Source organism: Bradyrhizobium sp. DOA9, from assembly GCF_000617845.2.
GTDB lineage: Bacteria > Pseudomonadota > Alphaproteobacteria > Rhizobiales > Xanthobacteraceae > Bradyrhizobium.
This window is the reverse complement of sequence record NZ_DF820425.1, coordinates 1,412,524-1,468,843: the sequence shown is the minus strand read 5'-3', so window position 1 is coordinate 1,468,843 and position 56,320 is coordinate 1,412,524. Positions and strand designations below refer to the sequence as shown.

The following is a 56,320-nucleotide window of genomic DNA, read 5'->3' as shown; positions in this document are numbered from 1 at the left end:
ATCCCGTCACGGCGCTGCCGCGTTTCGCCAATGTCACCACATTGCTGGAGCTCGGTGCCGCCTGCGTCATGGCGCTGGTGCTGTATCTGACCTGGCATCGCTCGCGCAGCCCGTTCGGACTGCCGATCATCCTGGTCGGCGGCGTGATCACGGCGCATCTGGCATTCTGGATCACCGGCATCTCGCTCGGCGAGGCCCACGCTCTGGGCTGGACGTTCGAGCAGCCGCCGAAGGCGGCCTTCATGATGCCCTGGCACGCCGAGGCCCTCATTCACTATCCCTGGTTCGCCGTGCCCGACCTGCTCGCCAATTTCGTCGCTGTCATCTTCGTCACCGCCTCGAGCACGCTGTTCAACACCACCGGCATCGAAGTCGCCGTGCATCGCGAAGCCAATCTGGAACGCGAGCTGAACGTCACCGGCGCCGCGAACATGCTGACAGGCGCGCTCGGCGGCTATGCCGGCTGCATCTCGATCAGCCGCTCCGTCCTCAATTTCAGCACCGGCGGCCGCGGCCGCCTGTCCGGCCTCACCGTCGCGGCGATGTCGTTGCTGATGCTCGCGATCGCGCCACAGCTGCTCGGCTTCATCCCGAAATTCGTGCTGGGCGGCCTGCTGCTCTATCTCGGCGCCGACCAGCTGCACAAATGGATCATCGAATCGCGCAAGCGGCTTTCGAAGCTCGAATATCTCTCGCTGGTCGCCATCATCGCGATCATCGTAGCCTGGGGTTTCGTGCCGGGCATCCTGATCGGCGTGATCATCGGCTGCACCACGTTTGCGTTCAGCGCCGCAAGGGTGGAGTCGATCAAATACAGCTTCGACGGCTCGGAATACCGTTCCTCGCTCGACCGCTCGCGCGACGACCAGGATGTGCTGCTGGCCCATGGCGGCAAGATCCAGGGCCTGAACCTGCAGAGCTATCTGTTCTTCGGCTCCGCCAACCGGCTCTACCAGCACGTCAAGCAGCTGCTGCAGGAGCGCCCCGAATGCCGCTATCTGCTGTTCGACTTCAAGCTCGTCACCGGCGTGGATTCCTCGGCCGCCTACAGCTTTGCCCAGATCAAGCGCAGCGCGGCCGATCTCGGCGTCGAGCTGATCCTGGTGCATCTGTCGGCCTCGGCCGAAAAGGTGCTGCGCGCCAGCGACTTCATCGGCGAGGGCGTCACTCTCATCAGCGAACTCGATCGCGCGCTGGAATGGTGCGAGAACGAGATCATCTCGCAGCATCAGGATCTGGCGCGGGAAGAAGCGTCCTTACGCGACTGGTTCACGCGCATCCTCGGCAGCGAGGAGGATGCGGACGAACTGATCCGCCGCTGCCAGCGCATCGAGGTCGGAGCCGGCGAGGTCATCGTGAAGGCGGGCGATCCGGCCGATTCCATGCATTTCATTCTCGACGGCCGCGTCGGCATCATGATCCCCGCCGACGACGGCCGCACCACGCGCGTGCGCAGCCTCGGCCGCTACACCACGATCGGCGAGATGGGCCTGGTGTCACGCACGCCGCGGAGCGCGACGATCCAGGCCGAGGTCGATAGCGTGCTCTACGTGCTCAACATCCACCAGTTCGACGCGATCAAGTCCGAAGCCCCCCAGCTCAGCAATGAGCTGCTGACCTATTTCGTGTCGGTCATGGCCGAGCGGCTGACCTTTGCGAACCGGATGATTGCGGTGTTGAGAAGATAGGCCTCGTTAGCAAGCCGCGAACTCCGGCGTCGTCCCGGGGAAAAAGGAAGACCCCGGATGCACTGGTGCGACGAAGCAATCCAGACTGTCTCAATGGAAAGATACTGGATTGCTTCGCTTCGCTCGCAATGACGTGGGAGGACGATGCCGCTCACACCCCCGCCATCATCACGTATTTGATCTCGACATATTCTTCCATGCCGTGACGCGAGCCTTCGCGTCCGAGGCCGCTTTCCTTGACGCCGCCGAAGGGCGCGACTTCGGTGGTGATCAGGCCGGTATTGACGCCGACCATGCCCGACTCCAGCGCTTCGGCGACGCGCCAGACGCGGCCGAGATCGCGGGAATAGAAGTAGGAGGCGAGGCCAAACGGCGAGGCGTTGCACATCGCGACGACGTCGGCCTCGTCCTTGAAGCGGATCACCGGCGCGAGCGGGCCGAAGGTCTCCTCCTGCGACACCAGCGAGTCCGGCTTGACGTCCGCCAGCACCGTCGGCTCGAAGAAGGAGCGTCCGAGCTCGCTGCGCTTGCCGCCGGTCACCACCCTGGCGCCGCGCTTGACGGCATCGGCGATGTGGCGTTCGACCTTGTCGACCGCCTTCATGTTGATCAGCGGGCCCTGCGTCACGCCGCTCTCGGTGCCGTCGCCGATCTTCATCGCCGCGACCTTCTTCGACAGCTTCTGCACGAACTCGTCGTAGATCTTGTCCTGCGCATAGATGCGGTTGGCGCAGACGCAGGTCTGGCCCATGTTGCGGTACTTCGAGACCATCGCGCCTTCGACCGCCGCATCGATGTCGGCGTCGTCGAACACGATGAAGGGCGCGTTGCCGCCGAGCTCGAGGCCGAGCCGCTTCACGCCGACGGAGGCCTGCTGATAGAGGATCTTGCCGACCGCGGTCGAGCCGGTGAAGCCGACGAAGCGCACCGCCGGATGCTGGCACAGCACCTTGCCGATCGGCGGCGCGTCACCCGTGATGATGTTGAGCACGCCCTTGGGGATGCCGGCCCTCTCGGCGAGCACGGCGAGCGCCAGCGCCGACAGCGGCGTCTCGTTGGCGGGCTTGAGCACCACGGTGCAGCCGGCGGCCAGCGCCGGCGAAACCTTTCGCGTGATCATCGAGTTCGGGAAATTCCACGGCGTGATCGCGCCGCAAACGCCGATCGGCTGCTTTATCGCGAGCAGGCGCGCATCGGGCCGCTGGCTCGGGATGGTCTCGCCATAGACGCGGCGGGCTTCCTCCGCAAAGAACTCGATATAGGCGGCGCCGATATCGACCTCGCCGAGCGCCTCGGTGAGCGGCTTGCCCTGCTCGGAGGTGAGGATCAGCGCGAGATCCTCGCGATTGGCGGTGATCAGCTCGAACCATTTGCGCAGGATGTTGGAGCGCTGTTTTGCGGTGTGCTTGGCCCAGCCCGGGAACGCACGCTCGGCGGCCTCGACCGCTTTGGTCGTATCGTCGGCCCCAAGCTGCGGCACTTTTGCCAGCTCGACACCCGTCGCGGGATTGTTGACGGCGAAGACCGCCGTGCCGACCCAGGCGCCGTCGATGTAGCAGGCCTCCTTCAGCAGCGAGGGGTCCTTCAACCGGTCGCGCAGGGTGGCGGTGGCTTGCGGGGCGCGTGCGGCGGCGGTCTGGGTCATTGGCGTTTCTCCCTGGGCGAACGGATCGGCCCGGAATATAGGAGCAGGCGATGCGCAATGCACCGCCCCGCAACGCACATCTGCTGGGAGTTAAGCTGAGGGCCGCGGGTTCTTCACCTCTCCCCGACGGGAGAGGTGTGGCACCGCTGCTGCGGAGAGGGATCAGGCCGCACCGCTCATATAGGTCTCGCGGCGGCCGATCATACGCTCGGCAGCAGCCTTGGCGTCCGCCTTCGTGGAGGTCGCGCAGGTCCGGTATTCGAGATCGGGGACGTGGGAGGTGTCGCGACGGCCGAACCACGACTTCGAGCCGACCGGCAGCAGCGCCAGCGCCTGCGCCAGATTATCGACCGCGCCGAAGGAATACAGCGCCCCGGTACCGGCGATGCGCACCTCGTAAATCCCGGGGGAAATCGGCGCCTCCAGGTTCTCGCCCCGTCCGGGACGGGGATAGCGCTTCCATTCGCTCCAGGTCGAAATCATCTGAGGACCCCCTCGCCGCCCATCCACGGCCGGCAACATTTGCATCAAGTCTCGATCGGTCCATGAACCGGACCGGGTGCTGAACGCGGCAGCTCACGAAATGTTTCAAGCGTCCGAAACTCGCGAACCATATCGCTTCGAGCCCGTCCGAGGTGAGACGACGCCCGGCAATCCACCGCAGATTGTGAGGGTGTCCCCGTTCAGTTCCGTTGTCGTCGTGCCTGGGACCGAGGCCGTCAAGTCACGACATCGCGACTGGCGCAGGTGCACGGATGCGCTTGCCGCGCCCTAAATGCGGGAGGACAATCGATCACTTCCAACAATAATCAAACCCGAGGAAACGCCATGCAAAGCAAAGCTGAGATCGACGAGATTCTGCGTCAGAAGAGCGAGACCAGGGAGATCCCGGGCGTCGTCGCCATCGCGGCCAGCGGTCACGACGTGCTGTATCAGGGCGCGTTCGGCAAGCGCGACCTGTCCAAGCCCGATCCGATGACCGCCGACAGCGTGTTCTGGATCGCGTCGATGACGAAGGCGGTGACGACGGCGGGCGCGATGCAGCTGGTCGAGCAGGGCAAGCTGTCGCTGGACGCGCCGATCGGCGAGGTGCTGCCCGAGCTCGCCAAGCCGCAGGTGCTCGAAGGCTTTGATGCCAAGGGCGAGGCCAAGCTGCGGCCGGCCAAGGGGCCGATCACGCTGCGCCAGCTCATGACCCACACTGCGGGCTTCTGCTACAACATGTGGAACGGCGATCTCGCGGTCTATCTGGACAAGAACGGCATTCCCGCCATCACCACCTGCCAGAATGCCGCGCTGAAGACCCCGATCATGTCCGACCCAGGCACGCGCTGGGAATACGGCACCAACATCGATTTCGTCGGCAAGGTTGTGGAGGCCGCCAGCGGCAAGCGGCTCGACGCATATCTGCGCGACAATCTGTTCGCGCCGCTCGGCATGCGGGACACCGCCTTCAAGATCACCGACGACATGCGCAAGCGCCTGGTCGGCATGCATGCGCGCGGCGAGGACGGCCAGCTCGCATCGATCCCGTTCGAGCTGGAGCAGGAGCCGGAATTCCACATGGGCGGCGGCGGCCTCTATTCGACGGCGGGCGACTACATCAAGTTCACCCAGATGATCCTCAACAAGGGTCGCGGCAACGGCAACCAGGTGCTGAAAGCCGAGACCGTCGCGACGATGGGGCAGAACCACATCGGCGATCTCGCCATGGGCAAGATGACCACGGCCGCGCCGATGTACACCAACGACGTCGATCTCTATCCGGAGCAGGTGAAGAAGTGGGGCCTCAGCTTCATGATCAACACCGCCAAGACCGCGGAAGGCCGCAGCGCCGGCAGCCTCGCCTGGGCCGGCCTTGCCAACACCTATTACTGGATTGATCCTGCGCGCGACGTCACCGGCGTCATCCTGATGCAGCTGCTGCCGTTCGCGGATGCGAAATGCCTCGAGGCGTTCGCGGGATTCGAGCGCGGGGTTTATGCCGGGCTCGATGCTGCCGGCAGCGGGCAGAAGGCGGCGTGAGGGTCTGAGTGCTCGCGCCACGCGGCATGGCCGGGCCCGTCCCGGCCATGCTTCCGAAGAGGATCAAGCCGCTCATTCCATGACGAAAGGATTTTGACGTGTCAGATAAAGCGGACAGCTACGTTTGCGGCATCTCGGACGCGCCGCTGCTCGGCGACACGATCGGCCGGAGTCTTGACCAAGCCGCGCGGCGCTGGGGCAATCGCGAAGCGCTGGTCTCGCCCAGCCACGGCGTGCGATGGACCTGGTCGGAATTGGCCGAGCGGGTCGATGCGCTCGCCGCCGGCTTTCTGGCGCTCGGGCTCGAGCGCGGCCAGCGGATCGGCATCTGGTCGCTGAACCGGCCGGAATGGACGCTGACCCAGTTCGCCGCCGCCAAGGCCGGCCTGATCCTGGTGACGATCAATCCGGCCTATCGCCTGAGCGAGCTGGAATTTGCCCTCCGCAAGGTCGGCTGCGCGGCGATCGTCACCGCGACGGCGTTCAAGACCAGCAACTACATGGAGATGCTCAACACGCTGTTGCCGGAGCTGTCAGCCGCCAGGCCCGGACAGCTGCATGCGGCACGGCTGCCCGCCCTGCGCAACGTCATTCAGATCGGCGGCCCGGCCGCACCGGGCACGATTGCCTTCGGCGAGGTCGCGCGCATGGGCGGCGACCGGCACCGTCAGCAATTGGCCGCGCTCGGCCGGGAGCTGCAGTTCGACGATGCCGTTAACATCCAGTTCACCAGCGGCACGACCGGATCACCCAAGGGCGTGACGCTGACCCACCACAACATCCTCAACAACGGCTATTTCGTCGGCCGCGCGATGCGCCTCAGCGAGAAGGACCGCATCTGCATTCCGGTGCCGCTCTATCATTGCTTCGGCATGGTGATGGGCAACCTTGCCTCCGTGACGATCGGCGCCGCAATGGTCTATCCCGGCGAAGGTTTTGACCCGCTCGCGACGCTGCGCACGATCGAGCAGGAGAAATGCACGGCGCTCTACGGCGTGCCGACGATGTTCATCGCCGAACTCGACCACCCCGAATTCGCCAGCTTCGACCTGACGTCGCTGCGGACCGGCATCATGGCCGGCGCGCCCTGCCCGATCGAGGTGATGAAGCGCGTCAACACCGAGATGAACATGCGTGAGGTCACGATCGCCTACGGCATGACCGAGACCAGCCCCGTCAGCTTCCAGAGCGCGGTGGACGATCCGCTGGATCGCCGCGTCTCCACGGTCGGGCGAATCCATCCGCATGTCGAGGTCAAGATCGTCGATCTCGAGGGCAGGGTCGTCAAGCGCGGCGAACGCGGCGAGCTGTGCACCCGCGGCTACAGCATCATGCTGGGCTATTGGGACGAGAAGGAGAAGACCGCCGACGTGCTCGACGCCAACGGCTGGATGCACACCGGCGATCTCGCCACCATCGACGACGAGGGCTATTGCAACATCGTCGGCCGGATCAAGGACATGGTGATCCGCGGCGGCGAAAACCTCTATCCGCGCGAGATCGAGGAATTCCTGTATCGTCACCCCAAGATCCAGGACGTGCAGATCTTTGGCGTCGCCGACACCCGCTATGGCGAGGAGCTCTGCGCCTGGATTCGCGTCAGAGCGGGCGAGGAACTGACCGCTGAGGAAGTACGCGCCTTCTGTGAAGGCCAGATCGCCCACAACAAGATCCCGCGCTACGTCGAGTTCGTCGACGAATTTCCGATGACCGTGACCGGAAAGATCCAGAAATTCCTGATGCGCGATGCGGTGGAGCAGCGGCTGGGATTGAAGGCGGCGAAGACGGCGTGAGGTTCACCGTCATGCGAGGAGCTCTTGCGACGAAGCAATCCAGAATCTGCCGCTGAGACAGACTGGATTGCTTCGCTGCGCTCGCAATGACGCAGAGAGAGCGGGGCCCTACCCCGTCAGCCCGCGCTGCTCCGCCAGCTCCTTCAGCGACACCTGGGGCCGCGCGCCAATGTGCTGGATCACTTCGGCGGCCGCGAGCGCGCCGAGCTCGCCGCACTGCTTGTAGCCGAAATTGCGCGCGAGGCCGTAGAGGAAGCCGGCGGCGAACAGGTCGCCGGCGCCGGTGGTGTCGACCACCTTCTCGACCGGGAAGGCCGGCGCTGCGACGGCGTCTTCCACGGACACCACCATGCAGCCCTTCTCGCTGCGGGTGACCACACCGAGATTGACGTCGTTGCGCAGCTGCTTCAGCGCGGTGTCGAAGTCCGAGGTCATGTAGAGCGAGTGCAGCTCGGATTCGTTGGCGAACACGATGTCGACGGTGCCGCCCCGCATCAGGGACAGGAACTCGTCGCGATAGCGGTCGACGCAGAAGGAATCCGACAGCGTCAGCGCCACCTTGCGCTTGGCGTCATGGGCGATCTTGGCCGCCTTGACGAAGGCCTCCTTGGCGTTCTTGGGATCCCAGAGATAGCCTTCGAGATAGACGATGCCGGCACCAGCAATCTCGGCCGGATCGATGTCGGCGGGCGACAGGTCCTGCGCCGCGCCGAGATAGGTGTTCATGGTGCGCTCGCCGTCGCCGGTGACCAGGATGTAGGAGCAGCCGGTGGCGGGGCCATCCTTGGCGGCGGGCGTGTTGAAGGCGACGCCGGCGGCGCGGATGTCGTGAACGTAGAGCTTGCCGATCTGGTCGTCCTTGACCTTGCCGACATAGGCCGCGCGCGCCCCCAGGCTGCCGATGCCGACGATGGTGTTGGCGGCAGATCCCCCCGAGACCTCGGTCGCCGGACCCATGTCCTTGTAGATGGCGGCCGCGCGTGCCTCGTCGATCAGCGACATGCTGCCCTTGGCCATGCCATGCTTGGCCAGAAAGGCCTCGTCGGTCCGAACCAGCACGTCGAACAGCGCGTTGCCGATGCCGAGAACGTCATATTTCACGTCAGCCATTCACCTTGATCCTGTTTGCCGGATTGCGATCTCCGCGGAAATCCGCTTCCTGTCGGCCTGAAATCCAAGCTCGCGGCCTATCACGACCGGGCCTTGGCGGGCAAGCAACGGTATTCTCGAGGGCATGATCCGCTCCTTCCTGACCGTCTCGACGGGAACGCTGGCCTCGCGCCTGCTGGGTTTTGCCCGCGATTCCCTGATTGCGGCGCTGCTCGGCACCGGCGCGGTGGCGGACGCGTTCCTGGCGGCGTTCCAGCTCGTCAACGTGGTGCGGCGGCTGCTCAGCGAGGGCGCGCTGAATGCGGCGCTGATCCCGGCCTGGCTGCGGGTGCGGGACCGCGACGGCGTGGCGGAAGCCGCGGCGTTCGCCGGGCGCGTGCTCGGCACGGTCAGCGCGGCGCTGATCGCGATCTCGCTCCTGATCGCATTGTCGATGCCGCTGATCATGACAATCATCGCGCCGGGATTCCTCGGCAGCGGCACGCTCGATTTTGCGGTTCAGAATGCGCGGCTGATGCTGCCTTACCTCGCCTTCGCCGGTCCCGTCACCGTGCTGATGGGACTGCTCAACGCGCAGGGACGCTTTGCGCTGACGGCATTCTCGCCGCTGCTGTTCAACATCGCGCTGATCGCCGCGATCGCGATGCTGCTCCTCTGGCGCGCAGATGCCGGCTTCGCCGCGTGGACCCTGGCGGCAACCGTCGGCATCGCCGGCCTGCTGCAGCTCGTGATGCTGCTGTCGCAGCAGAGCGCGCGTCTTGCGACGCCGCTGCGCGTCAGTTTCGACGAGGAGATGCGCGGCTTCTTCGCCAAGGCGATCCCCGGCATGATCGCAAGCTCGGGGCCGCAATGGCTGATGGTGGCCGGCGCGATCATCGCTTCGGCCACGCCCTCCGCGGTGTCCTGGCTCTATTTCGCCAACCGCTTGATCGAGCTGCCGCTCGGCATCGTCGGCGTCGCCATGGGCACCGTGCTGGTGCCGGAGCTGACGCGCGCGGTCGCCAGCTCCGATCGCGACGCGGTGGCGCATGCCGAATCCCGTGCGCTGGAGCTTGCAACCGGGCTGGCGCTGCCGGCGACGCTCGGCCTGATCGTGCTCGCCGAGCCGATCGTACGGCTGTTGTTCGAGCATGGCGCGTTCGGCGCGGAGGACAGCGCGGCCACCGCGCGCGCGCTGATGTGGCTGGCGCTCGGCCTGCCGGCGCATGTGCTGATCAAGGCGCTGTCGCCGGCGTTCTATGCCCGCAGCGACACGATGACGCCACTCGAGGCCACAGCGATAGGTTTCGTGGTCGCTGTCGTGCTGGCCGTCCTGCTCGGCCATTTTTTCGGGGCGAGCGGCATCGCGGCAAGCATCGCGGCGGGCGCCTGGAGCAGCGCGCTCTCACTGCTCCGAAAGGGCACGCGCGAGTTCGGCTTCTCGATCGACGCCGGCGCCCGCACGCGATTGCCGCGGATCGTGCTGGCCGCGATCGCCATGGGCGCCCTGCTCTGGCTGACCGCAGGGCTGGTGCCGGCCGGCCCCCATGGTTTCATCCACTTCATTGCGCTGGGTGTGCAGATCGCGGCCGGGGCCGCCGTCTACGGCCTTCTGCTGCAGATCCTCGGCGCCGCCTCCTGGCGCGAGGCGGTTAACGCGCTGAAACGACCCGGCTGAACCACGGCCCCGCGAAAGACCCTTGACGGGGCAGCGCCGCTGTTGGAAACGACGGCCGAATACCTATGGCAAATACCTCTATGGAAGGCTGACCATGCCATTCGTTGAACGGGTCTTTTCGGGCGTCCAGCCGACGGGCAATTTGCACCTCGGCAATTACCTCGGCGCCATCGTCAACTTCGTGAAGATGCAGGAAACCCACAATTGCATCTATTGCGTCGTCGATATGCACGCGATCACGCAAGGGGTGGACGTCTGGGGCGGGCCGGTCGAACTCGCGCGCAACACCCGCGAGGTGACCGCGGCGTTCATCGCGGCCGGCATCGATCCGAAGAAGCACATCGTGTTCAACCAGAGCCAGGTCTCGGGACATGCCGAGCTCGCCTGGATCTTCAACTGCGTCGCGCGCATGGGCTGGCTCGGCCGCATGACCCAGTTCAAGGAGAAGGCCGGCAAGGACCGCGAGAACGCCTCCGTGGGCCTGTTCGACTATCCGGTGCTGATGGCCGCCGACATCCTGCTCTATCGCGCCACCCACGTTCCCGTGGGCGAGGACCAGAAGCAGCATCTCGAGCTTTCGCGCGACATCGCGCAGAAGTTCAACAACGATTTCGGCGACTCGATCCGCGCGCAGGGCACCAATGACGGGCTGTTCTTCCCGCTGCCGGAACCCCTGATCACGGGTCCGGCGACGCGGGTGATGAGCTTGCGCGACGGCACCAAGAAGATGTCGAAGTCGGATGCGTCGGACAATTCGCGCATCAATCTCACCGACGATGCCGACACCATCGCGCAGAAGATCCGCAAGGCGAAGACGGATCCGGAGCCGCTGCCGACGGAAGAGAAGGGCCTGGAAGCACGGCCCGAGGCCGACAATCTCGTCGGCATCTTCGCCGCGCTGTCCGGCCGCTCCAAGGCCGACGTGCTCCGTGAATTCGGCGGCGGCCAGTTCTCCAGCTTCAAGAACGCGCTGGCGGAGCTGTGCGTCACGAAACTCGCGCCGATCGCCGGCGAGATGAAGCGGCTCGTCGCCGACCCCGGCCATATCGACGCGATCCTCAACGAGGGATCCGACCGGGCGCGCGCGATCGCCGACGAGACCATGAAGCTCTCCAAGGACATCGTCGGCTTCATCCGCCGGCGCTAAGGCAACACGTCAATGAGAGCGCCGGACCTTCATCAAGACGGCTGGCGCCTCGACGACGGCGAGCAGCGTCATCGCGAAGCTCCCGCGACCTTCCACATTCCGGACCTTGCCCTCCGCAAGATGCTCCGGGTGGGCGACTACGCCAAGCTGATCTTCGAGATCACCGTTGAAGGCGACGAGTATCCGGCTGTCGAACGGATGTGGGTCATCATCCGGGAGCGCACGCCGGATGGCTATGTCGGCATGTTGGACAATGAACCGAATTCCATTGCCGAAAACGATCAGTTTTGGCTCGGAACCGAGCTGCCATTCGAGTATCGCCACATCATTTCGGTCAGGCCCGGCAGCGCAGAAAGTGTTGCTGCTGCGAAGGCGCCGGTGCCGATTCCCTGGGATCGTTCGACCTAGGCGACGCGGCTTGTCGAAAGCGGCTTCCGCGTGGCAGCATGCTCCCCGTGCACAATCCGGGACATGCATGACCAGCAAGCGACTTTGCTACGAGCCGGGTCACAAGCCCAAATGCCTCGTCATCGTCGACGACAGCGCCGAATGGGATCGCGCCGTCTATTACGCCAGCCGCTGGGCGATCCGCGCCGGCGGCGGCGTGGTGATGCTGCGCATCATCGAGCCCGAGGAGCAGCCGCAGGAATGGCTGGGAGTCGCCGACATCATGCGTGCCGAGGCGCAGGAAGCCGCCGAAGCCGCGCTCGACCGCGCGGCTGGGCGCGCCAACGGCATTGCCGCCATCACGCCGGAGCGGGTCATCCGCGAAGGCGATGCGCTGGAGCAGCTGCTGGCCGTGATCGACGAGGACCCTGAAATCGCCATGCTGGTGCTCGCCGCCAATCCCGGCGCGGAAGGGCCCGGGCCCTTGGTTTCGCTGCTCGCGCATGCGCTCGGCACGTTCCCGGTGCCGGTGACGGTCATCTCGGGCGCCCTGAGCGACGAAAGCGTGGATTCGCTGTCCTAGCGTCGGAACTCTTACCCTCCTCTGGAGGGGGAGGGTCGGCTCATGCCGAGCGAAGCGAGGCATGAGACGGGGTGGGGTGACGGTCTTTCCACATCCGACACTGCCCGAGTGGAGAGATCACCCCACCCCGCTCGCGCTGCGCGCGATCGACCCTCCCCCTCCAGGGGAGGGTTAGGCCAACCCACTGATATTTAATAGCTAATATCCCGCCTCCCCTTGACCGTGCGTTCGTCGTCGCCATCTGCTAGGGGATAGAGCACGCGCCGGCCTTGAACCGGCGACGTCTGGAGAAAGCCATGTTCATTCAAACCGAAGCCACCCCCAATCCCGCCACGCTGAAGTTCATTCCCGGTCGCGTCGTGGTCGACGGCAGCCCGATGGAGTTTTCGAGCCGCGAATCGGCGGCGCGTTCGCCGCTCGCCGAAAAGCTGTTCGACGTGCCCGGCGTCACCGGCGTGTTCTATGGATCGGACTTCATCACCGTGACCAAGGCGAGCGGCGAATGGCAGCAGCTCAAGCCGGCGATCCTCGGCGCGATCATGGAGCACTACATGTCCGGCGCGCCGCTGCTCGCCGGCGGCGAAGCGCACAGCGATGCCGATCTCGACGACGAGGACGAGTTCTTCGACGAGGCCGATGCCGAGACCGTCGACATGATCAAGGATCTGATCGAGACCCGCGTGCGGCCCGCCGTCGCCAATGACGGCGGCGACATCACCTTCCGCGGCTTCAAGGATGGCATCGTCTATCTCAACATGAAGGGCGCCTGCTCGGGCTGCCCGTCATCGACGGCGACGCTGCAGCACGGCATCCAGAACCTGCTCAAGCACTTCGTGCCTGACGTGGTCGAAGTCCGGCCGATGTAAGCGCCTTACGCCGCCTTCTTCTTGGCGCTGATCAGCTTGCGGTTGATCAAGACTTCGGCGATCTGGATCGCGTTGAGGGCGGCGCCCTTGCGTAGATTGTCGGACACGCACCAGAGCACGAGGCCGTTCTCCACCGTCGCGTCCTCGCGGATGCGGCTGATGTAAGTGGCGTCCTCGCCGGCCGCTTCATACGGCGTGGCGTAGCCGCCGGGCTCCTGCTTGTCGATGACGAGACAGCCGGGCGCCACGCGCAGGATGTTGCGCGCTTCATCGGCGGTGATCGGATTCTCGAACTCGATGTTGACGGCTTCGGAATGGCCGACGAACACGGGCACGCGCACGCAGGTGGCGGAGAGCTTGATCTTGGGATCCAGGATCTTCTTGGTCTCCGCCATCATCTTCCACTCTTCCTTGGTGTAGCCGTCTTCCATGAAGACGTCGATGTGGGGGATGACGTTGAAGGCGATGCGCTTGGGGAATTTCTTCGCGACCAGCTCGTCATTGGTGTAGACGGCCTTGGTCTGCGAGAACAATTCGTCCATCGCGTCCTTGCCGGCGCCCGAGACCGATTGATAGGTCGAAACCACGACGCGCTTGATCGTCGCCTTGTCGTGCAGCGGCTTGAGCGCGACCACGAGCTGCGCGGTCGAGCAGTTCGGGTTGGCGATGATGTTCTTCCTCTTGAAGCCTTCGGTCGCGGCCGCATTCACCTCGGGCACGATCAGCGGCACGTCCGGATCCATGCGCCAGGCCGAGGAATTGTCGATCACGACCGCGCCGGCGGCGCCGATCTTCGGCGACCATTCCTTCGACACTGACCCGCCCGCCGACATCAGGCAGATGTCGACGTCGGAGAAGTCGTAATGCTCGAGCGCTTTGACCTTCAGGGTGCGGTCGCCATAGGACACCTCGACGCCGACGCTGCGGCGCGACGCCAGGGCCACGACCTCGTCCGCGGGGAATTTGCGCTCATCGAGGATGTTGAGCATTTCCCGACCGACATTGCCGGTCGCGCCGACGACTGCGACTTTGTAACCCATCGTTCACTCTCCGATGAAAAAGCCCGTTCCCGAAGCTGACGCTTAAACAGGAAGAGCAGCGCTTCTATGCGAGAACGGGCCTCAAGACAACGTTAAGACCATGCCTGAAGGCTGTGGATGCAGTCGCCTGAGGCCAGCACGGCCGTTAGCCCTACCCAGATCCAGCTGACGCTCCTGGCCGTCGCCGACGAGATCGTCGGCACGCTCGCGCATCTGGTCGCCTATGTGGGGGCGCTCGCCCTGTTTGCCATCCTCGCCCTCGCAGGCCTGGGACAGCTGCCCGACCTGCGCGGAGATCGTCCTGCGGACCGGCCGAGCTGGAGCACGGCCGACCGCTCGCACCCTGCGTTCGCCGTCAGCCGGAACGATTCATCCGATAAAACAGCCTCTTACACCATATTCCGGCACGCCGAAGGCGGTCGCAGGGACGTGCTGCGCTGGACCGACACGGCGGACAAGCCGGTGGCCGAGCTCGAAATCTACCGCCAAGGCGCCGAATTCGACGTGACACGGCCGGCAGCCGCGGGCTTGGCCGCTCAGATGGGTTTGGGTGCGGCCACCCCGCTCGAGCAGGCCGGCCTGATCGACACCAAATTCGGCCCCGTGGCCCTGTTCCGGCCGGTCGGCGCAGAGGCGACGCGGGCCTGCCTCGGCTATCTGAAGCGCTATGAGGAGCCCGCCTTGCAGATCTCCGGCTTCTCCTGCCAGGGCGACACCCTGCCCGCCCGCCGCACGGCGATCGCCTGCACGCTGAACCGGCTGACGCTGCTGGCCTCGGGCAACGAGCCGAGGCTCGCGGAATTGTTCGCCCGTGCCGAGCTCAGGCGCCGTGGCTGTGGCCTTGAGGGCTCGCCGGACTGGCTGCTCGGCGCCGCGAACGCGCAATTGCGCGGAGCGCTTTGATCGGCATCAAGCTCAAGTGGCTGGTTTGCATGCAACTTTTGCCGGCGCGCACGATTATTCCGAGCTGGTGTGACCCAATTGACCTAGTTGCGTCCGCCCCGGCCGGGCTAGTATGGGATGAAATCGACTGGCGGCCTGCCGCCGAAGGGGACGTGATGAGCTTGAAATTTTCTGCCGCGAACAAATTGGCGACGCTGCTTGCGGCGGGCGCCGTGGTTGCCATCGCGTTCGCCGCGCCGGCTGCGGCCGATACCAAGACCAAGCGCTATGACGATCGCGGCCGGCCCTATTACGGCCCGAGCGGCCCTAACGCGGTCTACCAGCAGGGCCGCACCCGCCTCTATGTGAGCAAGCGCTCCTGGCTCGACGGCGGCACCGAGGTCAATCCAGGCGACCGCAAGTTCTCCGACTACGCCTTCCCGCCGGCCGTGGGCTATCCGTCCTTCGCCCGCGAGAATCTCAATCGCCCGATCGATCGCCAGCCGCTCTCCCCGCCGCAGGATGTCGGCGGCTATCCGCAGAACTTCCCGCTGTACTGAAGCGGGCGTATCTCAGAAATCAAATGGCCGGGCTCACGCCCGGCCATTTTTGTGTTCGCGAGATGCCGTAGTGGCACACCTGCCCTCTCCATCGTCATTGCGAGCGCAGCGAAGCAATCCGGAATCTCTCTGCGGAACGATTCTGGATTGCTTCGTCGCTTCGCTCCTCGCAATGACGGCTGAGGCTAAGTGTTCGCCGCCGGGTCATAGCGTCGGCAAAACTCCTCGATCGCCTCGGAGCGGAAATCACCGATGCGCTCGAAGATCAGCTCGTCCGGCCAGTCCCACCAGGCAATGCGGCGCAGGCTTGCCGCGACAGAATCATCGAAGCGTTTGCGGATCGGACGGGCCGGAACGCCACCGACGATGGTATAGGGCGCAACATCGCGGCTGACGACTGCGCCTGCGGCGATCACCGCGCCGTCGCCGACGCTCACGCCGGGCAGCAGGATGGCGGCGTGGCCGATCCAGACATCGTTGCCGACGATCACGCGGTCGCCGCGCCTGCCTGCGAAGAAGTCGCGGTCGCGCGTCGCGCCCGCCTCGTAATATTCGGGGACATAGGTGAAACGGTGCTGGGACGGACGGCCCATCGGATGGTTCGGCGCGCCGATCCGCACCGAATTGGCGATCGCCGTGAACTTGCCGATCGCGGCGTCGGCAACGTCGCAATTCTCGCCGAGATAGGAGTAGTCGCCGAGCGAGGCATATTCGATGCGCGTGCCCGCGAGCACCTCGCAACGTCGCCCGATCTGCGCCTCGCGCAGGCGCACGGTTTCATGGATGATGGTTTCCGCGATCTTGGGGCGGGGTGAGGCATCCATGAGGTGGCTCCGACAACAGGTGTGTAGGGTGGGCAAAGGCGCGAAGCGCCGTGCCCACCCTCTCTCTCGATCGCAAAAGACGCGTGGGCACGCTTCGCTTTGCCCACCCTACGAGAGCTGCGCCCGCCTTACGCGTGCAGCTTCTGCAATTCCTTCAGGATCGCTTCGCCCATCTGCGTAGTCGAGGCCGACGTGGTGCCTTCCGACTTGATGTCGGCGGTGCGCAGGCCGCTGGCGAGCACGGCGGCGATGGCCTGGTCGACCTTGTCGGCGAGATCGCCCATGTCGAAGGAATAGCGCAGCGCCATGCCGAAGGACGAGATCATCGCAATGGGATTGGCGAGGCCCTTGCCGGCGATGTCAGGGGCCGAGCCGTGCACCGGCTCGTACAGCGCCTTGCGCTTCTTGGTCTTGACGTCGACCTCGCCGAGCGAGGCCGAGGGCAGCATGCCGAGCGAGCCGGTGAGCATCGCCGCGATGTCGGAGAGCATGTCGCCGAACAAATTGTCGGTCACGATGACGTCGAACTGCTTCGGCCACTTCACCAGCATCATGCCGCCGGAATCGGCGAGCTGATGCTCGAGCGTGACATCCGGATATTCGCGCTTGTGGACGGCCGTCATGACCTCGTTCCAGAGCACGCCGGACTTCATGACGTTGCGCTTCTCCATCGAGGTCACCTTGTTCTTGCGCTTCCGGGCAAGCTCGAAGGCGACGCGGCCGATGCGCTCGATCTCATAGGTGTCGTAAACCTGGGTATCGATGGCGCGCTTCTGGCCGTTGCCGAGATCGGTGATGGTCTTGGGCTCGCCGAAATAGACGCCGCCGGTGAGCTCGCGCACGATGACGATGTCGAGGCCCTCGACCGCCTCGCGCTTCAGGCTCGAAGCATCCGCCAGCGCCGGATAGCACACGGCGGGACGCAAATTGGCGAACAGCGCGAGATCCTTGCGCAGGCGCAGCAGGCCGGCTTCGGGGCGCACCTCGTAAGGCACGGCATCCCATTTCGGACCGCCGACCGCGCCGAAGATCACGGCGTCGGCGTCCTTGGCCTTGGCCATGTCGCCCTCGGAGATCGACACCTTGTGGGCGTCGTAGGCGGAGCCGCCGACGAGGCCGGTGTCGATCTCGAACTTGGCGATCCCGGCCGCATTGAGCCAGTCGATCAGCCGCTTCACCTCGCCCATCACCTCGGGGCCGATACCGTCGCCGGGGAGCAGCAGCAATTTGTGGGTCGCCATGGTCGTGTCCTCAGTTTTATCTCGTCATTGCCGGGCTTGCCCTGGCAATCCAGCTTTGTTGAAAGGATGGATGCCCGGGTCAAGCCAAGTGGGTCCCTCGGCATGACGAGCGGGAAGAATTTCGGCCGGAGTGCTAGAGCGGCGTTGCGCGCTTGGCAAGACACCATTGCCGGGGTGCGGCTGTGCAAGGCGGGCGGGGCCTGCCACACTGGGAGGGCCGGAGTATCCCCTTGCACGCCCCTGATCGCCCCCTGCCCGACGCACATCCCGCGCGGCTGATCCTGACCCTGTCGCTGGCAGCGACGGTCGGGCTCGGCATCGGCCGCTTTGCCTATGCGCTGGTGCTGCCGGACATGCGGGAGGACCTCGGCTGGTCCTACTCGGCAGCCGGTTTCATGAACACGATCAACGCCGTCGGCTATCTCGTGGGCGCATTGGTGGCGTCCCGCCTGATCCGGCGCGTCGGCTGGGCGGCCGCAATCCGCGGCGGAACAATTGCCTGCGTCGTCGCGCTCGCCACCTGCGCGCTGACCGGCAATTTCGTCGCACTGAGCCTGGCGCGCCTGGTGCTGGGCCTGGGCGCGGCGGCCGGCTTCGTCGCCGGCGGCGCGCTCGCCGCCACCATCGCCCAGTCGCGGCCCGAACGGGCCAATTTCCTGCTGAGCCTGTTCTATGCCGGGCCCGGCATCGGCATTCTGTCCTCCGGGCTGATCGCTCCGTTCACGCTGCAATATTTCGGCTCCGGCTCGTGGTGGATCGTGTGGTGGGCGCTGACGCTGCTGTCGATCGCGATGACGATCCCGCTGTTCCTGATCCGCATCGAGAGCGGCGCGCGCTTCTCGGAAGGCAGTCACACCTCGTTCGCGATCCTGCCGGTGCTGATCTATCTCGCCGGCTATTTCCTGTTCGGCGCCGGCTACATCGCCTACATGACCTTCATGATCGCCTATGTGCGCGACGGCGGCGGCGGGGCCGCGGCGCAGGCGGCGTTCTGGGGCCTGATTGGCCTGTCCGCGTTCGTGACGCCCTGGGCCTGGCGCGGCGTGCTGGCGCTCGATCGCGGCGGACTTGCCACCGCCATCATCCTCGGCACCAACGCAGCTGGCGCAGCCCTGCCGATGCTCGGGCATTCGCCGGCCTGGCTCGCAGTCTCGGCGATCGTGTTCGGCGTCGCGTTTTTCGCCGTGGTCGGCTCCACCACCGCCTTCGTCCGCTTCAACTATCCGCCAGAGGTGTGGCCGACCGCGATCGCGGCGATGACGATCTCGTTCGGCATCGGGCAAACGCTCGGGCCGATCGCGGTCGGCGCGATCACGGACGCGCTGGGGAGCTTGAGCTACGCGCTGAATGTGTCGGCGGCGCTGCTGGCGCTGGGGGCGGTGGCGGCGCTGTGCCAGAGGAAGGTGGGGCCAGAAAGGCGAATGGTGAATAGCGAATAGCGAATGGAGACCGGACAGGCTTCATTGCTTCCTACTTGCTACTCCCCATTCGCTATTCGCCCTCTCAGCTCCCGCTGAACGAATTATACCCCTGGTCTTCCCAATAGCCGCCCTTGTAGTCGTTGGTGACTTCCATCGAGACCACGTATTTCGGATTCTTGAAGCCGAGCTTGGTCGGCACGCGGATCTTCATCGGGAAGCCGTAGGCGCGCGGCAGGATCTCGCCAGCGTATTTGAACGTCATCTGCGTCTGCGGGTGCAGTGCGCTGCGCATGTCCAGCGGCGAGTTGTAGCCGTCCTTGTCGGCGCACTGGAACCAGACATATTTCGCGCGAGTGTCGGCGCCGATCAGCTTCAGGAAATCGCGCAAGGGCGTGCCGGTCCAGCTGCCGATCGCGCTCCAGCCCTCGACGCAGATGTGGCGCGTCACTTGCGTCACCTGCGGCAGCTTGTGGAGCTCCTCCAGCGTCCAGGACTTCTTGTTGTCGACGAGGCCGCGTACCTCGAGCTTCCAGTCCGCGGCCGAGATGTCGGGCGCGTCGTCGAGATCGTAATAGGCGTTGAACGGGAACGGCTTGGTGATCGCGCTTTCGGGGAAGGTCGCCGCCAGCGCGTCGGGATTGAAGATGAAGGCCTGCACCGCGTCGTTGAATTTCGAGACCTTCGCCAGCATGGTCTCGGCCGAAGACGAATCGATCACGTCGCAACCCGTGAGCAGCGTCAGCGCCCCCAGGCTGGCGCCGCCCGCGATGAAGCGGCGGCGGGTGACGTCGGGCATGGTCTTGATGGAGTCCTTGATCAGGAGCCGCTTGTCGACGCCGGGGATCAGGAAAGGACGCTTGGCCATGATAATTCTCCCAATCAGCGGCCGATGATCATCGCGCGCAGGCTCTTTGGCACCAGCAGCGCAAGCAGGACGTGAACGACCAGAAACGCGCAGATCGCGGCCATGCAGAAGAAGTGGACATAGCGCGCGGCCGGATAATCGCCGAACAGCATCACGAGATAATAGAGCTGCACGGGCTTCCACATCGCAAGGCCCGACAGCACGATCAGCACGCCGACCACGATGATGCCGGCATAGAGCAGCCGCTGCACGTAATTGTAGACGGTGAGATCGTCATGGCCGAGCTTGAAGGTCAGCGCAGCCCTGACGTCATGGAGCACGCCGGATGCCGTGATCGGCAGCAGCTTCTTGCGGAAGCGGCCGGTGGCGATGCCGGTGACGAGATAAGCGAGGCCGTTGATCATCAAGAGCCACATCGCCGCAAAATGCCAGAGCAGGCCGCCGCCCAGCCAGCCGCCCAGCGTGTATTCGCGCGGAAAGCGGAAGTCGAACAGCGGCGAGGCGTTGTAGATCTGCCAGCCCGAGAGGATCATCAGGATCATGGCCAGGGCGTTGATCCAATGCATGACCCGCACCCAGGCCGGCTGGATCACTTTGGACTTGGTAGCCGTGACCTGCTCGTCGGTGACAGTGAGGCTCGCCATGGCGGGTTCCATTCTGAGGTCGTGTGACAGCAATTATACGCCGGTGTTTCGGCTTTCGTTACATGCCGTCCGCCATCGAATCGATGTCGTGAGGCTATTGTGGTCACAAAAAAGCGAGCCGGGTATCCCCGGCTCGCGGTCTGACGGCATCCTGTTCGGGGATGAAACAGGATCGCGCGGAGTTACGTCGCCGGCATCAGCACGGTGTCGACCACGTGGATCACGCCGTTGGACTGGTTGACGTTGGAGATCGTCACCATCGAGGTGCCGCCCTTGGCGTCGACGATCCAGACCTTGCCGTCCATCTTCTTGACCGTCAGCTCCTCGCCTTCGGCGGTCTTCAGCTTCTTGCCGTCGGTGAGGTCGGACGCCGCGAGCTTGCCCGGCACGACGTGATAGGTGAGGATCTTGGTCAGCGTCGCCTTGTTCTCGGGCTTGACGAGGTTGTCGACGGTGCCGGCCGGCAGCTTGCCGAAGGCGGCGTTGGTCGGCGCGAACACCGTGAACGGGCCCTTGCCTTCAAGCGTCGGCACCAGGCCCGCGGCCTTCACCGCCGCCACCAGCGTGGTGTGGTCCTTGGAGTTGACCGCGTTCTGCACGATGTTCTTCGAGGGGAACATCGCGGCGCCGCCGACCATGACGGTCTTTTCCTCGGCGCTGACGGGCGCGACGACGGTCGCGGTGATGGCGAGGACGCTGAAGGCGGCGGCAGCGAGATAGGCAATGCGCTTCGACATGAGAGAGTCTCCCGATTGAATTAAGACCGGCGATGGCCGGCGTTGAGTTGGGGCAACAACGGCGCCTGCGACAGTTGAGGGGTGATGCAGCAGTGCCGTCGTTGGACCGAACTACGGGAGGGTTTGAGGTGCGGTTTCGGGGAAAAATTCTTTGTGATGGGTGAAACTATGTGAGGGGATGTCCGTGCGGCGCGAACACGCACGCAGGCGTACGGTGCCGTAGGGTGGGCAAAGCGCAGCGTGCCCACCAACCGCAATCGAGAGAGATGGTGGGCACGGCGCTCTGCGCCTTTGCCCACCCTACTGCAGTGTGCCTGTTGAGGCCTCAATCCCTGCTGTTCGGCGTCTGGATTAATCCGCGATTATGCGTCGGGCTGATCAGCACTTCGTTGATGCAGACCCTGGCCGGCATGTTCGCGATGAAGGCAATGGTGCGGCCGAGATCTTCGGGCTGCAGCATCTTCGCCTGCTCGGCTTCGCTCGGCACCACCGGCCGCAGCTTCAGGATCGGCGTCGCCACCTCGCCCGGCATCAGGCAGCAGGCGCGCAGGCCGTTGACGCATTCGTCCATATTGAAGGAATGGGTCAGCGCCAGCACCGCGTGCTTGGTCGTGGTGTAGGCCGGGCCCGGCATCTTCGAGACGTGACGGCCGGCCCAGGATGAGACATTGATGATCGCGCCGTCCTGCTGCTTGCGCATCGTCGGCAGCACGGCGCGCATGCAATAGAGCACGCCGTTGAGATTGACCTGGACCAGCCGATCCCAGCCCTCCAGCTCCATGTCCTGCCAGCTGCGCTTGGGAACATTGATGCCGGCATTGTTGACAAGCAGGTCGATGCGGCCGTGCTTTGCGACGATCTGGTCCGCTGCCGTCTGGGCCGCGGCCGCGTCGGAGACGTCGAGTGCCATGGCCTCGGCTGCCCCACCGGCTTTGATGATGTTCGCCACCACGGCGTCGAGGGCCGACTGCCGCCGGCCGGACACCACCACCATCCAGCCGTCGGCAGCCAGCGCCTCGGCGCCGGCCTCCCCGATCCCGCTGCCACCGCCCGTGACCCAGGCCACGCGTTTCCCGCTTTTTGACATGCAAACTGTCTCCGTTGCTTCATCGGGGCGGTTTTTGCTAATCCAGCCCTCGGTTTTGACCGGCCTCAAGCCGGCGAGGAATGTTGCATGAACCAAGCTGCCAACGCCAACCTGTTTTCCCGCCTGTTCGACGGCCTCGACGATCCGAAGCGGCTCGCGATCGAGACGCATGACGGCGTCCATATCAGCTATGGCGATCTGATCGCGCGCGCGGGCCAGATGGCCAACGTGCTGGTCGGGCGCGGCGTGAAGCCCGGCGACCGCGTCGCGGTGCAGGTGGAGAAGTCGGTCGCCAACATCGTGCTCTATCTCGGCACGGTGCGCGCCGGCGCGGTCTATCTGCCGCTGAACACGGCCTATACGCTCAACGAGCTCGACTACTTCATCGGCGATGCCGAGCCGTCGCTCGTGGTCTGCGATCCCTCCAAGGCGGAAGGGCTTGCGCCGATCGCCGCGAAGGTGAAGGCGAAGGTCGAGACGCTCGGGGCTGACGGCAAGGGCTCGCTGACGGAAGCCGCCGACAGCGCGAGCCGCGAATTCACGACCGTGCGGCGTGAAAGCGACGATCTCGCCGCGATCCTCTACACCTCGGGCACCACCGGCCGCTCCAAGGGCGCGATGCTCAGCCACGACAATCTGGCGTCCAACTCGCTCTCGCTCGTCGATTATTGGCGCTTCACCGACAAGGACGTCCTGATCCACGCGCTGCCGATCTACCACACCCACGGCCTGTTCGTGGCGACCAACGTGACGCTGTTCGCGCGCGCATCGATGATCTTCCTGCCGAAGCTCGATCCGGACCTGATCGTCAAGCTGATGGCGCGCGCGACGGTGCTGATGGGCGTGCCGACCTTCTACACCCGCCTGCTGCAGAACCCCGCGCTGTCGCATGAAACGACGAAGCACATGCGGCTGTTCATCTCGGGCTCGGCACCGCTCCTGGCCGAGACCCACCGCGAATGGTCGGCGCGCACGGGTCATGCCGTGCTCGAGCGCTACGGCATGACCGAAACCAACATGAACACCTCGAACCCCTATGACGGCGAGCGCGTGCCTGGCGCGGTCGGCTTTCCGCTCCCCGGCGTTTCCGTGCGCGTCACCGATCCTGAAACAGGGAAGGAGCTGCCGCGCGACGAAATCGGCATGATCGAGGTGAAGGGTCCCAACGTCTTCAAGGGCTATTGGCGCATGCCGGAGAAGACCGAGGCCGAATTTCGGCCCGATGGCTTCTTCATCACCGGCGATCTCGGCAAGATCGACGCGAAGGGATACGTCCACATTCTCGGCCGCGGCAAGGATCTCGTGATCTCCGGCGGCTTCAACGTCTACCCGAAGGAGATCGAGAGCGAGATCGACGCCATGCCCGGCGTGGTCGAATCCGCCGTGATCGGCGTGCCGCATGCCGATTTCGGCGAGGGCGTCACGGCGGTGCTGGTACGCCAGCCCGGCGCGAGCATCGATGAAGCGGCCGTGCTGAAGGGCCTGGACGGACGCCTCGCGAAATTCAAGATGCCCAAGCGGGTGTTCGTGGTCGACGAGCTGCCGCGCAATACGATGGGCAAGGTGCAGAAGAACGTGCTGCGGGATACGTACAAGGATATCTACGCGAAGAAGTAGGAGCAAACGCTCCGGGGGCGGGGGACATGAAACTCGAGCAGGCGGTCCGGATCAACGAACATCTCCTGGCTGCGTACAAGGAGCTAACCAGGCCCGAATGGCTATTGCCGGGCTTGCCAAGGCTGAGAGGATCGAGCTGGGAGACTGGCTCGACGAGGTCGTCGCTGCTTTAGAGGATGAGTTGCTTCAGCCGATCTACGATCAATATCCGGATCTGGAGCCCCCAAAGGCCGATCGCGAGGAGCCGACAGTCTTTAGTGAGCTCGCGTGGGCTGACGTGCAGCTCCCATCGTCAGTGACCGAACAGCAGCTGGATGAAGTCATCCTCTCGCTTCTGACGGAGCGCTGGAGGAAGACGGCCGCGATAGTGGTTCTTGCGGAGACGCAATTCAAAGAAGCTGGACGGCCAATAACCAGCGAAATGATCGCAGCGCGGTTGAAGGCGCTTTCAGACGCCGATCGCATAGAAGGCATCGGCGACCTCCGGATGTGGCGGCACAGCGAAGTACGATTGAAGGACTAGTTCGCCGCCTCAATCCGGTCGACGTTCACGCCATTCGCTCAGTATATCGCACGCTCTCAGCCCGTCATTGCGAGAAGCGCTTGCGACGAAGTAATCTAGACTGCCGCCGCGGAAAGACTCTGGATTGCTTCGCTGCGCTCGCAATGACGGAGGATGTGGCGGCTACTGTCCGCCCACCAAGCTCAGCACAAACCGGCTGCCGACGATCAACAGATAGCACCCGAACGCCATCTCCAGCGTGCGCTTCGACATCGCGTGCGCGGCCTTCACGCCCAGCGGCGCAGTGACGAGGCTCATCGGCATCACCAGCACGGCGCCGATCAGCGAGACGTAGCCGAGGGTGAACGGGATTTGCAGCGCGGCGACGGCCGGATAGTTCGCCGCTGCGGGCCAGCCGGCATAGATGTAGCCGAGTGCGCCGGGGATGGAGATCAGCACCGCGAGCGCGGACGAGGTCGCGACCGCCTGATGGATGGGACGGCTGTAGAAGGTCATCAGCAGATTCGAGAACAGGCCGCCGCCGATGCCCATCAGGGTCGAGAGGATGCCGACGCAGAAGCCGTAGACGCGCATTAGCGGCCCCTTCGGCAGATCATCGCCGAGCTTCCAGCTCTCGCGCGCGAAGATCAGCCGGACCGCGGCCGACCAGGCGACGGCGACGAACACGATCTTGAACAGCCGCTCCGGCGCGAAGCGCGCGACCACGCTCCCCGAGACGACGCCGATCAGGATCGGCAGCCACCAGACCCGCAGGATCGCCATGTCGACCGCCCCGCGCTTGTAATGTGCCTGGAACGAGCGGATCGAGGTCGGGATGATCACGGCAAGCGAGGTGCCGACGCAGAGCGGCATCCGCACCTCCAGCGGCACGCCGGCGATGCGGAAGCATTCGTAGAACACCGGCACGAGAATCGCGCCGCCGCCGATGCCGAACACGCCGGCGAGGAATCCCGAGAGCGCGCCGGTTGCGATCAGCAGCAGCGCGAGCTCGGCGATGTCCCTGATATCAATACCTGCAATCACCCCAGACCTGCGCGGCGCCCGGTCTGCCCGCCCGATACGCACGTTCGGAGCCGACCGCATCGGCAGCTGTAGGCGATCCGGTTTCGGCGGTCGACACGTCGCGGGGCCCGGCTGGGGTGGAATGCAGGCTGCGCATATCGGCCCGCAGCGCGAGAACCGGTGCACGTGCCCGAGAACCGCAAGGGGGCAACAGCCACGCCGGTTCGCACGCGGCGTCATTCAACGGCAGTTGCGACGACGGGCCCATGGTGGCTTAGAGGCGTTCCAATAGTGATTTCAATGCGCCATAACCTCCTCGCCCAAGAAATGAATTTACGTTCCTGTGCTCCTGGGCGGACCGCTGCGCTGGTATACCAAGACCCTGATTGGTCTTGGTTCATCAAGGCCATAGAGCTGAACCACAGTTCGGTCCATGGCGATTTGGTGATTGCGCGGGCCAAATCGACTCCGTAAATAGAGCCCACCTTTCGCGATCCCCGCGCGCCCCATGCTGGGCCGCAACAAACATCAAAAGCCGCCCATGACCGCACGGATCGAACGACCGCTTTCGCCGCACATCCAAACCTATCGCTGGACGCTGACAATGGCTCTGTCCATCGTCCATCGCGCCACCGGTATCGCCCTCTACGTCGGAACCCTGCTGCTGGTCTGGTGGCTGGTTGCCGCGGCCTCCGGCCCGGCCGCCTATGCCCATGTCCAGGCCTTCTCCAGCAGCATCATCGGCCGGCTCATCGTGTTCGGCTACACCTGGGCCCTGATGCACCATATGCTCAGCGGCATCAGGCATTTCGTCTGGGATCTCGGCTACGGCTTCAAGGCCAATGAGCGTGAGGCGCTGACCTGGGGCGCTCTGATCGGCGGCATCGCGCTGACGGTGCTGATCTGGATCATCGCCTATGCGAACGGAGGCGGCCGATGAGCTTCGACGAATCCCACGGCTCTCCGAAGCGTCCCTCGATGCGCACCCCGCTCGGTCGTGTCCGCAATCTCGGCGCCGCGCATGCCGGTACGTCCGATTTCTGGCGCCAGCGCATCACCGGCGTCGCCATGACGCTTCTGATGATTCCCGCGCTGGTGATCATCATGATGCTGCTCGGCCGCAACCAGGTCTACGCGGCGCAGACCCTGAGCTCCATTCCCGTTGCGGTGATCCTGCTCCTCTTCATCTTCGCCAGCGTCTGGCACATGAAGATCGGCATGCAGGTGGTGATCGAGGACTACGTCCATAACGAGAAGCTGAAGCTCACCGCGATCATGCTCAACAATTTCTTCTCGGTCGCCGTGGCGCTCGCCTCGACCTATGCGATCCTGAAGCTTTCTTCCGGAGTGTAACCCATGGCCGCTGAGACCAATGGCAAGGGCAACGGCGCTCCCGCCACCAACGGAAAAGCCTATCCGATCGAAGACCACACCTACGACGTCGTCGTGGTCGGCGCCGGCGGCGCGGGCCTGCGCGCTGTCGTCGGCTGCAGCGAGGCCGGCCTCCGCACCGCCTGCATCACAAAAGTGTTTCCGACCCGCTCGCACACGGTCGCGGCGCAGGGCGGCATCTCCGCGTCACTCGGCAACATGCACAAGGACGACTGGCGCTGGCACATGTACGACACCGTGAAGGGGTCGGACTGGCTCGGCGACCAGGACGCGATCGAGTACATGGTGCGCAACGCGCCCGACGCGGTCTACGAGCTCGAGCATTGGGGCGTGCCGTTCTCGCGCACCGAGGACGGCAAGATCTACCAGCGTCCGTTCGGCGGCATGACCACCGAGTTCGGCAAGAGCCAGGCACAGCGCACCTGCGCCGCCGCCGACCGCACCGGCCACGCCATGCTGCACACGATGTACGGCCAGTCGCTGCGCCACGCCGCCGAGTTCTTCATCGAGTTCTTCGCCATCGACCTGATCATGGACGACCAGGGCACCTGCCGCGGCGTCATCGCGCTCAAGCTCGACGACGGCACGCTGCATCGCTTCCGCGCCCAGACCGTGATTCTCGCCACCGGCGGCTACGGCCGCGCCTACGCCTCCTGCACCTCGGCGCACACCTGCACCGGTGACGGCGGCGGCATGGTGCTGCGCGCCGGCCTGCCGATGCAGGACATGGAGTTCGTGCAGTTCCACCCGACCGGCATCTACGGCTCGGGCTGTCTCGTCACCGAAGGTGCGCGCGGCGAAGGCGGCTATCTCGTCAACTCCGAGGGCGAGCGCTTCATGGAGCGCTATGCGCCCTCCGCGAAGGATCTCGCCTCGCGCGACGTCGTCTCGCGCGCGATGACCATCGAGATCCGCGAGGGACGCGGCGTCGGCAAGAAGAAGGACCATATCTTCCTGCATCTGGACCATCTCGATCCCGCCGTGCTGGCCGAGCGCCTGCCGGGCATCTCGGAATCGGCGAAGATCTTCGCCAATGTCGACGTGACGCGCGAGCCGATCCCGATCGTGCCGACGGTGCATTACAACATGGGCGGCATCCCCACGAATTATCACGGCGAGGTGCTGACCAAGAAGGATGGCGACGACAACGCGGTGATCCCCGGCCTGATGGCGATCGGCGAAGCCGCCTGCGTCTCCGTGCACGGCGCCAACCGCCTCGGCTCCAACTCGCTGATCGACCTCGTCGTGTTCGGCCGCGCCGCCGCGCTCCGCCTCGCCGAGAAGCTGACGCCGAACGGAAAGCAGCCGGAATTGCCGGCGAACTCGGCCGAGATGGCGCTCGGCCGCCTCGACCACTACCGCTACGCCTCCGGCGGCACGCCGACCGCGAAGCTGCGCGAAGGCATGCAGAATGTGATGCAAACCAATTGCGCGGTATTCCGTACCGGCGAAGTGCTCAGCGAAGGCCAGAACCTGATCGCGAAGGTGCACAGCGGCATCACCGACATCGCCGTCTCCGACCGCTCGCTGGTGTGGAATTCGGACCTCGTCGAGACGCTGGAGTTCGACAATCTGATCTCGCAGGCGGTGGTGACGATGAACTCGGCCGCCAACCGCACCGAGAGCCGCGGCGCGCATGCCCGCGAGGACTTCTCCGAGCGCGACGACAAGAACTGGATGAAGCACACGCTGGCCTGGCTGGACGATGCCGGCAAGGTCAGGATCGAGTATCGCCCGGTTCACAACTACACCATGACCAACGACGTGCAGTACATCCCGCCGAAGGCGCGTGTGTATTGATCATTGCTCGTCATTGCCGGGCTCGACCCGGCAATCCATCCTTTTAAGATGGATGCGCGGGTCGAGCCCGCGCATGACGGAAGAAACCAGAGGCAGGACTTATGGTTGAATTCGCACTTCCGAAGAACTCGAAGATCACCGGCGGCAAGACCTGGCCGAAGCCCGCGGGCGCGACAGAAGTTCGCGAGTTCAAGGTCTATCGCTGGAATCCGGACGACGGCAAGAATCCGAGCGTCGACACCTATTACGTCGACACCCATGATTGCGGTCCGATGGTGCTGGACGGCCTGATCTGGATCAAGAACCACATCGATCCCTCGCTGACCTTCCGCCGCTCCTGCCGCGAAGGGGTCTGCGGCTCCTGCGCGATGAACATCGACGGCCAGAACACGCTGGCCTGCACCAAGTCGATGCACGACGTGAAGGACGGCGCGGTGAAGATCAACCCGCTGCCGCACCAGCCGGTGGTCAAGGACCTCGTCCCCGACCTCACCAATTTCTACGCGCAGTACGCCTCCGTCGAGCCCTGGCTGAAGACGACCTCGCCGACGCCGCAGAAGGAATGGCGCCAGAGCCACGAGGACCGCGAGAAGCTCGACGGCCTCTACGAGTGCATCCTCTGCGCCTGCTGCTCGACCTCCTGCCCGAGCTATTGGTGGAACAGCGAGCGTTATCTCGGCCCCGCCGCACTGCTCCAGGCCAACCGCTGGGTCTCGGATTCCAGGGACGAGGCGACCGGCGAGCGGCTCGACAATCTCGAGGACCCGTTCCGGCTCTACCGCTGCCACACCATCATGAACTGCGCCAAGGCCTGCCCGAAGGGCCTCAACCCGGCCGAAGCCATCGCCGAGCTCAAACTCAAGATGGTCGAACGCCAGATCTGACGCGCCGTGTTGCGTGACACCTGCGATGTGTCACGCCGTGCCCTGCCGATGCTCGGAGGCGCGCTTTTCGGCAAACCGGGTCGGCGCGCTTGCCTTCGAAGTCCCGGGCTCGGCCCGGCGCAATTGGCGGTCGGTCACGCGCAGCTTGATCTCGTCCGAAGCGAGTGCGGCGAGACTGGCGAGGATCTGCTTCTGGGTGTCGTCGAGCGTGCGAGGCCGGGTGTCGATCACGCAAAGTGAGCCGAGCGTGAAGCCATCGGGATCCACCACCGGACAGCCGGCGTAGAACCGAAACCCGAGCTCTCCCAACACAGCCGGATTTTCAGCGAATCGCGGATCGGCCGCAAGGTTCTCGGCCACCATGATATCCTGCTGCAGAATGGTGTAATTGCAGAACGCCCAGCCGCGCGGCGTATCGACCAGGTCGAGCCCGTAGCGCGATTTGAACCATTGCCGGGTCGGGGTGAGCAGCGTCAGCAGCGCGACCGGAGCGTCGAGGCTGCGTGCCGCCAGCCAGGTCAGACGATCGAAGGCATCCTCGGGCGGCGTGTCGACGAGGCCGGAGCGTTCGAGCGCCACAAGGCGCTGGCCCTCGTTGGCCGGAAATGGGAAAGATGGCGGCGTCTCGAACGGGACGGGAGGCTCGACGGCGCCCCGGATCGCGGCCTCGACCGCCTCGGGCAGCGCCGATAATCCATCGATGAACCGTATCATCCCGTTGTCGGACGCCGAGCGGCCGACAACCAGAATCTGCGTGCCTCCGAGCGCCGGATCAGAGCGCAAGCTCTCCAGCAGGGCCGGCCTGCCGGAATCCGATGGTTCGTCTTCGATGACGATGGCCGCCGGGAGCCGGGAGCCGATCGCAAGCAACGCCGCATAGACGTCGGTGTAGCGCTGGACGACACAGTATTTGACCTTCGCGAGCGCCGCTACGTAGTCGGCAATGCGTTCAGCACGCGCAATCAAAATTACCCGCGCAGAAGCAGTCAGCGCCTGAGCCGGGCCGGTGATCTGCGCGAGCACGTCGCGGCGGTAGACGCGTCGATGACCGCCCGGAGTTTTCCAGGAGGGGATCGTCCCGCCTTCGATCAGAAGCTGCGCGGTGCGGATCGAGACCCCCAGAATCTTGGCAGCCTCCGCGGTCGTCAGGATGTCCTTGTCCATTGCGTCCATCTTTGCCGCCGGCCGATTCCGGCCGCGCCTGTTCCCGACCTCACAATGTCGTGCGCCCAGCCCCGTTGACAAGGGGACATTCCCCCTATTTTGATAAATTTGATTGTAATGCTAGATTTGATAAATCTGATAGGCTGGCTACGCGCCGTTTGGCAGATGCGCAGCGCTCATCCCCATCCCTTCAGAAGGAGCAAGCCATGTCCTGACAGCCTAAGCCCCGACCCTCCCCGCGAAGCCGGGCAGCCGTCCTCGCCCAAGCGAAGCCGCGTCGCGATCAAGCCTACAGCACGTCAGCTGCGGGAAAGACGCGATCCGTGACTCGCCCTTTCCCGTCCAGCGTGACAGCCGACAACTCTCTCCCCCTTTCCTCACCCGCGTCCGCCCGGAGCTCGTATTCCGGCCGCGCACAACTGCCTGGAGTCATCTCATGAACGACGTCCTGCCTTCCGATCTGCCGGAGTTTGCCGATCGCGCTTCTGCCAACCAGCGCCAGCTCGGCGCAACTCTGCGCGGCAGCTACGACTTCATCGTCTGCGGCGCGGGCAGCTCGGGCTCGGTGGTCGCCCGCCGCCTCGCCGAAAATCCGTCCGTCACGGTCCTGCTGATCGAAGCGGGGGGCAGCGACGAGGTGCCGACCGTCATGGACCCGGCAGCATGGCCCGGCAATCTCGGCAGCGCGACCGATTGGGGCTTTGTCGCCGAGCCGAATCCGCATCTGAACGGTCGCGCCCTTCCGATGTCGATGGGCAAGGTTGTCGGCGGCGGATCGAGCATCAACGTGATGCTGTGGGCGCGCGGTCACCGCAGCGACTGGGACTTCTTTGCCGAACAAAGCGGCGATGAGACCTGGGGTTACGATTCGGTCTCGCAGATTTTCCGGGAGATCGAGAACTGGCAGGGCACGCCCGATCCACGTCATCGCGGTACCGGCGGTCCGGTTTTCGTGCAGCCGTCACCGGATCCCGGGCCGGCCGCATTGGCGATGCTGGCCGCGGCGAAGGAGATCGGAATTCCGACCTTTGAAAGCCCCAATGGCGAGATGATGGAAGGCGAAGGCGGGTGCGCCATCACTGACATCCTCGTCCGCAACGGCAGGCGCAACTCCATTTTCCGTGCCTATACCTATCCATTTCTCGATCGGCCCAATCTCACGCTGCTGACCGGAACGCAGGTCTCTCGCATCCTGCTCGAGCACGGCAGGGCCGTCGGCGTCGTGGCGGAGCGTGACGGCCGGCCCCTGCGGATCGGCGCGGCCCGGGAAGTTGTGCTCGCGCTCGGGGCGATCCAGACGCCGGCCGTGTTGATGCGCTCCGGCATCGGCGACGAGAACGAGCTCCAAGCGTTTGATATACCGGTGGTCCAGCACCTTCCCGGGGTCGGCCGGAACCTGCAGGATCATGTCTCGTTCGGATGCATTTGGGAGTACCGCGAGCCGATCGCAGCGCGCAACACCGGCAATGCGGCGACGTTGTACTGGAAGTCCCATTCCGCACTCGAATCTCCCGACCTGCTGCTCTGCCAGGTCGAATTTCCAGTGCCGAGCCCCGAGACGGCGGGGCGAGCGCCTGCCCATGGCTGGACGATGTTCGCAGGTCTCGCCTTGCCGAAGAGCCGGGGCCGGGTCAGGCTCCGAAACGCCGACCCGCTTGCAGCACCGCGCATCGAAGCCAACATGCTGTCGCATCCTGACGATCTGAACACGGCGATCACCTGCGTCCACCTCTGCCGCTCTCTCGGCAATACCAGAGCGTTCGAGCCATTGGTGGCGCGCGAGTCAATGCCCGGTCCTCTCGGCGCCGCCGAGATGGAACGCTTCGTGCGCGAGTCCGCGGTGACCTATTGGCACCAGACATGCTCGGCGAAGATGGGACGCGACGCGATGTCCGTGGTCGACAGCAAGCTCAGGGTCTACGGGGTCGACCGGCTTCGCATCGCCGACGGCTCGGTGATGCCGCGGATCACCACGGGCAACACGATGGCGCCGTGCGTCCTCATCGGGGAGAAGGCCGCCCGCTCACTGCGGGAGGAGCACGAGATCTGATCGCCTGTCCGGATCTTGCGATGGATATTGGTGTGGTGGCTCCCCCTCCACATCCCCACGCCAATCTGCAGCCCCTCGATCGAAGAGGCGAGGGGCTGCAGTCGGCAGGCGTGAAGCTGCAGCCTCATTACGATGCGAGAAGAGCGTCTGCACAATTTCGAAGTCGGTTCCCGCACGTCCCTTTGCTACCGGCGAATGCCCGCCGGACCCGCGGTCGAACCGAGTAGGACATTCCAAGATCTGCGTGAATTCGAGCAAAATTCTTCATACCACGGATACACCTGACTACATGACATTACAACCACTGGTTATCATCACAAGCTACTTCCTTCCCGGCACGAAATTCAGCTAAGTTTCGGTCAGGGACGGAGCGACTGTGCAGAGGGTGCAACGCAACTCGCTGAGGCTGTTGCAGTGGATGATGGCGGCATCCCTGGCGCTGCCGATTGCGCTGTTCGCCGTCGCCGCCGCGATCTCCTACTCCTCGACCAAGGATACCGCCGACCGCGAGATCGAGCGCACGGTCGACGTCGCACATGAGCACGCGCTCAAGGTGTTCGAGACCATCGACCGCAGTCTCGCCGAGCTCAACGAGGTCGTGCGCGGCCTGCCCGACGGCATCATCCGCGACCGGGAGCCGACGCTGCATCGCCGGCTGAAGCGGCTGACCGATTCGCTGCCGCAGCTCAAATCGGCCTGGATCTTCGACGCGAACGGAAAGGCGCTGGTCAATAGTCTCGTCTCGCCGCCGCCGGACCTGGGCTTTGCCGACCGCGATTACTTCTATGCCCATGTCGACCAGAGCATCGGCTCGTTCATCGGCACGGCCCTGACGCCGAGACCGCCCTATCAGGGCGCTCGCTTCTTCGGCGTCAGCCGCCGCCGCGAGTCCGACGACGGCCGCTTCATCGGCGTGATCCAGGCCTCCGTGCTGCCGGAATATTTCGAAAGCTTCTACGCCAGGATCGGCACCGATGCCGGCAGCTTCTTCGCGATGGGACGCGCCGACGGCGCAATGCTCGCGCATTTCCCCCGGCTCGACCAAGAGCTTCGACTCGATCCGACCGGACCGGTGGGCCAGAAGATCGCGACCCAGCCCGTACACGGCCTCATCACGGTGGCCTGGCCCTCGGACGGGATCGAGCGGCGCATCGCCTACCGGCGCGTCGCCGAATATCCGATCTATGTCAGCGCGGGGCTGGAGACCTCGGCGATCCGCGCACGCTGGCTCGCCACCATGGGTCAGCATCTGGTGTTCGGCATTCCCGCCACCGCGCTGCTGTTCCTGCTGCTGGCGCTCGCCCTGCGGCGCACCCAGCACCTTCAGGCCGAAGCTGCAAAACGGCGCGAGGCCGAGGAGGCACTCAAGCACAGCCAGCGCCTGGAAGCGCTCGGCCAGCTCACCGGCGGCGTCGCGCACGACTTCAACAATCTCCTGACGGTGATCCGTGCTTCGGTCGATCTGTTGAACCGTCCGCAGCTGCCGGAGGAGCGGCGACAGCGCTACATCACGGCCATTGCGGATTCGGTGGCGCGTGCGGCCAAGCTGACCTCGCAGCTGCTTGCCTTTGCGCGGCGCCAGACCCTCAAGCCGGAGGTGTTCGACGCCGGTGCACGGGTGCAGAGGCTGCACGACATGCTCGCCACGCTGCTGGGTCCCGCGATCGAGATCGTCATGCAGCTGCCGGCGGAGCCGTGCCTCGTCAATGCCGATGCCAGCCAGTTCGAGACGGCGCTGATCAACATGGCGACCAATGCGCGCGATGCCATGCAGGGCCAAGGACGCATCGTCTTCAAGGTCGAGGCCACGACCACCGTTCCGGACACGCTGGCGCCGCTTTCGACTGGCCCGGGCATGACAGGCCACGGCTTCGTCCGCGTCACCGTCAGCGACACCGGTGTCGGCATTCCCGCCGCGCGCCTCGGGCGCATCTTCGAGCCGTTCTTCACCACCAAGCAGGTCGGCCATGGCACCGGTCTCGGCCTGTCCCAGGTGTTCGGCTTCGCCCGACAGTCCGGCGGCGAAGTGACCGTGACGAGCGAGGTGGGGCACGGCAGCACCTTCTCGCTCTATCTGCCGCGCGTGCCGCCGGACCTGCTGCCGCAGCGCCAGGCCCCCAACATGGCGCCGGCCGTGGCCGGCAGCGGCATGTCGGTGCTGGTGGTCGAGGACAACATCGAGCTGGCCAATTTTGCCGCGGATGGCCTGACCGAGCTCGGCTACAGCATCACTCTGGTCGACAATGCAACCGACGCGCTCGCCGAGCTCGCCGTGGACGCGGACCGCTTCGATGTCGTGTTCTCGGACGTGGTGATGCCCGGGATGAGTGGGCTCGATCTGGCGCAGGTGATCCGCGACCGCGGCATTGGCGTGCCGGTCGTGCTGACCACCGGATACAGCCAGGCCCTGTCGCAGGAGGGGACTGGAGGCTGCGACCTCGTGCAAAAGCCCTATTCGATCGAGGAATTGTCGCGCGTTCTGCATCGGGCGGCGCGGATCAGGCGCGTCAGGGATGGCGCCGCCGAATAGCGGCCGCGGCAACGGGGGAACCGGGCGAGTTCCCTTCGCGTTGTCCGCTCATGCACGAGCCGGCCGCGACGCGCGAACAGGGCAAGAAGCCGCCCATCATCGATATCCAGGGCGAGAACGGCGACGACGTGACACCGCCGCCGCCCGAGCTGGTCGAACCCGATCCCGAATTGTCAGCCGAGGAAGCCGAGCAGGTCCGCAAGGATTATCTCTTGACGCGGTTCTGGATCAGCGCCCGCGGTTTCTGGGGCCGCAACGGCGACCGCCTCGCCTGGCCGTTCTCGATCGGTCTCGGCCTGCTGATCGTGCTGACCGTCGGCTTCCAATACGGCATCAATGTCTGGAATCGCGCGATCTTCGACGCCATCGAGAAGCGCGATGCGGCGAGCGTCTTCCATCTCACCGCGATGTTCTTCCCGCTCGCGATCGGCAGCATCGTGCTCGCAGTCGTGCAGGTGTTCGCGCGCATGGGCATCCAGCGGCGCTGGCGGGCCTGGCTCACCGCGAGCGTGCTGACACGGTGGCTCAAGAACGGGCGTTACTATCAGCTCAATCTGGTCGGCGGCGATCACCAGAATCCGGAATACCGGATCGCGGAGGATCTGCGGATTGCTACCGACTCCCCCGTCGACTTCCTGGCCGGCGTCACCTCCGCGCTGCTGTCGGCCGTCACCTTCATCGTCGTGCTCTGGACCATCGGCGGGGCACTTACCGTCACGCTCGGCGGCTCGTCGGTGACCATTCCCGGCTTCCTCGTGATCGCCGCGATGCTGTACGCCGCGATCGCCTCCAGCTCGATCCTGGTGATCGGCCGCCGCTTCGTGCAGGTCTCCGAGGACAAGAACCAGGCGGAAGCCGACTTCCGCTACACCCTGACGCGGGTGCGCGAGAACGGCGAGAGCATCGCCCTGCTCGGCGGCGAGGAGGAGGAGCGCGACGGCATCGATCGCAACTTCACGAACGTGCTGCGGCAATGGGCGGGGCTCGCCGGCCAGCACATGCGCACCACGCTGGTGTCGCACGGATCGAGCCTCGTTGCGCCGGTTGTGCCGCTTCTGCTCTGCGCGCCAAAATTCCTCGACGGCAGCATGACGCTCGGGCAGGTGATGCAGGCCGCATCTGCCTTCACCATCGTGCAGAGCGCGTTCGGCTGGCTGGTCGACAATTATCCGCGGCTCGCCGACTGGAACGCCTGTGCGCGCCGCATCGCCTCGCTGATGATGTCGCTGGACGGCCTCGAGCGCGCCGAGCAGGGCGACGGCCTCGGCCGCATCAAGCGCGGCGAGACCGGCAACGAGGCCATGCTGGAGCTGAAGGATCTCTCGGTCACGCTCGATGACGGCACCGCCGTGGTCGGTGAGACCGAAGTGGTGATCGAGCCCGGCGAACGGCTCCTGGTCGCCGGCGAATCCGGCACCGGCAAGAGCACGCTGGTGCGCGCCATCGCCGGCCTCTGGCCATGGGGCGGCGGCAGCGTGAATTTCCATGCCGATCGGCGGCTGTTCATGCTGCCGCAGCGGCCCTATGTGCCCTCCGGCTCCCTGAGGCGGGCGGTCGCCTATCCCGGCGCGGCCGACCACTGGACTTTGGACGAGATCGGCGAAGCCCTGCACAAGGTCGGCCTCGATCATCTCAAGGAAAAGATCGAGGAGGAAGCACCGTGGGACCAGACCTTGTCTGGCGGCGAGAAGCAGCGCCTCGCCTTCGCGCGGCTCCTGCTGCACAACCCCGACATTGTCGTGCTCGATGAGGCGACCTCGGCGCTCGACGAGAAGAGCCAGGACAAGATGATGAAGATGATCACGGAGGAACTGCCGAAGGCGACCATCGTCAGCGTCGCGCATCGCGCCGAGCTGGAGGCTTTCCACAGCCGCAAGATCGTGCTGGAGCGGCGCAAGGGCGGCGCCAGGCTCGTCAGCGATATCGACCTGATTCCGCGCAAGGGCAAGCGCAGATTGCTCGGGCGGTTTCTGCGGCAACGCAAGGTCCCGAAGAAAGCCGCGTGAGGCACTGTCGTCCCGGACAAGCGCGCTTGTCCGCCACGACACCGAAATTGTGGCCCCCATCAAAACCGGCTATGCATGCGGCGCCTGCAAAGAGGATCTGCTGCTTGACGTCCGACAATGCACCTTCGTCCGCGCCGTTCGGCGCATTCGCGCCCAATGCGGCGCAGGCCGCAATCATTCGCCTCGCGCAAGCGTCAGGGCTGAAGCGCGGCGCGTTCCGGCCCTGGATGTCGCGGCTGGTCAACCTGCTGCGCAGAGGCCCTGTCGACGTGCAATATCAGGGCGCCTCGTTCCGCTTCCATCACCAGGGCAGCGCGACCGAGCGCGGCGCGCTGTTCAATCCCGACTACAATCTCGACGAGCTCGACTTCCTGCGCCAGCACACGCCCGCGGGCGGCACGTTCGTCGACGTCGGTGCCAATGTCGGCACGTTTGCATTGGTGATGGCGCGGCAGGTCGGTCCAACAGGAACAGTGGTGGCGATCGAGCCGCATCCGCTGACATTCGCACGGCTCGCCTTCAACCACGCCGCGTCGAAGACGCCGCAGGTGCGCCTGGTGCAGGCCGCCGCGGGCGAGCGCGACGGCGAGCTGATGATCGAGAGCGGCGGCGGCAATCTCGGCGCCACCCACGTCGTCACCGGCACGGCCAGTGCCGAGGCCATCAAGGTGCCGTCGCTGCGCCTGATGCGCATCCTGGAGGAGTCCGGCGTCGGGCAGGTCGATTCGCTCAAGATCGACGTCGAGGGCTTTGAGGACCGCGTGCTGATCGGCTTCTTCCGCGACGCGCCGCAATCGCTCTGGCCGCGCGCGGTGGTGATCGAGCATCTGTCACAAAACGAATGGCAGCAGGATTGTATTGCCGACATGGTCGGGCGCGGCTTTACGATCGTGCGCAAGACACGAAGCAATACGTTTCTGTCCCGCTGACAGGGGCGAACAAGGGAGGTTAGCGATGATCGACCATTTGGGCTTGTCCGTCTCCGACTATGAGCGCGCGAAAACGTTCTACGCCAGAGCACTGGCTCCGCTCGATTACAGCCTGATCATGGAAGTGACGGAAGAGCAGACCGGTCACGCCGCAGCAGCCGGCTTCGGAGCCGACGGCAAGCCGGATTTCTGGATCGACGGGAAAGGTGCGATGAACAAGCCGGTGCATGTCGCCATCGCAGCCAAGGACCGCGCCACGGTCGATGCCTTCTACAAGGCCGCGATGGCGGCCGGCGGCCGCGACAACGGCCCGCCCGGCATCCGCCCGCATTATCACGCGAACTATTACGGCGCCTTCGTGCTCGACCCCGACGGCCACAATATCGAAGCGGTCTGCCACGCGCCGGAATAAACCGGGCTTCGAAGCGATGTGACGCGGAACATCGGCGCTGCATCGTCGTTGTCGTTCTCTGGACAACGATCCCGATGGTGCCGATGCCGATTGAACCGCCCGAGATTCCGCCCTCGACGCCCGGTACGCCGACTGAGCCACCGCCCGGAATCCCGCCCGGCAATCCGCAGCCCGAAATCACGCCGCCGGTGCGCGAGCCCGGCTCGCCGCCGCGGCCCGACGAATTGCCGGGTCGCATGCCTGAAGAGATTCCATCGCGCGGCCCGAATGGACCGCTCACGCCCAATCCTGCGACGGATGCAATTCCATCGCGAGATCACGCGTGAAAGGGCCAATCAGTGTAAGGCGATTGCAACCGGCGTCTGAATGCGCAATGAACGTTGCCATAGTGAGATGATTTGCGTGCAGAAATAAATCGGGCCGCGGTTGCAACGCCCGCCACATTGCGGCCTAACGCGTAGCCGTTCATCGCAACACTTCGACAAAGAACCTTCCGGGGAAGTTCACCACCATGACCAACGTTCGTTTCGTGCTGCTTGCGACGACGGCTCTGACCGCGATGCAATTGGCCAACACCGCATCGCATGCGCAAGACGCCGCGCCGTTCGTCGTCGCGCAGGCCCAGCCGCAAGACACGGGCCCTGACGGAAGACCGAAGCAGCCGCCGAAGGGACCGCCGGGCGCGGCGCCGCCTGCAGCACCCGCACGCCCCGCGGCTCCGCCGCCCGCGGCAGCACCGCCTCATCCGCCTGCAGCTCCCCGCCGGCAGCCGCCCCGCCGCGTCCGGCAGCGCCGCCTCCGCCTCCCCTGCCGACCGCCCGGCAACCTCCGCGACCCCCGCTACCCCCTGCAGCCCGTCCGGCGCCTCCGCGCCCCCGCCGCCGCCTGCTGCTCCGAAGCAGCCTTCGCCGCCGCCGGCCGCGGCCCCACAGCAGCACGCCCCGACACCGCCACCGCCGCCTCCTGCCGCGCGTCCCGCTGCCCCGCCGCCGCCTGCGGCTCGACCGACTCCACCCCCTCCGCCGCCCCCTCCCGCAGCGGCTCCGCCGGCCCGGCCGACACCTGCGCCTGCGCCGACGGCAACACCGCCTGCTCCGACAGCCGCGCCCCCGGCCCGCCCCGGCGCGCCTACGCCGGCAGTCACGCCGGCTCCAACGGCGACACCAACGCCGGCTCCAGGCAGCACGCCCGGCGCACCGCCGGCTGGTCGCCCCGGCGCACCTCCGCCCGGCGTACGTCCTGGCGCGCCGCCGCCGGCGGGATCACCCGCGCCCGGCGCAACGCCCGCTCCAACGGCGACGCCCGCGCCCGGCAGCACGCCGCCCCCTCCGCCGCCCGGACGTCCGGGATCGGCAGCACCCGCGCCCGGCGCAACTCCGGCCCCGACGGCAACGCCAGCCCCAGGACAGCAGGGTGGAACGCCCCCTGCCAGCGCGCCCGCCGCCGGGGCTCCGGCTGCGCCGCCGCAGGCTGGTGCCCCTGCTCGACCGCCAGCGCCTCCCGCTGGCGCCGCGGCTCCGACCGTGGTGCCCGGCACGCCCGCCGCAGCGCCGCCGCCCGACAGGGCACAATACAGACCGCCGACGGTCGCGCCGGCCTTCCGCGCCGCGCCGACGGTCGCAGCGCCCTTGCCGCCGCCGCCGCGTCCGCAACAGCGCGACTTGACGCCGCTCGCGATCGGCGCGGGCGTGGTGGCCGGCGCCGTGATCGGCGCCACCATCGCGGACATCCACAACCAGCGCCGCGAGGTGGTCGAAGGCGGCCGCACCATCTACACCGAGCCGGACCGCATCATCATCCGCGATCCGGGCGGGCAGGCCTATGTCCGCGGCAACGATCTCTATCGCTTCCGCTACGGCGCGCGCGACATCCGCACCGACACCGTCGGCGGCGAAACCCGCACCGTCGTGATCCGTCCCGATGGCAGCGAGATCATCACCGTCGTCGGCGCCGATGGCCGGCTGCTGCGGCGCATCCGCAGGGACCCCCGCGGGCGTGAAATCGTCATCATCGACAACAGCTACCGCGATCCGCGTGCCGTCGGCGGCTTCTATGTGGACCTGCCGCCGCCGGTCGTGAACATCCCCTATGATCGCTACATCGTCAGCGCTGAGGACGCATCGCCGGACGTGATCTACGCGACCATGCAGGCACCGCCGGTGCAACGGATCGATCGGCGCTACTCGCTCGACGAGATCCGCTACAGCCCGAATGTTCGCATGCAGATGCCGAGCATCGACGTCAACACGATCACCTTCGAGACGGGATCGTGGACCATTCCGCCGGATCAGGCGGCGCGGCTGCAAGTGATCGCCGAGGGCATCAACCAGGCGCTCCAGGCCAACCCGCAGGAGGTGTTCCTGATCGAGGGCCACACCGATGCGGTCGGCAACGAGGTCGACAATCTGTCGCTGTCGGACCGCCGCGCGCAGGCCGCAGCCGAATTGCTGACGCAGCAATTCGGTGTGCCCGCGGAGAACCTGACGTCGCAGGGCTATGGCGAGCAATATCTGAAGGAGCAGACGCAAGGCCCGAGCCTGATCAACCGGCGCGTCACCGTCCGCCGCATCACGCCGCTGCTCAACGGCGGCCAGGCCAGCGCGGCGCCTCCGCCGCGCCAGTAAGACCTTTCGCAGAAAGAAAATGGCCGGGATCGCTCCCGGCCATTTTTGTTTGGCAGGTGTCGCAGCTATTGCGCGGCGGCAAGCCCGAGCGCGTCGGCTATGACGCGAAACACTTCGGTATTGTCCATCGAGCCCTGCACGCGCTCGCTGCCCGGTCCGGTCGCGGTCAGGATGACGTCCTCGCCCGAATGCACGCTGGCGCCGACCAGCGCCGACAGATTGCCCGGCCGCAGCACCGCACCCGGCACATCCTTGTATTTGTCGTTGGCCTTGAAGGTGCCGTCGTCGCCGGCCTTGACGGTCGGCTCGTTGGGATTGTCGAGCTTCGGGCGAAACGTCTCGTAATGATCCGGCAGGCTGGCCGAGAAGATCGCGAGCCGGCGGCTCACGTCGATTCGTGACGGATAGCCTTCCGCGTCCGGCGCCGGATAATTGGGAAATCCAGCTTTGTCGTAGACGCCGACGCGCTCGCGCAAGGGAACGTTGGGCGTGGTGCCCATGTCGTCATTCACCGTGCCGACGAGACTGTTCGGATGATTGTGGTCCGCCGCCACCAGGATGAGGGTGTCGTCGCCGCGCGCACGTGCCCATTCGCGCGTCTGGCGCACCGCGTTGTCGAGCATGATCGTGTCGTAGACGGCGCGCTCCATATCGAGGACATGCGCATATTTGTCGATCAGTCCGGATTCGACCATCAGGAAGAAGCCGCTCTCGTTCTTGGAGAGCACGTTCAGCGCCGCCTTGACCTGCTCGGTCAGATCAGGCTGCTCGGGGAATTTCTTGACGCCGCCGCCTTTCAGGAATTTGCGGTCGAGCACGCCGTCCATGTTGCCGGTGGCGAACAGGCCGAGCAGCCGGCTGGTCTCCTGTTTTGCGGCTGAGGCGTTGAGCTCGCCCGCGGTGGTCGCCACCTGATAGCCGGCATCGCGAAACTTCGCGATGTAGTCGGTCTCGTCCTTGCGCTTGGAGCCGGCGGCCGACTTCGGCAGAAAATTCGCGCTGCCGCCGCCCATCAGCACATCCGGCTTCTCCGCAAAGTACTGATCGACGATGTCGTCATAGGCGGCACGCCGGCGGGTGTGCGCGACCATCGCCGCCGGCGTCGCGTCTTCGATCTCGGTGTTGGTGACGATGCCGATCGCCATGCCGAGCTGTCTTTTGGCGAGGCTGGCGATAGTTTCGACCTTGGGATCGTCGAACGGGCTCGCGGTGCGGTCGGCGTAGACGCCGAGGGCGTTGACGGCGCTCTTGTGCCCGGTCGCGTAGGCGCTCGCCGAGTTCGCGGAATCGGTGATGATCGAGTCCGAGCCGGCGGTTGCCACCAGCGCCATATGGGGCATGTCGTCGATGGCGAGCTTGCCGCGGCTCTTGCCTTCCGAGATGCCCTTGGACAGGATCCGCGCGGCGACCCGATGCGCCGGCGACATGCCGTCGCCGATGAACAGGATGACGTTCTTCGCCTTGCGCGGGCCGGTGTCGTAAACCGTCCATGTGACGCTGCGCTGGCGCGTGCTGTCGCTCACGTCGACGCTTACGCTGCCCGGCTTGGTCAGCGTGACGTCGCGCAGGATCAGGGCCGACTGCTCCTTGCCGTCCTCGCGCTCGACGAAGGTTCCGGAGCCGCCGAACGCGGCCGCGTAATCCGCGCCGTTCACCGTCACTTTCAGCTTGGCGGGATCGACCAGCCCGGGGAGCTCGACCTTGAAGTCGAACTTGGCCCCAGCGAGGATCTCGGCACGATCGATCGGATAGATCGTCTGCGCCGACAACGACGATGTCCAACAGAGGACGATGAGAGAGGCGAATGCCGACCTCTTGGCCATATTCGATGCTCCGCGATCCGGTTTCCGACAGGAACCGCAAGCGTAGCGATCGAAAATGACACGGTCATTAAGTCACGTGTTGCCCCGCCGGGTGGCAAAGGGCCTCACGCCAGGGCCGTGAACGCTTGTCACGCGGTCAACGCCTCTGTCGGCAGGCAGGCCTCGCAAACGGCGGCGACATGCCGGTGATCGGTGCCGCAACAGCCGCCGAGAATCCGCATGCCCGGGAATGCGCGCCGGAGCGAAAGGTAACGGCGGCCGAGATCCGCGGGATCACCACTGTCGAGCGTCTCCGACTCATCGAGCTCGGCGTGGCTTTTGGTTGAAGCATTGGCTCTGACGCCGTGAATGCGCTGAACCCATGCCTCGCCGCCCGCGAGCGCGGTCTCGAAATGGGTCGGGTGCGCGCAGTTGATCAGGAAATATTCGCAGGCCCGCTCTGTCGCCTCGTCGACCGTTTCAATCGCTTCGCGCAGGGACTCGCCCCTGACCAGGCGGCCATCCGTCTCGACCGTGAAGGAGATCGCGACCGGAATCTGCTGCCGCTTGGCCGCGCGGACCACGCCTACGGCCTCGTTGATGCTGTTCAGCGTGAACGCGGTCACCATGTCGGCGCCTGCCTCGGCAAAGGCCGCGATCTGAGCCGAGTGATAGGCCTCCGCCTCCGCCGCATCCATGTTGCCGGCCTTGTAGCCGTCGCCGCGCGGCCCGATCGCGCCGCTGATCACGCATGGCGCGCCGGAGGTCTCCCATTCGTCGCGCAATTCCTTCAGAAGGCGGATGGAGCGCATGTTGATGAACCTGAGCCCGGCCGCATCGTAGCCGAGCCTGGCAGCCCAATCGGGGTTGGCGCGCCAGGTCGGGCTGTCGAGCACGAAGCCGAGCCCATGCTGCCGCGCGATGCGGAGATAGGCCTCGTAGTAGCGTTTCAGGTGCGCGCGCCCATCCGCGCTGTCGAGCAGCACGAATGCCGCGAAATGAGGCAGCTCCAGCCCTTCGTGAAAGATCAGGGTGGTTTCCATGCCGCCGTCGGTCAGGAAAACGCCGCCGCGGTGCTGCGGCAGGCGGTGTCTGTATCTGGACATTGATCGCTCCATCATTTGCACGGGGCGCGCTCGTCGTTCGGTCGCGTCGTGCCCGCACTCGGTCTCGGGCCATTGGTGCCGCATAATGTCGCGCTGCTCTAGAAGCCTGATGGTGCGGCTGAACTTCCGAGCGCAAACAGATGACAAATCAGGAGCTTGCGCGCGGCCCTCAGTTGGGGGCGTTTGCTGCGCGCAGCGGAATCCGCACCTTAGGTGTGGTTTTGGAGGAGCCGATGGGAAAGGGCGAAACGACGCGCGAACGCATCCTCGAAATCGCGGAATCGGCGGTGCTCGCAAAGGGCTTCGCCGCGACCTCGATCGACGAGGTCATCGCCGAGGCCGGACTGACCAAGAGCGGCTTCTTCTATCACTTCAGGGACAAGAACGCGCTCGCGCGGGAGATGCTGCGCCGCTACGTGGAAACGAACGATCGGCTGTTCGACGACATCTTCAGGCGGGGACATGAGCTCTCGGACGACCCGCTCCAGTCCTTCCTGATCTCTTTGAAGCTGCTCGCCGAGATCATGGCCGATCTGCCCAACGGCCATCCCGGCTGCCTGATCGCCAGCATCTGCTATCAGGAGCGCTTGTTCGACCGCCAGGTTCGCGACCTGACCGCGCAATCGGTCAGGAGCTGGAATGCGCATTTTCGCGCGATCCTCGACGGCATCGCCGCAGTCTATCCGCCGCGGGAGGCCATCGACCTCGACGATCTCGCCGAGATGATCTCATGCGTGGTCGACGGCGCGATCATCATGTCGAAGACGCTCAACGACCCGAAGCGGCTGGAGCGACAAATCCTGCTGTTCCGCAGCTGTGTGAAGCTGATATTCGCCGCAGAGCCGGCAAAGTTCTCGAACAGCCCGTAGCACGATCGCGACGATGATCAACCCTTGTCGCTCTCGAGCCTGAAGATCTGCGAGCCCTCCGTGCCCGACAACAGGCCGGTCTTCGAATAAAGACCGAGCTTGGTGCGGGTGTCGGCGATGTCGAGGTTGCGCATGGTGAGCTGGCCGATGCGGTCGGCCGGCGTGAACGCGGCGTCCTCGACCTTCTCCATGCTGAGCCGCTCCGGCGCATAAGTGAGGTTGGGGCTCTCGGTGTTGAGGATCGAATAATCGTTGCCGCGGCGCAGCTCGAGCGTCACCTCGCCGGTGACGGCGCGGGCGACCCAGCGCTGTGCGGTTTCGCGCAGCATCAGCGCCTGCGAATCGAACCAGCGGCCCTGATAGAGCAGGCGTCCCAGGCGCATGCCGCTGATGCGGTACTGCTCGATCGTGTCCTCGTTGTGGATGCCGGTGACGAGGCGCTCATAGACGATGTGCAGCAGCGCCATGCCGGGCGCCTCATAGATGCCGCGGCTCTTGGCCTCGATGATGCGGTTCTCGATCTGGTCGCTCATGCCGAGGCCGTGACGGCCGCCGATGGCGTTGGCTTCGAGGAACAGCGCGACCGGATCGGAGAAGGTCTGGCCGTTGAGCGCGGTCGGCTGACCTTCCTCGAAACGCACCACGACTTTTTCGGCCTTGACGGCGCAATCGTCGCGCCAGAACGGCACGCCCATGATCGGGTTGACGATCTTGATGCCGCTGTCGAGGCTTTCGAGATCCTTGGCCTCGTGCGTGGCGCCGAGCAGATTGCTGTCGGTCGAATAAGCCTTCTCGGCGCTCATCTTGTAGGCGAAGCCCTGCGCGGTCATGAATGCCGACATCTCGGCGCGGCCGCCGAGCTCGTCGATGAACTGCTGGTCGAGCCAGGGCTTGTAGATCTTCAGGCCGGGATTGGTGAGCAGGCCGTAGCGGTAGAAGCGCTCGATGTCGTTGCCCTTGAAGGTCGAGCCGTCGCCCCAGATGTTGACGCCGTCCTCCTTCATGGCCGCGACCAGCATCGTGCCGGTGACGGCGCGCCCCAGAGGCGTGGTGTTGAAATAGGTGATGCCGCCGGTCGAGATATGGAAGGCGCCGGACTGGATCGCGGCGATGCCCTCGTGGACCAGCTGCGTGCGGCAATCGACCAGGCGCGCGTTCTCGGCGCCGAACTCCATCGCCTTGCGTGGGATCTCGTTGTAGTCGGCCTCGTCGGGCTGGCCGAGATTGGCGGTGTAGGCGTAGCAGCGCGCGCCCTTCTGCTTCATCCAGAGCAGCGCCGCAGAGGTGTCGAGACCGCCCGAAAAAGCGATGCCGACTTTCTCACCCTTGGGCAGGCTCTTCAGGATCGTGGTCATGGCGCTTCCAATCGGGTCTCAGGCTGATGTGACGGGTGGATTTGACCGCGCGAATATCAAATTTCGCGGGGTTCGGCACCCCCTTAATGGCTCAAACCGAGGGCTCGGGGCCGGCCTTGCGGCCGAAGAGGCGCTGGCGGAGCCGGTAGGCGGGCATGTTCAGCCGGGTCAGGGCGGCATCCACCGCCTCGTCCGAGAACCGCGTCCGCGGCCAGCGATAGATCAGAGCGTAGGCGAACCAGATCACGACGAAGGTGACGAGGCCGGCGATCGACACGTCGGTGAAGAAGTGCCCGCCGAAGGCCATGCGCAGGCCGCTGGTGACGGCGCCGAACACCACGGCGGCAGCATAGGCGAGCGGCCGCCACGGCGGCGGCGCCAGCGCGGCCGGCGCCAGCGTCCAGAATGCCGTCGCCCCTTCGCCGGAGAAGAACGAGCAATTGCGTCCGCAAGCGCCGCGCGGATCCCACCACGGCACGAATTGTTGATCGCCGGCAAATTCGGTCACCACCACCGGACGCGGACGGCCCCAGTAGTTCTTGAACGTCAGGTTGGTCAAAATGCCGGCCGACATGGTCAGCGTCACCAGCAGGAAGATGACCGTGCGCCCCGGCACCAGCAGCGGCCGGTCGGGCCGGATCATCTTGACCACGAGCGCGACGATCGAGGGCAGCGCGAAGGCCCAGGCGATCCACATCGCCGCATCGCGCGCAAAGCCGGCCCATTCGTTCAGCTTGAGCGGAAACGTCCTGGTCACGGGGTCAAAGAACAGCGAAGCGAGCTTGAGGTCGAGCTCGGGATAGACGCCGAAGACGACGCCGATCACGAGCCACAACGCCAAGGCGATGAAGAGTCCGGTCCGGTTCATGGCGCGCGGTTTAGCGGAGTGGGACGGGGATGGAAACCCCGGAGAAAGCGCCCATCCTCCCCTGGAGGGTAAGCAAGTCACCTTGCATCCGGCCTTGAATTCGACGGCAATGGCGGCGGCGGTTTGCGCGGGGGCGGCGGGATGCGCCATGCGCCGGCGTTGCGGCCGGCGATCAGCCAGTAGACCACGCCGGCGACGATGCCGGCGCCGGTCATGATTTCCAGGTGGCGCCGCACGATGCCTTCGAACTGCAGCGTATCGGCGTGGAAGGGAACGAGGCCGAGATAGCAGGCGAGCCCGACGAGGCCGCCGCCGACGGCATAGGCGATCGCACTTCGGATGTAGAGCGCTTCGGTGATCGCGACGATCACGGCCGCCGGCACCAGCGCGAAGCCCGAGACGAAGATGAAGCCGAAGCCGAGCAGGATGTCGATCGCGCCCTGGTCGACGGGACCTGCGCCGAGATCGGCGAACTCCGGAAACAGCAGCGCGCCGACGACGATCATGCCGCCGACGAAACAGGCGGCCAGGAAGCCGATGAAGATGACGATGAGGCGGCCGATCAGGGACATGACTGAAATGCCAATTCCACCGTCATTGCGAGCCAACGGATCCGCGCGAAGCGCGGCCCGATGACAGGCTCCGCGAAGCAATCCAGACTGCCGGCGCGGAAAGATCCTGGATTGCTTCGCTGCGCTCGCAATGACGAGGAAGCGGGAGCGTGGGCATCCCGACCTAATCCGTCATCGCCATGGCGCGCAGCGCCTGGCGCTCGCGCGCCGAGAGCTTTTCGGTCTCGGACTTGAGCTGGCCGCAGGCGGCGAGGATGTCGCGGCCGCGCGGGGTGCGCACCGGCGAGGAATAGCCGGCGTTGAAGATGTATTCGGAGAATTTTTCGATCTGGTCCCAATCCGAGCACTCATAAGCCGTGCCGGGCCAGGGATTGAACGGAATCAGGTTGATCTTGGCCGGAATGCCCTTGAGCAGCTTCACCAGCAGTTTTGCATCGTCGAGCGAATCGTTGACGCCCTTGAGCATCACATATTCGAAGGTGATCCGGCGCGCGTTGGAGGCGCCGGGATAGTCGCGGCAGGCCTGCAGCAGCTCCTTGATCGGATATTTGCGGTTGAGCGGCACCAGCTCGTTGCGCAACTCGTCGCGCACCGCATGCAGCGAGATCGCGAGCATGACGCCGATCTCCTCGCCGGCGCGCACGATGTTCGGCACCACGCCCGAGGTCGACAGCGTGATGCGGCGGCGGGAGATGCCGATGCCTTCGTTGTCGCCGACGATCAGGAGCGCATCGCGTACCGCGTCGAAATTGTAGAGCGGCTCGCCCATGCCCATCATCACGATGTTGGTGACGCGGCGCGTGCCGTCCTCGCGGTCGGCCCAATCGTTCAGGCGATCGCGCGCGACCATAATCTGGCCGACGATCTCGCCGGCGGTGAGGTTACGCACCAGCCGTTGCGTGCCGGTGTGGCAGAACGAGCAATTCAGCGTGCAGCCGACCTGCGAGGAGACGCAGAGCGTGCCGCGGTCGGTCTCGGGGATGTAGACGCACTCGACTTCATGCGCCTTCTGAACATTGTCGCCGCTCGGCAGACGCAGCAGCCATTTGCGGGTGCCGTCGTTGGAAATCTGCTCGGCCACGACCTCGGGCCGGTCCACGGTGAAATGCTGAGCGAGATCGGCGCGGATGCCCTTCGAGATCGAGGTCATCTCGTCAAAACTCTGGGCGCCGCGGAAATAGATCCAGTGCCACAGCTGCTGCACGCGCATCTTGCGCTGGGCCGGCGCGACGCCGATGTCGCCGAGGCGATCGGCAAGCTCGGTGCGCGACAGGCCGACCAGCGACGGCTTCGCCGGCGGCACATAGGTTTCGAGCGGGGTCTTCTCCACCAGGATGGCGTTGTGCGGCTCGGTCGTCGGTTGCATTGGTTGCCTGATATCTCTCGTCATGCCCGGGCTTGTCCGGGCATCCACATTCTTTCTCGCCCGTTGCCAGCGCGTGGATGGCCGGGACAAGCCCGGCCATGACGGCTGCACCTTTGGGATACCCCTATATAGCAACCGGACCCGCCGATTGCGACCTCATCGCCCGGAAGCTTAACGCCTGCAGTCTTACCGCCGACAATCCTGCGCGATCTTGTCGAGCGCCTGGGCGAGGCCCTTCAGCGAGAACGTGTCGGTGGTCTCGGTGCCTTTGGCCGAGATGCCCTTGACGACGAGATCGGCGGATTTGCGCATGGCTTCGACCATCCGCTCCTCCTCGGCCGCGTTCTTGATCCAGAGCCCGTCGCCCTGCGTGTACATGGCGAAGGAGGCGCCGCCGACCTCGACGGTCGATTCCGAGCCCGGCTTCAGCGCATAGCCGATCATGACCGAGACTTCGTTGTTGACCTTCTCGGCCGGCCGGGTCGAGACGAAGGCGTAAGCGGGATCGCGCGGCCGGTTCGGCGGGTTGGTCTTCGACGACGACGGCTTTGCGAGCGCGAAGCAGACCTTCTTGCCGTTCGGCGTCGCCGAATAGGCGCCCCAGGTGCCGAACTGGCCGATCAGGGTCGGCTCCGCGCCGCCCGCAACCCCCGCGGGCGGTGCCGCCGGCTTGCTCTCGGGCTTCGGAGTCACCTTTCCGTTCGTGTTGGTGTTGGCCGGCGGCGCGGCCGGCCTGGGTGCCGCCTCTTTTGGAGCAGAACCGGGCTTGGGCGCCGGTTGCGCGGTCTGCGCCCGTGCGGAAACGGCGATTCCGCCGGCCGCCACGCCAGTCATCAAAGCTAAAATCAGCACCCGCCACATGGCTGGAGTGGTTCCCTCAATATTGTGACTGGAAGATGGCCCGAGCGCGCGTTGTCCCCGGCCAGGGATAGCCGGGAAAGTCCAATTTGGGAAGGCAGTTAGCAGGCTGGCAACAGCTAGCTTTTGCCTCGCGCGGCGCGCTGCTCGGCCCATTGCGCCTCGCTCCAGCCGAGAAGGTCCTCAGCGCCGGAACTACGCAAATGGGCGCCCCCGTCGATCACCACCATCTCGCCATTGATGTAGGCGGCGCGGTCCGAGATTAGGAAACTGGCGAGGTCGGCGAGCTCGCCGTGCTCGCCCACGCGGCCGAGCGGATTGCGCGCGGCCCAGTTGTCGTCACGGCCTTCGGGACGGAGCTGCCCTGAGGCACCCGCGGTCGGGAACGGACCCGGGGCGATCGCGACGGTGCGAATGCCCTTCGGCCCCCATTCCACTGCGAGGCTCCTGGTCATCGCCAGCACCGCCGACTTCGCCATCGCCGACGGCACGGTGAAGGCGCGGCCGGTGATGGTCGAGGTCGAGAGGATCGAGAGCACCACGCCGCCATGCTTGCCCTCGATCCAGCGTTTGCCGGCGCCGAGCGTGCAATACATCGCACCATGCAGCGTCGGCGCCAGGATTGCGTCCGCGGCGCGGAAGGAGAGATGCTCGCTCTGTGCGATGAAGGTGGCAGCAGCATTGTTGACGAGGATGTCGAGCGGCGCCTCGCGCCAGATCGCATCCATCATGCTGTCGACCGCCGCACCGTCGCGGATATCGCAGGCGATCGCGGTGACCTTGCCCCTCGTTTCTTCGCGCATCTCGCGCGCCGTTGCCTCGAGCCGGTCGAGCTTGCGGCCGCAGATCACGAGTTCGGCGCCAAGCGCGAGGAAGCGACGGCCCATCGCGGCGCCGAGGCCCGAACCGCCGCCGGTGACGAGGATGCGCTTGTTCGCGAGCAGGCCTGTTTCAAACATCGTTTGAATCCTTTCTCCGCGGACGGAGGATAGGTCTGTGCAGCGCTTTGGGCAAAGAATCCGGATTGTCGCCACTGCCTAAATCCGGCAGAAACGGCCAAACTATAAATCCACCCGAAACGTCCTCAAGGTGCCGCCATGAAAGCCATCCTCTGCTCGCAATATTGCCAGCCCGACGACCTCGTTCTGGCTGACGTGCCGGATCCGGTGGCCGGTCCCGGCGAAGCCGTGATCGCGATCAAGGCCGCGGCGCTGAACTTCTTCGACATCCTGATGATACAGGGCAAGTACCAGATCAAGCCGCCATTCCCGTTCTCGCCGGCGGCGGAAGTTGCCGGCGTGATCGAGAGCATCGGCTCCGGCGTTACTGACCTCAAGGTCGGCGATCGCGTCGTCGCCTCCTGCGGCCACAATGGCGCGCGCGAGAAGATCGCGTTGCCGGCGGCCTCGATCGTGAAAATCCCCGACAATCTCGACTACGACCGCGCCGCCGGCATCATCATCATCTACGGCACCGCGCTGCACGCGCTGGAGGATCGCGCCAGCCCCAAGCCGGGCGAGACGCTCGCCGTCCTCGGTGCGGCCGGGGGCACTGGCCTTGCGGCCTGCGAGCTCGGCAAGCTGATGGGGCTGAAGGTGATCGCCTGCGCCTCGTCGGACGAGAAGCTCGAATTCGCCAAGGCGCACGGCGCCGAGCTGACGCTGAACTACGCCAAGGAAGATTTGAAGGAAGGCCTGCGCAAGCTCACCGGCGGCAAGGGCGTCGACATCATCTTCGATCCGGTTGGCGGCGCCTATGCCGAGCAGGCGCTGCGCTCGATCGCCTGGGAGGGCCGCTTCCTCGTGATCGGCTTTGCGGCGGGCGACATTCCGAAGATGCCGCTGAACCTCGCGCTGCTGAAGGGCTGCGATATTCGCGGCGTGTTCTGGGGCGCCTGGACCCGGCAGAATCCGGAGAAGAACCGCGCCAACCTCGAGAAGCTCGTGAAGTGGACCGCGGAAGGAAAGATCTCATCGCATGTCGACCGCACCTTCCCGCTGGCTCAGACGGCGGACGCACTGAAGGTGCTGGCGGGACGCCAGGCCATGGGCAAAGTCATCCTGCATCCGTGAGCTGATGCAGGTGGTTGAAGTCGCGTAAGGCTACGCGACTTCTGCTTTGCCGTCCGCCTCGCTAACCCCACGCCTCAGCGCGGCGCGGGCGGCCTCGCGGTGCTCGTTCGTGATGTGGCCGGCAACCATGCGGATCGCGGTGGCGAGCACGGCGGCGTCATCGGCGAAGCCGAGCATCGGCATCACGTCCGCGACGAAGTCGAACGGCAGAATGAAATAGGCGATCGCGCCTAACAGCGAAGCCTGGACGTGGCGGGGCGTCTGCCGGTCGAATGCGCAGTAATAGGCGGCAAGCAGATCCTCCGCGAACGGCAGCTGCGCAGCGACCCGCTTCAGCTTGCGCCAGAAGCGGCGGCGCACGCTCTCGCGATCTTCCGCGAGCCGATCGGCGGGCTCGAAGCCGACGCTGTGCTCGGCAGCCATGCTCACATGCTCCCCGTTCTGCGGGAGGCGGCGGACCGCCGCATCCCGGCTGATCACAAGATGGGGATGCGTCCGGTCGCTGCAAGACGTCAGCTTGGTGTCAGCCGGCGATCGCGTCCATCGCCTTCGCCAGCGCAATGTCGCGCGCGGTGACGCCACCGGCATCGTGGGTCGACAGCACCACCTCCACCGTCTTGTAGACATTGCGCCATTCGGGGTGGTGATCCATCTTCTCGGCGACCAGCGCGGCGCGGCTCATGAAGCCGAACGCCTCGTTGAAATCCTTGAAGACAAAGGTTTTCCCGATCGCGTCGCGGCCCTGAACCTCGGTCCAGCCCGCAAGTCCGCCCAGCGCCTGCCTCCGCGCCTCCGCCGTGAGCCGCTCTGCCATGGCCCTCTCCATCCTTCAGGGGAACTTTACCCTAACACCGTGCTGACGCCCGGGTTCACACGGGGATTTCCTCCATCCGCTAACCATGACGGAGATGTAACCCCGCCGGACAAGAAATTTGCTACAGTTGTGGGCGTAGATCGCCGGCCAAGATGAAACTGAGCCTGAAGCGCCTGTTTGGGAGATCGATGACCGGGGGATTGGACCTGGCCGAAGCGCCCCCTCCGCCTTCGCCGCGATCGGCGGCGCGGAAGACGGCGCTCGTGTCTCTGGCACTCGTCCTCGCCATCATCGGCGCACTCGCCGGCGGCTACTATTCCGCGATGCGACCGGTGACGCTGAGGATCGCGGTCGGTCCTGCCAACAGCGACGACGTCAAGGTCGTGCAGACGCTGACGCAAGGCTTCGCACAACACAAGAGCCAGGTGCGGCTGCGCCCGATCCAGACCGACGGTGCCACCGCCAGCGCCAATGCGCTCGCGGAGGGTAAGGTCGACCTCGCGATCGTGCGCGGCGACCTCGACGTGCCGAAGAACGCACAGGCGGTCGCGACCCTGCGCAAGAACGTCGTGGTGCTGTGGTCCGTGCCCGCCAAGGGCAAGAAGAAGGGCGCGAAGATCACCAAGATCGCGCAGCTTGCCGGCCATCGCATCGGCGTCGTCGGCCGCACCCAGGCCAACGTCAATCTGCTCAAGGTGATCCTCCAGCAATACGGCGTCGACCCGGCCAAGGTCGAGATCGTGCAATTTCCCGCCAATGAAGTTGCCGAGGCGATCAAGGCGCAGAAGGCCGACGTCTACCTCGCTGCCGGCCCGGTCAACAGCAAGATCACGGCCGACGCGATCGCGGCATCGATCAAGGAAGGCGGCACGCCGACCTTCCTCGCCATCGATTCGGCGGACGCGATCGCGCAAAACCATCCCGTCTACGAAGCCTCGGAGATCCCTGCCGGCACCTACGGGGGTTCGCCCGCTCGACCCGAGGACGAGGTCAAGACCATCAGCTTCGCGCACCACATCGTGGCGCGCAAAGGCGTCTCCGAAACCACCATCGCGGCGTTCACGCGCCAGCTGTTCGCCGTGCGGCAGCAATTGGTGACCGAATTCCCGCTGGCGGCGAAGATCGAGACGCCCGACACCGACAAGGACGCCGTGATCCCGGTGCATCCGGGTGCAGCCGCGTTCGTCGACGGCGAGGAGAAAACCTTTCTCGACAAGTATAGCGATTACATCTGGTGGGGCCTGATGGCGCTGTCCGCCATGGGCTCGATCGGCGCATGGTTTGCCGGCTATCTGAAGAAGGACGAGCGCGACAGCAGCAATCATCAGCGCGAACGTCTGCTCGACATGATCGCCGCCGCGCGCAAATGCGAGACCACCGAAGAGCTCGACCAGATGCAGACCGAAGCCGACGACATCCTGCGCGATACGCTGCGCTGCTACGATCACGGTGCGATCGAGGAAGGCGCGCTCACCGCCTTCAACATCGCACTCGACCAATTCCACGCCGCCGTCGCCGACCGCAAGACGGTGCTGATGAGCCTGCCGCACAACCTGCAGCGGGCCGGCGCGCAATTCCGGGCCGCCGGCAACGCCTGAGCGCGCTTGCGCGCGTTATTGCTGCGTCACATTGTCTCAATATAGCTTCCGTCATTCCGAGGCGCCTGACCACGCGCCCCGGAATGACGCGCTTCCTAAAGCTCGGCTTCGGAGCCATTCATGAACATCAAGTTCTCCCGCCGCCGCTTCCTCACCACCGGCGCCGGTGCGCTCGGCACGGTGGCGATGCCGTATCTTTCGCGCGCGGCCGACCGGCCGGCGGTCACCCACGGCGTGCAATCAGGCGACGTCACCGTCGATGGCGGCGTGGTGTGGGCGCGCGCCGACCGTCCATCGCAGATGCTGGTCGAGGTGGCGACCACCGAGTCCTTCAGGGACGCCCGTGCATTGCCGCCGATCGCCGCGCTGCCCGAGAGCGACTTCACCGCGAAGCTGCTCGTCGAAAATCTTCCGGCCGGCCAGGACATCTTCTATCGCGTCCGCTTCCGCGATCTTTCCCACAGCGCGATCGAGGGCGAGGCGGTGACCGGCCGCTTCCGTACCGCGCCAGCCGACCGCCGCGACGTCAGCTTCGTCTGGGGCGGCGACGTCGCGGGGCAGGGCTGGGGCATCAATCCTGACGACGGCGGCATGCTCACCTTCTCGACCATGCGCAAGCACCGGCCGGATTTCTTCCTGCACTCGGGCGACACGATCTATGCCGACGGCCCGATCCAACCCGAGGTGAAGCTCGCCGACGGCAAGATCTGGAAGAACCTCACCATCCCGGAGAAGGCCAAGGTCGCCGAGACGCTGGACGAGTTTCGCGCCGCGCACAAATACAATCTCACCGACGATAATCTGCGCGCCTTCAATGCCGAGGTGCCGATCTTCGTGCAGTGGGACGACCACGAGGTCACCAACAACTGGTCGCTCTCGAAAGACTTGCCGGCCGCCTACAAGGTGCGCGACATCTCGCTGCTCACGGCCCGCGCAGGCCGCGCCTTCCACGAAATGTACCCGATGCGGGAGAGCATCACCGAGCCCGGCCGGGTCTATCGCCAGATCTCCTACGGCCCGCATCTCGACGTGTTCGTGCTCGACGAACGCAGCTATCGCGGGCCGAACGGCGCCAATCTCGAAACCGCCTATGGCCCCGCCAGCTATTTCCTCGGCCCGGAGCAGATCGCCTGGCTCAAGCGCGGCCTGCTCAATTCGCGCGCGACATGGAAGGTGATCGCGTCCGACATGCCGATCAGCCTGATCGTCTCCGACACGCCGAAGGGCGGCTCGGAAGCCGTTGCGCAGGGCGACGGCCCCACGCGTGGCCGCGAGCTCGAGATCGCCGACATCCTGCGCTTCATCAAGATGGCGCCGATCAGCAACACGGTTTGGCTGACCGCGGACGTGCACTACGCCGCCGCGCATTATTACGATCCGAACAAGGCGCAATTCCAGGAGTTCGAGCCGTTCTGGGAATTCGTCTCGGGCCCGCTGCACGCGGGCACGTTCGGTCCGAACGCGCTCGACAACACCTTTGGTCCCGAGGTGCGCTTCGTCAAGGCGCCGGGCAAGGACAGCCAGAACCTGCCGCCGTCGGCGGGCATGCAGTTCTTCGGTCACGTCAAGATCGACGGCGCCTCCGGCCAGATGACGGTGACCCTGCGCGACCGCGCCGACGTCGCGCTGTGGTCGACCACGCTCGATCCGAAGCAGAGCTGATCGCTAATTAGCGGCGCGCGCCCGCAGCGCCGCCTCCAGCGCCTCGCTCGAGCACGGCTTCTGCAGCCGCGGCCGGCTCGCCAATTCAGAGGGAATGCGCGCCTCGGCGCCGTAGCCGGTGACGAACACGAACGGAACCTGCAGCGCGATCAGCCGCTCGGCGATCGCAAAGCTCGTCTCGCGGATCAACTCGACATCGAGCAGCGCGAAATCGGGTGTCCGCTTCGCGATGGCGTCCAACGC

51 protein-coding genes (2 of these 51 running past the window's edge) are annotated in these 56,320 nt (G+C 65.4%); 28 read left to right on the top strand and 23 right to left on the bottom strand.

Annotated features, from left to right (window positions below):
* Positions 1 to 1,688 carry the 3' portion of an SLC26A/SulP transporter family protein gene (locus BDOA9_RS06825; protein ID WP_025033194.1) on the top strand. The gene continues 523 nt to the left of window position 1, outside the view, so only the last 1,688 of its 2,211 coding nucleotides appear in the window; the start codon falls outside the window, past its left edge; its stop codon occupies positions 1,686 to 1,688.
* A 151-nt stretch (positions 1,689 to 1,839) separates the two neighbouring features.
* Here the strand turns inward: BDOA9_RS06825 and BDOA9_RS06820 are convergent, their stop codons facing one another.
* Positions 1,840 to 3,333 carry an NAD-dependent succinate-semialdehyde dehydrogenase gene (locus BDOA9_RS06820; RefSeq protein ID WP_025033193.1) on the bottom strand — a complete coding sequence of 498 codons (1,494 nt, stop codon included), beginning with the start codon at positions 3,331 to 3,333 and terminating at the stop codon, positions 1,840 to 1,842.
* Between the two features lie 162 nt (positions 3,334 to 3,495).
* Positions 3,496 to 3,816 (bottom strand): hypothetical protein, encoded by a 321-nt coding sequence (locus BDOA9_RS06815; protein WP_025033192.1) that lies wholly within the window; start codon positions 3,814 to 3,816, stop codon positions 3,496 to 3,498.
* A 345-nt stretch (positions 3,817 to 4,161) separates the two neighbouring features.
* Here BDOA9_RS06815 and BDOA9_RS06810 point away from each other — a divergent pair, with 345 nt between their 5' ends.
* On the top strand, positions 4,162 to 5,358 hold the full coding sequence (locus tag BDOA9_RS06810; protein WP_025033191.1) for a serine hydrolase domain-containing protein: 1,197 nt from the start codon (positions 4,162 to 4,164) through the stop codon (positions 5,356 to 5,358).
* 98 nt (positions 5,359 to 5,456) lie between these two features.
* Complete coding sequence (locus BDOA9_RS06805; RefSeq protein ID WP_025033190.1) at positions 5,457 to 7,151, top strand: AMP-binding protein; 1,695 nt, start codon at positions 5,457 to 5,459, stop codon at positions 7,149 to 7,151.
* A 108-nt stretch (positions 7,152 to 7,259) separates the two neighbouring features.
* Here BDOA9_RS06805 and BDOA9_RS06800 read toward each other — a convergent pair whose 3' ends face one another.
* Positions 7,260 to 8,261 carry an adenosine kinase gene (locus BDOA9_RS06800; RefSeq protein WP_025033189.1) on the bottom strand — a complete coding sequence of 334 codons (1,002 nt, stop codon included), beginning with the start codon at positions 8,259 to 8,261 and terminating at the stop codon, positions 7,260 to 7,262.
* Between the two features lie 124 nt (positions 8,262 to 8,385).
* Here BDOA9_RS06800 and murJ point away from each other — a divergent pair, with 124 nt between their 5' ends.
* The 5 genes from murJ to BDOA9_RS06775 all read left to right on the top strand — a co-directional run bounded on the left by murJ (position 8,386) and on the right by BDOA9_RS06775 (position 12,901).
* Positions 8,386 to 9,918: a murein biosynthesis integral membrane protein MurJ gene (gene murJ, locus BDOA9_RS06795; RefSeq protein WP_025033188.1), complete on the top strand. Its 1,533-nt coding sequence runs from the start codon at positions 8,386 to 8,388 to the stop codon at positions 9,916 to 9,918.
* Positions 9,919 to 10,012: 94 nt separating this feature from the next.
* Positions 10,013 to 11,065: a tryptophan--tRNA ligase gene (gene trpS / locus BDOA9_RS06790; protein ID WP_025033187.1), complete on the top strand. Its 1,053-nt coding sequence runs from the start codon at positions 10,013 to 10,015 to the stop codon at positions 11,063 to 11,065.
* A 12-nt stretch (positions 11,066 to 11,077) separates the two neighbouring features.
* On the top strand, positions 11,078 to 11,473 hold the full coding sequence (locus BDOA9_RS06785) for a hypothetical protein (RefSeq protein ID WP_025033186.1): 396 nt from the start codon (positions 11,078 to 11,080) through the stop codon (positions 11,471 to 11,473).
* 67 nt (positions 11,474 to 11,540) lie between these two features.
* On the top strand, positions 11,541 to 12,035 hold the full coding sequence (locus BDOA9_RS06780) for a universal stress protein (RefSeq protein WP_025033185.1): 495 nt from the start codon (positions 11,541 to 11,543) through the stop codon (positions 12,033 to 12,035).
* Between the two features lie 296 nt (positions 12,036 to 12,331).
* Positions 12,332 to 12,901 carry a NifU family protein gene (locus BDOA9_RS06775; protein WP_025033184.1) on the top strand — a complete coding sequence of 190 codons (570 nt, stop codon included), beginning with the start codon at positions 12,332 to 12,334 and terminating at the stop codon, positions 12,899 to 12,901.
* 5 nt (positions 12,902 to 12,906) lie between these two features.
* On the opposite strand, the gene BDOA9_RS06770 is transcribed toward BDOA9_RS06775, so the two are convergent.
* Complete coding sequence (locus BDOA9_RS06770; RefSeq protein WP_025033183.1) at positions 12,907 to 13,941, bottom strand: aspartate-semialdehyde dehydrogenase; 1,035 nt, start codon at positions 13,939 to 13,941, stop codon at positions 12,907 to 12,909.
* Between the two features lie 117 nt (positions 13,942 to 14,058).
* Between BDOA9_RS06770 and BDOA9_RS06765 the strand changes: the two genes are divergently transcribed.
* A complete protein-coding gene (locus BDOA9_RS06765) occupies positions 14,059 to 14,844 on the top strand; it encodes a hypothetical protein (RefSeq protein WP_025033182.1) in 786 nt (261 codons plus the stop codon).
* A gap of 155 nt (positions 14,845 to 14,999) precedes the next feature.
* Positions 15,000 to 15,383, top strand: a complete 384-nt coding sequence (locus BDOA9_RS06760) for a hypothetical protein (RefSeq protein ID WP_025033181.1) — start codon at positions 15,000 to 15,002, stop codon at positions 15,381 to 15,383.
* 185 nt (positions 15,384 to 15,568) lie between these two features.
* On the opposite strand, the gene BDOA9_RS06755 is transcribed toward BDOA9_RS06760, so the two are convergent.
* Together BDOA9_RS06755 and leuB are read right to left on the bottom strand one after the other, a co-directional pair.
* Positions 15,569 to 16,207: a DapH/DapD/GlmU-related protein gene (locus tag BDOA9_RS06755; RefSeq protein ID WP_025033180.1), complete on the bottom strand. Its 639-nt coding sequence runs from the start codon at positions 16,205 to 16,207 to the stop codon at positions 15,569 to 15,571.
* Positions 16,208 to 16,335: 128 nt separating this feature from the next.
* Positions 16,336 to 17,448: a 3-isopropylmalate dehydrogenase gene (gene leuB / locus BDOA9_RS06750; RefSeq protein ID WP_025033179.1), complete on the bottom strand. Its 1,113-nt coding sequence runs from the start codon at positions 17,446 to 17,448 to the stop codon at positions 16,336 to 16,338.
* Positions 17,449 to 17,678: 230 nt separating this feature from the next.
* Between leuB and BDOA9_RS06745 the strand changes: the two genes are divergently transcribed.
* Positions 17,679 to 18,887 (top strand): YbfB/YjiJ family MFS transporter, encoded by a 1,209-nt coding sequence (locus tag BDOA9_RS06745; protein ID WP_025033178.1) that lies wholly within the window; start codon positions 17,679 to 17,681, stop codon positions 18,885 to 18,887.
* Positions 18,888 to 18,951: 64 nt separating this feature from the next.
* On the opposite strand, the gene BDOA9_RS06740 is transcribed toward BDOA9_RS06745, so the two are convergent.
* The 4 genes from BDOA9_RS06740 to BDOA9_RS06725 all read right to left on the bottom strand — a co-directional run bounded on the left by BDOA9_RS06740 (position 18,952) and on the right by BDOA9_RS06725 (position 22,202).
* The gene (locus tag BDOA9_RS06740; protein ID WP_025033177.1) at positions 18,952 to 19,734 is read right to left on the bottom strand and encodes a molybdopterin-binding protein; all 783 of its coding nucleotides are present in this window, start codon (positions 19,732 to 19,734) and stop codon (positions 18,952 to 18,954) included.
* Positions 19,735 to 19,748: 14 nt separating this feature from the next.
* Complete coding sequence (locus BDOA9_RS06735; protein ID WP_025033176.1) at positions 19,749 to 20,378, bottom strand: cytochrome b/b6 domain-containing protein; 630 nt, start codon at positions 20,376 to 20,378, stop codon at positions 19,749 to 19,751.
* A gap of 182 nt (positions 20,379 to 20,560) precedes the next feature.
* A complete protein-coding gene (locus BDOA9_RS06730) occupies positions 20,561 to 21,115 on the bottom strand; it encodes a fasciclin domain-containing protein (RefSeq protein ID WP_025033175.1) in 555 nt (184 codons plus the stop codon).
* A 325-nt stretch (positions 21,116 to 21,440) separates the two neighbouring features.
* Positions 21,441 to 22,202, bottom strand: a complete 762-nt coding sequence (locus BDOA9_RS06725; protein ID WP_025033174.1) for an SDR family oxidoreductase — start codon at positions 22,200 to 22,202, stop codon at positions 21,441 to 21,443.
* 87 nt (positions 22,203 to 22,289) lie between these two features.
* Here BDOA9_RS06725 and BDOA9_RS06720 point away from each other — a divergent pair, with 87 nt between their 5' ends.
* Entirely contained in the window at positions 22,290 to 23,819 is a 1,530-nt protein-coding gene (locus BDOA9_RS06720) for a malonate--CoA ligase (protein ID WP_025033173.1), read from the top strand.
* Positions 23,820 to 23,916: 97 nt separating this feature from the next.
* Positions 23,917 to 24,342 carry a DUF3658 domain-containing protein gene (locus tag BDOA9_RS06715; RefSeq protein ID WP_025033172.1) on the top strand — a complete coding sequence of 142 codons (426 nt, stop codon included), beginning with the start codon at positions 23,917 to 23,919 and terminating at the stop codon, positions 24,340 to 24,342.
* A gap of 162 nt (positions 24,343 to 24,504) precedes the next feature.
* On the opposite strand, the gene BDOA9_RS06710 is transcribed toward BDOA9_RS06715, so the two are convergent.
* Positions 24,505 to 25,365, bottom strand: coding sequence for a sulfite exporter TauE/SafE family protein (locus BDOA9_RS06710; RefSeq protein ID WP_025033171.1), 861 nt, complete (start codon positions 25,363 to 25,365; stop codon positions 24,505 to 24,507).
* Positions 25,366 to 25,885: 520 nt separating this feature from the next.
* On the opposite strand from BDOA9_RS06710, the gene sdhC reads away from it, so the two are divergent.
* The 4 genes from sdhC to BDOA9_RS06690 all read left to right on the top strand — a co-directional run bounded on the left by sdhC (position 25,886) and on the right by BDOA9_RS06690 (position 29,420).
* A complete protein-coding gene (sdhC, locus tag BDOA9_RS06705; RefSeq protein ID WP_025033170.1) occupies positions 25,886 to 26,284 on the top strand; it encodes a succinate dehydrogenase, cytochrome b556 subunit in 399 nt (132 codons plus the stop codon).
* On the top strand, positions 26,281 to 26,697 hold the full coding sequence (sdhD, locus tag BDOA9_RS06700; protein ID WP_025033169.1) for a succinate dehydrogenase, hydrophobic membrane anchor protein: 417 nt from the start codon (positions 26,281 to 26,283) through the stop codon (positions 26,695 to 26,697). Before sdhC ends, sdhD begins: the two co-directional genes overlap by 4 nt.
* Positions 26,698 to 26,700: 3 nt before the next feature.
* Positions 26,701 to 28,536, top strand: coding sequence for a succinate dehydrogenase flavoprotein subunit (sdhA, locus tag BDOA9_RS06695; RefSeq protein WP_025033168.1), 1,836 nt, complete (start codon positions 26,701 to 26,703; stop codon positions 28,534 to 28,536).
* Between the two features lie 101 nt (positions 28,537 to 28,637).
* Entirely contained in the window at positions 28,638 to 29,420 is a 783-nt protein-coding gene (locus tag BDOA9_RS06690) for a succinate dehydrogenase iron-sulfur subunit (protein WP_025033167.1), read from the top strand.
* Between the two features lie 30 nt (positions 29,421 to 29,450).
* On the opposite strand, the gene BDOA9_RS06685 is transcribed toward BDOA9_RS06690, so the two are convergent.
* Positions 29,451 to 30,584: a GAF domain-containing protein gene (locus BDOA9_RS06685; protein WP_025033166.1), complete on the bottom strand. Its 1,134-nt coding sequence runs from the start codon at positions 30,582 to 30,584 to the stop codon at positions 29,451 to 29,453.
* A gap of 436 nt (positions 30,585 to 31,020) precedes the next feature.
* On the opposite strand from BDOA9_RS06685, the gene BDOA9_RS06680 reads away from it, so the two are divergent.
* The 7 genes from BDOA9_RS06680 to BDOA9_RS40010 all read left to right on the top strand — a co-directional run bounded on the left by BDOA9_RS06680 (position 31,021) and on the right by BDOA9_RS40010 (position 41,135).
* Positions 31,021 to 32,634: a GMC family oxidoreductase gene (locus BDOA9_RS06680; protein ID WP_025033165.1), complete on the top strand. Its 1,614-nt coding sequence runs from the start codon at positions 31,021 to 31,023 to the stop codon at positions 32,632 to 32,634.
* Positions 32,635 to 33,010: 376 nt separating this feature from the next.
* On the top strand, positions 33,011 to 35,164 hold the full coding sequence (locus BDOA9_RS06675) for a hybrid sensor histidine kinase/response regulator (RefSeq protein WP_025033164.1): 2,154 nt from the start codon (positions 33,011 to 33,013) through the stop codon (positions 35,162 to 35,164).
* A 50-nt stretch (positions 35,165 to 35,214) separates the two neighbouring features.
* Positions 35,215 to 37,170 carry an ABC transporter ATP-binding protein/permease gene (locus BDOA9_RS06670; protein WP_025033163.1) on the top strand — a complete coding sequence of 652 codons (1,956 nt, stop codon included), beginning with the start codon at positions 35,215 to 35,217 and terminating at the stop codon, positions 37,168 to 37,170.
* Between the two features lie 104 nt (positions 37,171 to 37,274).
* Entirely contained in the window at positions 37,275 to 38,099 is an 825-nt protein-coding gene (locus BDOA9_RS06665; protein WP_025033162.1) for an FkbM family methyltransferase, read from the top strand.
* A gap of 25 nt (positions 38,100 to 38,124) precedes the next feature.
* On the top strand, positions 38,125 to 38,511 hold the full coding sequence (locus BDOA9_RS06660) for a VOC family protein (protein ID WP_025033161.1): 387 nt from the start codon (positions 38,125 to 38,127) through the stop codon (positions 38,509 to 38,511).
* Positions 38,512 to 38,594: 83 nt separating this feature from the next.
* Positions 38,595 to 38,837, top strand: coding sequence for a hypothetical protein (locus BDOA9_RS39375; RefSeq protein WP_025033160.1), 243 nt, complete (start codon positions 38,595 to 38,597; stop codon positions 38,835 to 38,837).
* Between the two features lie 1,200 nt (positions 38,838 to 40,037).
* Positions 40,038 to 41,135, top strand: a complete 1,098-nt coding sequence (locus tag BDOA9_RS40010; RefSeq protein WP_244521575.1) for an OmpA family protein — start codon at positions 40,038 to 40,040, stop codon at positions 41,133 to 41,135.
* Between the two features lie 65 nt (positions 41,136 to 41,200).
* Here BDOA9_RS40010 and BDOA9_RS06635 read toward each other — a convergent pair whose 3' ends face one another.
* The gene (locus tag BDOA9_RS06635; RefSeq protein WP_025033159.1) at positions 41,201 to 42,958 is read right to left on the bottom strand and encodes an alkaline phosphatase; all 1,758 of its coding nucleotides are present in this window, start codon (positions 42,956 to 42,958) and stop codon (positions 41,201 to 41,203) included.
* 128 nt (positions 42,959 to 43,086) lie between these two features.
* Positions 43,087 to 44,043 carry a homocysteine S-methyltransferase family protein gene (locus BDOA9_RS06630; RefSeq protein ID WP_025033158.1) on the bottom strand — a complete coding sequence of 319 codons (957 nt, stop codon included), beginning with the start codon at positions 44,041 to 44,043 and terminating at the stop codon, positions 43,087 to 43,089.
* Positions 44,044 to 44,276: 233 nt separating this feature from the next.
* On the opposite strand from BDOA9_RS06630, the gene BDOA9_RS06625 reads away from it, so the two are divergent.
* Positions 44,277 to 44,912 carry a TetR/AcrR family transcriptional regulator gene (locus BDOA9_RS06625; RefSeq protein WP_025033157.1) on the top strand — a complete coding sequence of 212 codons (636 nt, stop codon included), beginning with the start codon at positions 44,277 to 44,279 and terminating at the stop codon, positions 44,910 to 44,912.
* Between the two features lie 17 nt (positions 44,913 to 44,929).
* On the opposite strand, the gene argG is transcribed toward BDOA9_RS06625, so the two are convergent.
* The 6 genes from argG to BDOA9_RS06595 form a co-directional block, all read right to left on the bottom strand.
* Positions 44,930 to 46,267: an argininosuccinate synthase gene (gene argG, locus BDOA9_RS06620; protein ID WP_025033156.1), complete on the bottom strand. Its 1,338-nt coding sequence runs from the start codon at positions 46,265 to 46,267 to the stop codon at positions 44,930 to 44,932.
* A 91-nt stretch (positions 46,268 to 46,358) separates the two neighbouring features.
* Positions 46,359 to 47,135, bottom strand: coding sequence for a phosphatase PAP2 family protein (locus tag BDOA9_RS06615; protein WP_025033155.1), 777 nt, complete (start codon positions 47,133 to 47,135; stop codon positions 46,359 to 46,361).
* Between the two features lie 77 nt (positions 47,136 to 47,212).
* Entirely contained in the window at positions 47,213 to 47,707 is a 495-nt protein-coding gene (locus BDOA9_RS06610) for a hypothetical protein (RefSeq protein WP_025033154.1), read from the bottom strand.
* A gap of 163 nt (positions 47,708 to 47,870) precedes the next feature.
* Complete coding sequence (gene rlmN, locus BDOA9_RS06605; protein ID WP_025033153.1) at positions 47,871 to 49,073, bottom strand: 23S rRNA (adenine(2503)-C(2))-methyltransferase RlmN; 1,203 nt, start codon at positions 49,071 to 49,073, stop codon at positions 47,871 to 47,873.
* Between the two features lie 186 nt (positions 49,074 to 49,259).
* Positions 49,260 to 49,934, bottom strand: a complete 675-nt coding sequence (locus tag BDOA9_RS06600) for an invasion associated locus B family protein (protein WP_025033152.1) — start codon at positions 49,932 to 49,934, stop codon at positions 49,260 to 49,262.
* A gap of 116 nt (positions 49,935 to 50,050) precedes the next feature.
* Positions 50,051 to 50,890 carry an SDR family oxidoreductase gene (locus tag BDOA9_RS06595; RefSeq protein ID WP_025033151.1) on the bottom strand — a complete coding sequence of 280 codons (840 nt, stop codon included), beginning with the start codon at positions 50,888 to 50,890 and terminating at the stop codon, positions 50,051 to 50,053.
* A gap of 138 nt (positions 50,891 to 51,028) precedes the next feature.
* On the opposite strand from BDOA9_RS06595, the gene BDOA9_RS06590 reads away from it, so the two are divergent.
* A complete protein-coding gene (locus BDOA9_RS06590; protein ID WP_025033150.1) occupies positions 51,029 to 52,003 on the top strand; it encodes an NADPH:quinone oxidoreductase family protein in 975 nt (324 codons plus the stop codon).
* A gap of 30 nt (positions 52,004 to 52,033) precedes the next feature.
* On the opposite strand, the gene BDOA9_RS06585 is transcribed toward BDOA9_RS06590, so the two are convergent.
* Together BDOA9_RS06585 and BDOA9_RS06580 are read right to left on the bottom strand one after the other, a co-directional pair.
* Positions 52,034 to 52,426 carry a YkvA family protein gene (locus tag BDOA9_RS06585; protein WP_025033149.1) on the bottom strand — a complete coding sequence of 131 codons (393 nt, stop codon included), beginning with the start codon at positions 52,424 to 52,426 and terminating at the stop codon, positions 52,034 to 52,036.
* A 100-nt stretch (positions 52,427 to 52,526) separates the two neighbouring features.
* Positions 52,527 to 52,817: a 4a-hydroxytetrahydrobiopterin dehydratase gene (locus BDOA9_RS06580; protein WP_025033148.1), complete on the bottom strand. Its 291-nt coding sequence runs from the start codon at positions 52,815 to 52,817 to the stop codon at positions 52,527 to 52,529.
* A 152-nt stretch (positions 52,818 to 52,969) separates the two neighbouring features.
* Here BDOA9_RS06580 and BDOA9_RS06575 point away from each other — a divergent pair, with 152 nt between their 5' ends.
* Both BDOA9_RS06575 and BDOA9_RS06570 read left to right on the top strand, forming a co-directional pair.
* Complete coding sequence (locus tag BDOA9_RS06575; protein ID WP_025033147.1) at positions 52,970 to 54,415, top strand: TAXI family TRAP transporter solute-binding subunit; 1,446 nt, start codon at positions 52,970 to 52,972, stop codon at positions 54,413 to 54,415.
* Positions 54,416 to 54,535: 120 nt separating this feature from the next.
* Positions 54,536 to 56,077 carry an alkaline phosphatase D family protein gene (locus BDOA9_RS06570; RefSeq protein ID WP_025033146.1) on the top strand — a complete coding sequence of 514 codons (1,542 nt, stop codon included), beginning with the start codon at positions 54,536 to 54,538 and terminating at the stop codon, positions 56,075 to 56,077.
* 3 nt (positions 56,078 to 56,080) lie between these two features.
* Here the strand turns inward: BDOA9_RS06570 and BDOA9_RS06565 are convergent, their stop codons facing one another.
* Positions 56,081 to 56,320, bottom strand: the 3' portion of a protein-coding gene (locus BDOA9_RS06565) for a response regulator (protein ID WP_025033145.1). It continues 144 nt past the right edge of the window; 240 of the gene's 384 nt are visible here — the last part of the coding sequence; its start codon lies off the right edge, out of view — the gene reads right to left on this strand; the stop codon is at positions 56,081 to 56,083.

What these genes read in the sequence shown, in the direction of transcription:
- BDOA9_RS06660 (WP_025033161.1), top strand. Translation starts at nt 38,125, where the DNA reads ATGATCGACCATTTGGGCTTGTCCGTCTCCGACTATGAGCGCGCGAAA.
- BDOA9_RS06720 (WP_025033173.1), top strand. Translation starts at nt 22,290, where the DNA reads ATGAACCAAGCTGCCAACGCCAACCTGTTTTCCCGCCTGTTCGACGGC.
- BDOA9_RS06775 (WP_025033184.1), top strand. Translation starts at nt 12,332, where the DNA reads ATGTTCATTCAAACCGAAGCCACCCCCAATCCCGCCACGCTGAAGTTC.
- BDOA9_RS06740 (WP_025033177.1), bottom strand. Translation starts at nt 19,734, where the DNA reads ATGGCCAAGCGTCCTTTCCTGATCCCCGGCGTCGACAAGCGGCTCCTG.
- BDOA9_RS06600 (WP_025033152.1), bottom strand. Translation starts at nt 49,934, where the DNA reads ATGTGGCGGGTGCTGATTTTAGCTTTGATGACTGGCGTGGCGGCCGGC.
- BDOA9_RS06820 (WP_025033193.1), bottom strand. Translation starts at nt 3,333, where the DNA reads ATGACCCAGACCGCCGCCGCACGCGCCCCGCAAGCCACCGCCACCCTG.
- BDOA9_RS06670 (WP_025033163.1), top strand. Translation starts at nt 35,215, where the DNA reads ATGCACGAGCCGGCCGCGACGCGCGAACAGGGCAAGAAGCCGCCCATC.
- BDOA9_RS06615 (WP_025033155.1), bottom strand. Translation starts at nt 47,135, where the DNA reads ATGAACCGGACCGGACTCTTCATCGCCTTGGCGTTGTGGCTCGTGATC.
- BDOA9_RS06815 (WP_025033192.1), bottom strand. Translation starts at nt 3,816, where the DNA reads ATGATTTCGACCTGGAGCGAATGGAAGCGCTATCCCCGTCCCGGACGG.
- BDOA9_RS06810 (WP_025033191.1), top strand. Translation starts at nt 4,162, where the DNA reads ATGCAAAGCAAAGCTGAGATCGACGAGATTCTGCGTCAGAAGAGCGAG.
- BDOA9_RS06595 (WP_025033151.1), bottom strand. Translation starts at nt 50,890, where the DNA reads ATGTTTGAAACAGGCCTGCTCGCGAACAAGCGCATCCTCGTCACCGGC.
- sdhA (WP_025033168.1), top strand. Translation starts at nt 26,701, where the DNA reads ATGGCCGCTGAGACCAATGGCAAGGGCAACGGCGCTCCCGCCACCAAC.
- sdhC (WP_025033170.1), top strand. Translation starts at nt 25,886, where the DNA reads ATGACCGCACGGATCGAACGACCGCTTTCGCCGCACATCCAAACCTAT.
- BDOA9_RS06770 (WP_025033183.1), bottom strand. Translation starts at nt 13,941, where the DNA reads ATGGGTTACAAAGTCGCAGTCGTCGGCGCGACCGGCAATGTCGGTCGG.
- BDOA9_RS06630 (WP_025033158.1), bottom strand. Translation starts at nt 44,043, where the DNA reads ATGTCCAGATACAGACACCGCCTGCCGCAGCACCGCGGCGGCGTTTTC.
- BDOA9_RS06590 (WP_025033150.1), top strand. Translation starts at nt 51,029, where the DNA reads ATGAAAGCCATCCTCTGCTCGCAATATTGCCAGCCCGACGACCTCGTT.
- BDOA9_RS06735 (WP_025033176.1), bottom strand. Translation starts at nt 20,378, where the DNA reads ATGGCGAGCCTCACTGTCACCGACGAGCAGGTCACGGCTACCAAGTCC.
- murJ (WP_025033188.1), top strand. Translation starts at nt 8,386, where the DNA reads ATGATCCGCTCCTTCCTGACCGTCTCGACGGGAACGCTGGCCTCGCGC.
- BDOA9_RS06760 (WP_025033181.1), top strand. Translation starts at nt 15,000, where the DNA reads ATGAGCTTGAAATTTTCTGCCGCGAACAAATTGGCGACGCTGCTTGCG.
- BDOA9_RS06730 (WP_025033175.1), bottom strand. Translation starts at nt 21,115, where the DNA reads ATGTCGAAGCGCATTGCCTATCTCGCTGCCGCCGCCTTCAGCGTCCTC.
- BDOA9_RS06690 (WP_025033167.1), top strand. Translation starts at nt 28,638, where the DNA reads ATGGTTGAATTCGCACTTCCGAAGAACTCGAAGATCACCGGCGGCAAG.
- BDOA9_RS06800 (WP_025033189.1), bottom strand. Translation starts at nt 8,261, where the DNA reads ATGGCTGACGTGAAATATGACGTTCTCGGCATCGGCAACGCGCTGTTC.
- BDOA9_RS06610 (WP_025033154.1), bottom strand. Translation starts at nt 47,707, where the DNA reads ATGTCCCTGATCGGCCGCCTCATCGTCATCTTCATCGGCTTCCTGGCC.
- BDOA9_RS06570 (WP_025033146.1), top strand. Translation starts at nt 54,536, where the DNA reads ATGAACATCAAGTTCTCCCGCCGCCGCTTCCTCACCACCGGCGCCGGT.
- BDOA9_RS06685 (WP_025033166.1), bottom strand. Translation starts at nt 30,584, where the DNA reads ATGGACAAGGACATCCTGACGACCGCGGAGGCTGCCAAGATTCTGGGG.
- BDOA9_RS06755 (WP_025033180.1), bottom strand. Translation starts at nt 16,207, where the DNA reads ATGGATGCCTCACCCCGCCCCAAGATCGCGGAAACCATCATCCATGAA.
- BDOA9_RS39375 (WP_025033160.1), top strand. Translation starts at nt 38,595, where the DNA reads ATGCCGATTGAACCGCCCGAGATTCCGCCCTCGACGCCCGGTACGCCG.
- BDOA9_RS06680 (WP_025033165.1), top strand. Translation starts at nt 31,021, where the DNA reads ATGAACGACGTCCTGCCTTCCGATCTGCCGGAGTTTGCCGATCGCGCT.
- leuB (WP_025033179.1), bottom strand. Translation starts at nt 17,448, where the DNA reads ATGGCGACCCACAAATTGCTGCTGCTCCCCGGCGACGGTATCGGCCCC.
- sdhD (WP_025033169.1), top strand. Translation starts at nt 26,281, where the DNA reads ATGAGCTTCGACGAATCCCACGGCTCTCCGAAGCGTCCCTCGATGCGC.
- BDOA9_RS06580 (WP_025033148.1), bottom strand. Translation starts at nt 52,817, where the DNA reads ATGGCAGAGCGGCTCACGGCGGAGGCGCGGAGGCAGGCGCTGGGCGGA.
- BDOA9_RS06625 (WP_025033157.1), top strand. Translation starts at nt 44,277, where the DNA reads ATGGGAAAGGGCGAAACGACGCGCGAACGCATCCTCGAAATCGCGGAA.
- BDOA9_RS06575 (WP_025033147.1), top strand. Translation starts at nt 52,970, where the DNA reads ATGAAACTGAGCCTGAAGCGCCTGTTTGGGAGATCGATGACCGGGGGA.
- BDOA9_RS06635 (WP_025033159.1), bottom strand. Translation starts at nt 42,958, where the DNA reads ATGGCCAAGAGGTCGGCATTCGCCTCTCTCATCGTCCTCTGTTGGACA.
- BDOA9_RS06715 (WP_025033172.1), top strand. Translation starts at nt 23,917, where the DNA reads ATGGCTATTGCCGGGCTTGCCAAGGCTGAGAGGATCGAGCTGGGAGAC.
- BDOA9_RS06585 (WP_025033149.1), bottom strand. Translation starts at nt 52,426, where the DNA reads ATGGCTGCCGAGCACAGCGTCGGCTTCGAGCCCGCCGATCGGCTCGCG.
- BDOA9_RS06765 (WP_025033182.1), top strand. Translation starts at nt 14,059, where the DNA reads ATGCAGTCGCCTGAGGCCAGCACGGCCGTTAGCCCTACCCAGATCCAG.
- argG (WP_025033156.1), bottom strand. Translation starts at nt 46,267, where the DNA reads ATGACCACGATCCTGAAGAGCCTGCCCAAGGGTGAGAAAGTCGGCATC.
- rlmN (WP_025033153.1), bottom strand. Translation starts at nt 49,073, where the DNA reads ATGCAACCGACGACCGAGCCGCACAACGCCATCCTGGTGGAGAAGACC.
- BDOA9_RS06785 (WP_025033186.1), top strand. Translation starts at nt 11,078, where the DNA reads ATGAGAGCGCCGGACCTTCATCAAGACGGCTGGCGCCTCGACGACGGC.
- BDOA9_RS06780 (WP_025033185.1), top strand. Translation starts at nt 11,541, where the DNA reads ATGACCAGCAAGCGACTTTGCTACGAGCCGGGTCACAAGCCCAAATGC.
- BDOA9_RS06725 (WP_025033174.1), bottom strand. Translation starts at nt 22,202, where the DNA reads ATGTCAAAAAGCGGGAAACGCGTGGCCTGGGTCACGGGCGGTGGCAGC.
- trpS (WP_025033187.1), top strand. Translation starts at nt 10,013, where the DNA reads ATGCCATTCGTTGAACGGGTCTTTTCGGGCGTCCAGCCGACGGGCAAT.